51 protein-coding genes, 3 tRNA genes and 3 pseudogenes (1 of these 57 running past the window's edge) are annotated in these 56975 nt (G+C 70.1%); 30 read left to right on the top strand and 27 right to left on the bottom strand.

The genetic code is table 11. The features are described from left to right. Together ACF1A5_RS08910 and ACF1A5_RS08905 are read right to left on the bottom strand one after the other, a co-directional pair. Positions 1-809, bottom strand: the 5' portion of a protein-coding gene (locus tag ACF1A5_RS08910) for an HTTM domain-containing protein (protein ID WP_392192153.1). It extends 403 nt beyond the left edge of the window; 809 of the gene's 1212 nt are visible here — the first part of the coding sequence; the start codon lies at positions 807-809; the stop codon falls past the left edge of the window. Next, positions 806-1729, bottom strand: coding sequence for a DUF5819 family protein (locus ACF1A5_RS08905; protein WP_392192152.1), 924 nt, complete (start codon positions 1727-1729; stop codon positions 806-808). The genes ACF1A5_RS08910 and ACF1A5_RS08905 overlap by 4 nt, the downstream gene beginning before the upstream one ends. A gap of 390 nt (positions 1730-2119) precedes the next feature. Between ACF1A5_RS08905 and paaA the strand changes: the two genes are divergently transcribed. The 5 genes from paaA to ACF1A5_RS08880 are packed head-to-tail and all read left to right on the top strand — an operon-like array spanning position 2120 to position 5745. Continuing rightward, a complete protein-coding gene (gene paaA, locus ACF1A5_RS08900; RefSeq protein ID WP_392192151.1) occupies positions 2120-3127 on the top strand; it encodes a 1,2-phenylacetyl-CoA epoxidase subunit PaaA in 1008 nt (335 codons plus the stop codon). Then, entirely contained in the window at positions 3124-3411 is a 288-nt protein-coding gene (gene paaB / locus ACF1A5_RS08895; RefSeq protein WP_392192150.1) for a 1,2-phenylacetyl-CoA epoxidase subunit PaaB, read from the top strand. Before paaA ends, paaB begins: the two co-directional genes overlap by 4 nt. Next, on the top strand, positions 3408-4127 hold the full coding sequence (gene paaC / locus ACF1A5_RS08890; RefSeq protein WP_392192149.1) for a 1,2-phenylacetyl-CoA epoxidase subunit PaaC: 720 nt from the start codon (positions 3408-3410) through the stop codon (positions 4125-4127). The genes paaB and paaC overlap by 4 nt, the downstream gene beginning before the upstream one ends. Then, a complete protein-coding gene (gene paaD, locus ACF1A5_RS08885; RefSeq protein ID WP_392192433.1) occupies positions 4124-4681 on the top strand; it encodes a 1,2-phenylacetyl-CoA epoxidase subunit PaaD in 558 nt (185 codons plus the stop codon). Before paaC ends, paaD begins: the two co-directional genes overlap by 4 nt. Beyond that, on the top strand, positions 4681-5745 hold the full coding sequence (locus ACF1A5_RS08880; protein WP_392192148.1) for a 2Fe-2S iron-sulfur cluster-binding protein: 1065 nt from the start codon (positions 4681-4683) through the stop codon (positions 5743-5745). The genes paaD and ACF1A5_RS08880 overlap by 1 nt, the downstream gene beginning before the upstream one ends. Positions 5746-5965: 220 nt before the next feature. Here ACF1A5_RS08880 and ACF1A5_RS08875 read toward each other — a convergent pair whose 3' ends face one another. From ACF1A5_RS08875 to ACF1A5_RS08865, 3 genes are all read right to left on the bottom strand, one after another. Further along, complete coding sequence (locus ACF1A5_RS08875) at positions 5966-6295, bottom strand: rhodanese-like domain-containing protein (RefSeq protein ID WP_392192432.1); 330 nt, start codon at positions 6293-6295, stop codon at positions 5966-5968. Between the two features lie 59 nt (positions 6296-6354). Next, the gene (locus ACF1A5_RS08870; protein ID WP_392192147.1) at positions 6355-7203 is read right to left on the bottom strand and encodes a hypothetical protein; all 849 of its coding nucleotides are present in this window, start codon (positions 7201-7203) and stop codon (positions 6355-6357) included. 166 nt (positions 7204-7369) lie between these two features. Continuing rightward, a complete protein-coding gene (locus ACF1A5_RS08865) occupies positions 7370-8818 on the bottom strand; it encodes a DUF2252 domain-containing protein (RefSeq protein ID WP_392192431.1) in 1449 nt (482 codons plus the stop codon). Positions 8819-9345: 527 nt separating this feature from the next. Here ACF1A5_RS08865 and ACF1A5_RS08860 point away from each other — a divergent pair. Continuing rightward, positions 9346-10557 carry an acyltransferase family protein gene (locus ACF1A5_RS08860; protein ID WP_392192146.1) on the top strand — a complete coding sequence of 404 codons (1212 nt, stop codon included), beginning with the start codon at positions 9346-9348 and terminating at the stop codon, positions 10555-10557. A gap of 351 nt (positions 10558-10908) precedes the next feature. On the opposite strand, the gene ACF1A5_RS08855 is transcribed toward ACF1A5_RS08860, so the two are convergent. After that, positions 10909-10992, bottom strand: a tRNA-Leu gene (locus tag ACF1A5_RS08855). 658 nt (positions 10993-11650) lie between these two features. Here ACF1A5_RS08855 and ACF1A5_RS08850 point away from each other — a divergent pair. The 6 genes from ACF1A5_RS08850 (at position 11651) to pknB (ending at position 19835) form a co-directional block, all read left to right on the top strand. Continuing rightward, on the top strand, positions 11651-12517 hold the full coding sequence (locus tag ACF1A5_RS08850; protein ID WP_392192145.1) for an FhaA domain-containing protein: 867 nt from the start codon (positions 11651-11653) through the stop codon (positions 12515-12517). A gap of 10 nt (positions 12518-12527) precedes the next feature. Continuing rightward, a complete protein-coding gene (locus ACF1A5_RS08845) occupies positions 12528-13046 on the top strand; it encodes an FHA domain-containing protein (RefSeq protein ID WP_392192144.1) in 519 nt (172 codons plus the stop codon). 120 nt (positions 13047-13166) lie between these two features. Further along, positions 13167-14714: a Stp1/IreP family PP2C-type Ser/Thr phosphatase gene (locus ACF1A5_RS08840; protein ID WP_392192143.1), complete on the top strand. Its 1548-nt coding sequence runs from the start codon at positions 13167-13169 to the stop codon at positions 14712-14714. A gap of 27 nt (positions 14715-14741) precedes the next feature. Beyond that, a complete protein-coding gene (locus ACF1A5_RS08835; protein WP_392192142.1) occupies positions 14742-16178 on the top strand; it encodes an FtsW/RodA/SpoVE family cell cycle protein in 1437 nt (478 codons plus the stop codon). Continuing rightward, positions 16175-17659, top strand: coding sequence for a penicillin-binding transpeptidase domain-containing protein (locus ACF1A5_RS08830; RefSeq protein WP_392192141.1), 1485 nt, complete (start codon positions 16175-16177; stop codon positions 17657-17659). The genes ACF1A5_RS08835 and ACF1A5_RS08830 overlap by 4 nt, the downstream gene beginning before the upstream one ends. Positions 17660-17828: 169 nt before the next feature. After that, positions 17829-19835 carry a Stk1 family PASTA domain-containing Ser/Thr kinase gene (pknB, locus tag ACF1A5_RS08825; protein WP_392192140.1) on the top strand — a complete coding sequence of 669 codons (2007 nt, stop codon included), beginning with the start codon at positions 17829-17831 and terminating at the stop codon, positions 19833-19835. 75 nt (positions 19836-19910) lie between these two features. Here pknB and ACF1A5_RS08820 read toward each other — a convergent pair whose 3' ends face one another. The 6 genes and pseudogenes from ACF1A5_RS08820 to ACF1A5_RS08795 form a co-directional block, all read right to left on the bottom strand. After that, the gene (locus ACF1A5_RS08820; RefSeq protein ID WP_392192139.1) at positions 19911-20684 is read right to left on the bottom strand and encodes a class E sortase; all 774 of its coding nucleotides are present in this window, start codon (positions 20682-20684) and stop codon (positions 19911-19913) included. Positions 20685-20698: 14 nt separating this feature from the next. Then, positions 20699-21937, bottom strand: a complete 1239-nt coding sequence (locus ACF1A5_RS08815; RefSeq protein ID WP_392192138.1) for a class E sortase — start codon at positions 21935-21937, stop codon at positions 20699-20701. Beyond that, positions 21934-22572, bottom strand: a complete 639-nt coding sequence (locus ACF1A5_RS08810) for an aminodeoxychorismate/anthranilate synthase component II (RefSeq protein WP_392192137.1) — start codon at positions 22570-22572, stop codon at positions 21934-21936. Before ACF1A5_RS08810 ends, ACF1A5_RS08815 begins: the two co-directional genes overlap by 4 nt. Continuing rightward, entirely contained in the window at positions 22569-22730 is a 162-nt protein-coding gene (locus ACF1A5_RS08805; RefSeq protein ID WP_171060312.1) for a hypothetical protein, read from the bottom strand. The genes ACF1A5_RS08810 and ACF1A5_RS08805 overlap by 4 nt, the downstream gene beginning before the upstream one ends. Before the next feature lie 52 nt (positions 22731-22782). Further along, positions 22783-22890: pseudogene (locus tag ACF1A5_RS08800) on the bottom strand (class E sortase); the annotation flags it as partial. A 65-nt stretch (positions 22891-22955) separates the two neighbouring features. Beyond that, the gene (locus tag ACF1A5_RS08795) at positions 22956-23744 is read right to left on the bottom strand and encodes a DUF881 domain-containing protein (protein WP_392192136.1); all 789 of its coding nucleotides are present in this window, start codon (positions 23742-23744) and stop codon (positions 22956-22958) included. A 141-nt stretch (positions 23745-23885) separates the two neighbouring features. On the opposite strand from ACF1A5_RS08795, the gene crgA reads away from it, so the two are divergent. Next, positions 23886-24140 carry a cell division protein CrgA gene (crgA, locus tag ACF1A5_RS08790; protein WP_392192135.1) on the top strand — a complete coding sequence of 85 codons (255 nt, stop codon included), beginning with the start codon at positions 23886-23888 and terminating at the stop codon, positions 24138-24140. 268 nt (positions 24141-24408) lie between these two features. On the opposite strand, the gene ACF1A5_RS08785 is transcribed toward crgA, so the two are convergent. Continuing rightward, entirely contained in the window at positions 24409-25317 is a 909-nt protein-coding gene (locus ACF1A5_RS08785; RefSeq protein WP_392192134.1) for a rhomboid family intramembrane serine protease, read from the bottom strand. A gap of 119 nt (positions 25318-25436) precedes the next feature. Then, positions 25437-25970: a peptidylprolyl isomerase gene (locus ACF1A5_RS08780; RefSeq protein ID WP_392192133.1), complete on the bottom strand. Its 534-nt coding sequence runs from the start codon at positions 25968-25970 to the stop codon at positions 25437-25439. Between the two features lie 426 nt (positions 25971-26396). Between ACF1A5_RS08780 and ACF1A5_RS08775 the strand changes: the two genes are divergently transcribed. Continuing rightward, the gene (locus ACF1A5_RS08775) at positions 26397-27110 is read left to right on the top strand and encodes a DUF5324 family protein (RefSeq protein WP_392192132.1); all 714 of its coding nucleotides are present in this window, start codon (positions 26397-26399) and stop codon (positions 27108-27110) included. A gap of 83 nt (positions 27111-27193) precedes the next feature. Here ACF1A5_RS08775 and ACF1A5_RS08770 read toward each other — a convergent pair. Next, positions 27194-27266 (bottom strand) — tRNA-Ala (locus ACF1A5_RS08770). Positions 27267-27451: 185 nt separating this feature from the next. On the opposite strand from ACF1A5_RS08770, the gene ACF1A5_RS08765 reads away from it, so the two are divergent. After that, positions 27452-28000, top strand: coding sequence for a DNA-binding protein (locus ACF1A5_RS08765; protein ID WP_356181465.1), 549 nt, complete (start codon positions 27452-27454; stop codon positions 27998-28000). 173 nt (positions 28001-28173) lie between these two features. Continuing rightward, the gene (locus ACF1A5_RS08760) at positions 28174-29856 is read left to right on the top strand and encodes a protein kinase (protein WP_392192131.1); all 1683 of its coding nucleotides are present in this window, start codon (positions 28174-28176) and stop codon (positions 29854-29856) included. Positions 29857-29880: 24 nt separating this feature from the next. On the opposite strand, the gene ACF1A5_RS08755 is transcribed toward ACF1A5_RS08760, so the two are convergent. Both ACF1A5_RS08755 and ACF1A5_RS08750 read right to left on the bottom strand, forming a co-directional pair. Further along, entirely contained in the window at positions 29881-31266 is a 1386-nt protein-coding gene (locus ACF1A5_RS08755; RefSeq protein ID WP_392192130.1) for a hypothetical protein, read from the bottom strand. Positions 31267-31449: 183 nt separating this feature from the next. Further along, a complete protein-coding gene (locus tag ACF1A5_RS08750) occupies positions 31450-31578 on the bottom strand; it encodes a DLW-39 family protein (RefSeq protein ID WP_003999697.1) in 129 nt (42 codons plus the stop codon). Positions 31579-31916: 338 nt separating this feature from the next. Between ACF1A5_RS08750 and ACF1A5_RS08745 the strand changes: the two genes are divergently transcribed. The 5 genes and pseudogenes from ACF1A5_RS08745 (at position 31917) to ACF1A5_RS08725 (ending at position 35602) form a co-directional block, all read left to right on the top strand. After that, on the top strand, positions 31917-32279 hold the full coding sequence (locus tag ACF1A5_RS08745; protein ID WP_392192129.1) for a DUF6344 domain-containing protein: 363 nt from the start codon (positions 31917-31919) through the stop codon (positions 32277-32279). 1187 nt (positions 32280-33466) lie between these two features. Continuing rightward, a pseudogene (locus ACF1A5_RS08740) lies at positions 33467-34420 on the top strand (replication initiator); the annotation flags it as partial. After that, a complete protein-coding gene (locus ACF1A5_RS08735) occupies positions 34417-34605 on the top strand; it encodes a helix-turn-helix domain-containing protein (protein WP_392192128.1) in 189 nt (62 codons plus the stop codon). The pseudogene ACF1A5_RS08740 and the gene ACF1A5_RS08735, both read left to right, overlap by 4 nt. Then, positions 34539-34901: pseudogene (locus ACF1A5_RS08730) on the top strand (hypothetical protein); the annotation flags it as partial. The gene ACF1A5_RS08735 and the pseudogene ACF1A5_RS08730, both read left to right, overlap by 67 nt. A 218-nt stretch (positions 34902-35119) precedes the next feature. After that, the gene (locus ACF1A5_RS08725; protein ID WP_392192127.1) at positions 35120-35602 is read left to right on the top strand and encodes a tyrosine-type recombinase/integrase; all 483 of its coding nucleotides are present in this window, start codon (positions 35120-35122) and stop codon (positions 35600-35602) included. Between the two features lie 201 nt (positions 35603-35803). On the opposite strand, the gene ACF1A5_RS08720 is transcribed toward ACF1A5_RS08725, so the two are convergent. From ACF1A5_RS08720 to dnaA, 9 genes are all read right to left on the bottom strand, one after another. Beyond that, positions 35804-35880 (bottom strand) — tRNA-Ile (locus ACF1A5_RS08720). Positions 35881-35981: 101 nt separating this feature from the next. Next, positions 35982-36749 carry a DUF3566 domain-containing protein gene (locus ACF1A5_RS08715; RefSeq protein ID WP_392192126.1) on the bottom strand — a complete coding sequence of 256 codons (768 nt, stop codon included), beginning with the start codon at positions 36747-36749 and terminating at the stop codon, positions 35982-35984. Positions 36750-36767: 18 nt separating this feature from the next. Then, complete coding sequence (gene gyrA / locus ACF1A5_RS08710) at positions 36768-39365, bottom strand: DNA gyrase subunit A (RefSeq protein ID WP_392192125.1); 2598 nt, start codon at positions 39363-39365, stop codon at positions 36768-36770. Between the two features lie 42 nt (positions 39366-39407). Beyond that, on the bottom strand, positions 39408-41468 hold the full coding sequence (gyrB, locus tag ACF1A5_RS08705; RefSeq protein WP_392192124.1) for a DNA topoisomerase (ATP-hydrolyzing) subunit B: 2061 nt from the start codon (positions 41466-41468) through the stop codon (positions 39408-39410). Between the two features lie 410 nt (positions 41469-41878). Next, positions 41879-42412, bottom strand: a complete 534-nt coding sequence (locus tag ACF1A5_RS08700; protein WP_392192123.1) for a DUF721 domain-containing protein — start codon at positions 42410-42412, stop codon at positions 41879-41881. After that, complete coding sequence (gene recF, locus ACF1A5_RS08695; RefSeq protein WP_392192122.1) at positions 42409-43530, bottom strand: DNA replication/repair protein RecF; 1122 nt, start codon at positions 43528-43530, stop codon at positions 42409-42411. Before recF ends, ACF1A5_RS08700 begins: the two co-directional genes overlap by 4 nt. A 119-nt stretch (positions 43531-43649) precedes the next feature. Then, positions 43650-44525 (bottom strand): phosphogluconate dehydrogenase (NAD(+)-dependent, decarboxylating), encoded by an 876-nt coding sequence (gnd, locus tag ACF1A5_RS08690; RefSeq protein WP_392192121.1) that lies wholly within the window; start codon positions 44523-44525, stop codon positions 43650-43652. A 199-nt stretch (positions 44526-44724) separates the two neighbouring features. Next, positions 44725-45855 (bottom strand): DNA polymerase III subunit beta, encoded by a 1131-nt coding sequence (gene dnaN / locus ACF1A5_RS08685; protein WP_392192120.1) that lies wholly within the window; start codon positions 45853-45855, stop codon positions 44725-44727. Between the two features lie 955 nt (positions 45856-46810). After that, positions 46811-48874 (bottom strand): chromosomal replication initiator protein DnaA, encoded by a 2064-nt coding sequence (gene dnaA, locus ACF1A5_RS08680; RefSeq protein ID WP_392192119.1) that lies wholly within the window; start codon positions 48872-48874, stop codon positions 46811-46813. 376 nt (positions 48875-49250) lie between these two features. On the opposite strand from dnaA, the gene rpmH reads away from it, so the two are divergent. From rpmH to rsmG, 6 genes are all read left to right on the top strand, one after another. After that, positions 49251-49388, top strand: a complete 138-nt coding sequence (gene rpmH, locus ACF1A5_RS08675; RefSeq protein WP_003956500.1) for a 50S ribosomal protein L34 — start codon at positions 49251-49253, stop codon at positions 49386-49388. Between the two features lie 21 nt (positions 49389-49409). After that, positions 49410-49781, top strand: coding sequence for a ribonuclease P protein component (rnpA, locus tag ACF1A5_RS08670; protein WP_392192118.1), 372 nt, complete (start codon positions 49410-49412; stop codon positions 49779-49781). After that, positions 49778-50131 (top strand): membrane protein insertion efficiency factor YidD, encoded by a 354-nt coding sequence (yidD, locus tag ACF1A5_RS08665; protein ID WP_356181426.1) that lies wholly within the window; start codon positions 49778-49780, stop codon positions 50129-50131. Before rnpA ends, yidD begins: the two co-directional genes overlap by 4 nt. 3 nt (positions 50132-50134) lie before the next feature. After that, positions 50135-51421 (top strand): membrane protein insertase YidC, encoded by a 1287-nt coding sequence (gene yidC / locus ACF1A5_RS08660; RefSeq protein ID WP_392192117.1) that lies wholly within the window; start codon positions 50135-50137, stop codon positions 51419-51421. 15 nt (positions 51422-51436) lie between these two features. Beyond that, a complete protein-coding gene (locus tag ACF1A5_RS08655; RefSeq protein ID WP_356181421.1) occupies positions 51437-51949 on the top strand; it encodes a R3H domain-containing nucleic acid-binding protein in 513 nt (170 codons plus the stop codon). Between the two features lie 187 nt (positions 51950-52136). Then, on the top strand, positions 52137-52853 hold the full coding sequence (gene rsmG / locus ACF1A5_RS08650) for a 16S rRNA (guanine(527)-N(7))-methyltransferase RsmG (RefSeq protein WP_392192116.1): 717 nt from the start codon (positions 52137-52139) through the stop codon (positions 52851-52853). A 69-nt stretch (positions 52854-52922) separates the two neighbouring features. On the opposite strand, the gene ACF1A5_RS08645 is transcribed toward rsmG, so the two are convergent. Further along, positions 52923-53270: a hypothetical protein gene (locus ACF1A5_RS08645; RefSeq protein ID WP_392192115.1), complete on the bottom strand. Its 348-nt coding sequence runs from the start codon at positions 53268-53270 to the stop codon at positions 52923-52925. A 400-nt stretch (positions 53271-53670) separates the two neighbouring features. Between ACF1A5_RS08645 and ACF1A5_RS08640 the strand changes: the two genes are divergently transcribed. The 3 genes from ACF1A5_RS08640 to ACF1A5_RS08630 all read left to right on the top strand — a co-directional run bounded on the left by ACF1A5_RS08640 (position 53671) and on the right by ACF1A5_RS08630 (position 56791). Then, positions 53671-54744 (top strand): ParA family protein, encoded by a 1074-nt coding sequence (locus tag ACF1A5_RS08640; protein ID WP_392192430.1) that lies wholly within the window; start codon positions 53671-53673, stop codon positions 54742-54744. Next, entirely contained in the window at positions 54741-55844 is a 1104-nt protein-coding gene (locus ACF1A5_RS08635) for a ParB/RepB/Spo0J family partition protein (protein ID WP_392192114.1), read from the top strand. Before ACF1A5_RS08640 ends, ACF1A5_RS08635 begins: the two co-directional genes overlap by 4 nt. 329 nt (positions 55845-56173) lie before the next feature. After that, on the top strand, positions 56174-56791 hold the full coding sequence (locus ACF1A5_RS08630) for a GNAT family N-acetyltransferase (protein WP_392192113.1): 618 nt from the start codon (positions 56174-56176) through the stop codon (positions 56789-56791). Positions 56792-56975: the final 184 nt, after the last annotated feature.

Here is a 56975-nt window from a genome sequence, read left to right as displayed (position 1 = left end):
GTGCCGTCCTGCCAGCGCGAGCCCTGGATCTTGTACCAGCCGGCCGTCGCGTAGATCAGGCACGCCTCCGCCGCGATCACGAGCAGCGCGGCGTTGTGCACCAGGTTGGCGATGACGTCGAGCAGGATCCGCGGCTGCGACCACCGGTCCCGGCGCCCGACGGCCCACCACAGGGCCTGCGCCACCCACACACCCCACAGGAGCGCGGGGACGAGCCACTCGCCCCGCATCCTGCCCGCCCCGGTCACCGCGATCAGGACCAGCCCGAGCACGGCCCACAGGAGGGGACCGGCCCGGTCGGGCGTCCGCTCCCCGCGCGCGCGGGCCGCCGCAGCGCGCCGGGCCCGCCGCGCGTCCAGCGACCACACCTGGCCGCAGCGCGTGAAGACCAGGTACAGGGACATCAGGTGCAGGACGTTGTCACCGCCGTCACCGGCGAAGACGCTGCGGTTCTGCAGCGACAGCACCCCGACCATGAACAGCACGGAGAGCGTGCGGGTCCGCCAGCCCAGCATCAGCAGCAGACTCGCCAGCACGGCCAGCACGTAGACGATCTCGAACCACAGCTGTCCCCGGGACCACAGCAGGACCGTGAAGGAGCCGTTGCTCGCGGTCAGCTGCTCGGCGAGATCCCAGCTCCAGGGCGCGTCCGGCCCGTAGAGCTCCTGGCGGTGGGGGAACTCGCGCAGCAGGAACAGCAGCCAGGTCAGCGAGAAGCCGATACGGATCACGGCCGCCTGGTACGGGCCGAGGGCGGCCTCGGTGACCCGGGCTATGCCCCGGGAGAAACAGAGCGAGAGCCGGTTCACCGCACACCCCCCTCAAGCTCGCCACTCGGCACCGTCCACCAGGGAAGCACGCGGTAGGCGGGCGTGTCCGGCACCTTCTCCCCGCTCCACACCGGCGGCTGCACATTGCTGGTACGGCTGCGGACCTGGACGCGCTGGATCACCCCGTGCGGGCCGGCCGCGTGGTCGCGGCCGAGGCGCAGCACGACGATCCGGCGCAGGTACTGCTCGGCGAGCATGCCGCGCAGGCCCGCCGGGCGGTTCTCGTTGGTGTGGCTGGCGCCGTAGAAGTCCCAGGCGCGGCGCAGTTCGTTCTGCTGGGTGTGGCTGGGCACCGGATTGCCGTCGATGGCCCGGCCGTCCTGTGCCGACAGGTCGTACCAGCCGGTGGTGCGCAGGCCGCCGGCGCCGGTGGCGACCTCGGCCCGCACCTGCACCGCGATGTTCTGCTGCAACGGGTTCGGCGCGAAGAGCTTCCAGTTCTGCTCGAACTCCGGGTAGACCCAGTCGTCCACGGCCTTGCCGTGCTGCTTCGTCATCGTGTTCGACGGCGCGACGTGCAGGAACACCATGCCCAGGTGCACACAGGCGGTCACCGCCACGACCGCGAGCGCCAGCGCCGCACCGACCCGGTAGGGCGTGGAGAGCGCGGCGACCCCGGCCCGGGCCTCGGCGCGGGGGCCGGGCACGACGGGATGACCGCCCGGGCCGGGCGCGACGGAATGACCGCCCGGGCCGGACGGGTCGCCTGCGCCGGACGGGTCGCCTGCGCCGGGCCGGGCGGGCGCGCCGGACGGTTCGCCGAGAGGGGGCCGATCGCCGACACCGGGGGTGCCCCCGGCGCCGAGCGGGTCGTGGGCACCGGACGGGCCGCCGGCCGCGGCGTCGCCCGGGGGCGCCCCGCCGTCCGGGGCGTTCGAGTCCTCGTCGTACGCGTCCATTCCGCCCCGTTCCCCATCCCCGTCCGTCCTACGGTCCTCGGCGCCGCACGGAACGGTACTCATGCCCGCCCTCCGGGCACACCCCCGGCCCCCGCCGGTACGCCGACGGTCCTTCGGCCGTGCAGCGATGACCGGACACAGACAAAAGACCGCGGACACAGGATCGCAGGAAGGGGAGCGGGAGACGAACCGCGCAGCCAAGGCGGGGAGACAGGGCACGGGGACAAGGCACGAGGACAAGCGGCCGAGACGGGAGGGAAGCGGTTCGTCCACAGGCGGCCCGTGCGTTGTCCACAGCGGTTGACACCCCGCGGCGCCGCGCCCCACCATGGATCCCACCGGACCGAACGATCGGTCGGAAGACATGGAGCGAAGTCGAAGGGGGACCGCATGGCGACAGCAGCCGCGCACCAGCCGGCCCGCACCCAGGCGCACGACGCCTCGGGCACGGAGAGCACCGACGCCCAGCAGCGGGCCTTCGACGCCGCCGTGGCCGCCGACGAGCGCGTCGAGCCGCGCGACTGGATGCCCGACGGCTACCGCGCGACGCTGGTGCGGCAGATCGCCCAGCACGCCCACTCCGAGATCATCGGCATGCAGCCGGAGGCCAACTGGATCACCCGCGCCCCCTCCCTGCGCCGCAAGGCCATCCTCATGGCCAAGGTCCAGGACGAGGCGGGCCACGGGCTGTATCTGTACAGCGCGGCGGAGACCCTCGGCACCGGTCGCGACGAGCTGCTCGACAAGCTGCACACCGGCCGCCAGAAGTACTCCTCGATCTTCAACTACCCCACTCTGACCTGGGCGGACGTCGGCGCGATCGGCTGGCTGGTGGACGGCGCCGCGATCACCAACCAGGTGCCCCTGTGCCGCTGCTCCTACGGGCCGTACGCGCGCGCGATGGTCCGCATCTGCAAGGAGGAGTCCTTCCACCAGCGCCAGGGGTACGAACTGCTGCTCGCCCTCAGCCGCGGCACCCCCGAGCAGCACGAGATGGCCCAGGACGCGGTGAACCGCTGGTGGTGGCCGTCGCTGATGATGTTCGGCCCGCCCGACGACGCCTCCCAGCACTCGGCGCAGTCGATGGCCTGGAAGATCAAGCGGCACTCGAACGACGAGCTGCGCCAGCGCTTCGTCGACATCTGCGTCCCCCAGGCCGAGAGCCTCGGCCTCACCCTCCCCGACCCGGACCTGAGGTGGAACGAGGAGCGGGGGCACCACGACTTCGGCGCCATCGACTGGACGGAGTTCTACGACGTCCTCAAGGGCAACGGACCGTGCAACGAACAGCGCATCACCCAGCGCCGACGGGCCCATGACGAGGGCGCGTGGGTGCGGGAGGCGGCCGTGGCCCACGCCGCCAGGCACACCGGTGAGACGGGAGTGAAGCAGGCATGACCAACACCGACTGGCCCCTGTGGGAGGTCTTCGTGCGCTCCCGGCGCGGCCTGTCCCACACCCACGCCGGCAGCCTGCACGCCCCGGACGCGAAGCTGGCCCTGCGCAACGCGCGGGACCTTTACACGCGGCGCGGCGAGGGCGTCTCCATCTGGGTCGTGCCGTCCTCGGCGATCACCGCGTCCTCGCCGGACGAGAAGGACCCGTTCTTCGAGCCGTCCGCCGACAAGCCCTACCGGCACCCGACCTTCTACGAGATCCCGGAGGGGGTGAAGCACCTGTGACCGCCACTGTCGCGACGACGGCCGCCCTCGCCCTGGGCGACGACGCCCTGGTGCTCTCCCACCGGCTGGGGGAGTGGGCGGGGCACGCCCCCGTCCTGGAGGAGGAGGTCGCCCTCGCCAACATCGCGCTGGACCTGCTGGGGCAGGCCCGCGTACTGCTGTCGATGGTCGGTGACGAGGACGAGCTGGCGTATCTGCGCGAGGAGCGCGCCTTCACCAACCTCCAGCTGGTCGAGCAGCCCAACGGCGACTTCGCGCACACCATCGTCCGCCAGCTCTACTTCTCCACCTACCAGCACCTCCTGTACGCCCGGCTGGCCGCCGCTGACGGGGTCTTCGCCCCGCTCGCGGCGAAGGCCGTCAAGGAGGTCGCCTACCACCGCGACCACGCCGAGCAGTGGACGCTGCGGCTCGGCGACGGCACGGACGTCAGCCACGAGCGGATGCGGCGGGCCTGCCAGGCGCTGTGGCGGTTCACCGGCGAGATGTTCCAGCCGGTGGAGGGACTGGACGTCGACTGGACGGCGCTCCGGTCGGCCTGGCTGGAGTCCGTGAGCGACGTGCTGCGCCGGGCCACCCTGCCCCTGCCCGAGGGTCCGCAGTCGGGGGCGTGGGCGGCAGGCGCGGGCCGGCAGGGCCTGCACACCGAGCCGTTCGGACGGATGCTCGCCGAGATGCAGCACCTGCACCGCAGCCACCCGGGGGCGTCATGGTGACCACCGCGACCCCGCTGGAGACGGAGCTGCTGCGCCTCGCCGGCTCGGTGCCCGACCCCGAGCTGCCCGTGCTGACCCTGCAGGAGCTGGGCGTGGTGCGCGCGGTGCACCTGCGCGGCGCGGACGCCGTCGACGTCGAGCTGACCCCGACCTACACCGGCTGCCCGGCCGTCGAGGCGATGTCCCAGGACATCGAGCGGGTGCTGCGCGAGCACGGCCTGCGGGAGGTCACCGTCCGCACGGTGCTGGCACCCGCATGGTCGACGGACGACATCTCCGACGAAGGGCGCCGCAAACTGCGGGAGTTCGGCATAGCGCCGCCGCGTGTGCGCGACGGCTCGGGACAGCGCGACGGCTCGGGACAGGTCGCGCTGGAGCTCGGCCCGACGCGCACGCTGTCCCCGGACCCGGTGGGCGCGGCCGCCCCCGTCCCCTGCCCGCACTGCGGTGCGGCCGAGACCGAGCTGCTCAGCCGGTTCTCCTCCACCGCGTGCAAGGCGCTGCGGCGCTGCCTGTCCTGCCGCGAACCGTTCGACCACTTCAAGGAGGTGTGATGGCCCGCTTCCATCCGCTGCGGGTGACAGCGGTCGACCGGCTCACCGACGACTCCGTGGCCCTGACACTCGCGGTACCGCCGGAGCTGCGCGCCGAGTACCGGCACGCACCGGGCCAGCACCTCGCCCTGCGGCGGACGGCCGAAGGGGCGGAGATACGGCGGACGTACTCGATCTGCTCCCCCGCACCGGAGCCCGGCGGCGACGGGCCGCGGACGCTGCGGGTCGGCGTGCGGCTGGTGGAGGGTGGCGCGTTCTCCACGTACGCGCTCAAGGCGATCGACGTCGGAGACGAGCTGGAGGTGATGACCCCGGCGGGACGTTTCACGCTGGAGCCCGCCCCCGGCCATTACGCGGCCGTGGTCGGCGGCAGCGGCATCACGCCGGTGCTGTCGATCGCCTCGACCCTGCTGACGCGTGAGCCCGGCGCCCGCTTCTGCCTGATCCGCAGCGACCGCACGACCGCCTCGACGATGTTCCTGGAGGAGGTCGCCGACCTGAAGGACCGCTTCCCGGACCGGCTGCACCTCGTGACGGTGCTCTCCCGGGAGGAGCAGCAGGCGGGCCTGCCGTCCGGCCGGCTGGACGAGGAGCGCCTCACGGACCTGCTTCCGGCGCTGCTGCCCGTGGGGGACGTGGCGGGCTGGTTCCTGTGCGGGCCCTACGGGCTGGTGCAGGGCGCCGAGCGGGCCCTGCGCGGGCTCGGGGTGGCCCGCACCCGGATCCACCAGGAGATCTTCCACGTGGACGCGGGTACGGCTCCCGCCCAGACGGCCGTGACCCCCGCCCACAGCACGGTGACCGTCCGGCTCGACGGGCGCGGCGGAAGCTGGCCGGTCCAGGACGGGGAGACCCTGCTGGAGACGGTGCTGCGCAACCGGCCCGACGCGCCCTACGCCTGCAAGGGCGGCGTGTGTGGCACCTGCCGGGCCTTCCTGGTGACGGGCGAGGTGCGCATGGACCGCAACTTCGCGCTGGAACCGGAGGAGACCGAGGCGGGGTACGTGCTGGCGTGCCAGTCGCATCCGGCGACCGAGCAGGTGGAACTGGACTTCGACCGCTGAGGACCGGCCGCCTGCCGCGTGCGGGGGGGGCCGCCGCACCGTCCCCCTTTTCCCTGGGACCTGTTGTGTCTTGACACACCGTCAGGGCCATCCCTCGGCACCCGGCCGAAGGCCCGCCGGCCGGTGACAGCACATCCCCTCGGCTGACGCCGCACGGACGCCGCGGATCCCACGGGTCCCTCGGGCGCCGCGTTCGCCTCGGTCGCCGCGGTCTACGGCCTCAGAGCACGTGGCCCGGCCGGCCCTCGTCGGTCACGACCGGCCGGCCGGAGGCCGCCCACACCTGCATGCCGCCGTCGACGTTCACCGCGTCGACGCCCTGCTGGACCAGGTACATCGTGACCTGGGCCGAGCGTCCGCCCGAGCGGCAGATCACATGGACGCGCCCGTCCTGCGGCGCTGCCTCGGTCAGCTCGCCGTAGCGCGCCACGAACTCACTGATCGGGATGTGCAGCGCCCCCTCGGCGTGGCCCGCCTGCCACTCGTCGTCCTCGCGGACGTCCAGCAGGAAGTCGTCGTCCTTGAGATCGCCGACCTCGACCGTGGGCACACCAGCTCCGAAATGCATGACCCCGACGCTACCCGAAGCGGGCACGGGAACGCCGTCGCTCAGCCCTGCCCCAGCAACGCGGCCAGTTCAGCCTCGCGAGCCGTCACGTCGGCGCGCAGCTGCTCGGCGATCTCCTCCAGGAGCCGGTCGGGGTCGTCGGGAGCCAGGCGGAGCATCGAGGCGATCGCGCTGTCCTCCAGCTCCTTCGCGAGCATCGTGAGCAGCTCCTTGCGCTGCGCGAGCCACTCCAGACGGGCGTAGAGCTCCTCGCTGGGACTCGGTTCCCGCTCGGCGGGCGCCGGGCCCGCGGCCCACTCCGCGGCCAGCTCCCGCAGCTCCGTCTCATCGCCCCGGGCGTAGGCGGCGTTGACGCGAGTGATGAACTCCTCGCGCCGCTCGCGCTCCTCCTCCCGCGGCGCCAGGTCGGGGTGGGCCTTGCGGGCCAGCTCGCGGTAGAGCCTGCGGGCCTCCTCGCTGGGGCGCACCCGCTGCGGAGGCCGCACGGGCTGGTCCGTGAGCATCGCCGCGGCCTCCGGGAACATGCCTTCCCCGTCCATCCAGCCGTGGAGCAGCTCCTCGACACCGGGTATCGGCATCAGCCGGGCGCGGGCCTCGTCCGCCCTGCGCAGGTCCTCGGGGTCGCCGGTGCGTGCCGCGGTGGCCTCGGCGATCTGCGCCTCCAGCTCCTCCAGGCGGGCATAGAGCGGGCCGAGTCTCTGCTGGTGCAGCCGGGAGAAGTTCTCGACCTCCACTCGGAAGGTCTCCACCGCGATCTCGTACTCGATCAGCGCCTGCTCGGCGGCCCGTACGGCCCGCTCCAAGCGCTCCTCGGGACGTGCCGCAGCACTGTCGGACGTCGCCCGAGCCGCCCCGGCGACGTCACCCTGCTCAGCTTCCGGGGTCGTCACCCGACCAGCCTAGGCCACGCGGGCGGCGCCCTGACTCACCGCGCCCCGAAAGGTCGGCCGCCCCGCGTGCCGCCCCCGACACACCGCTGCCTTCGGTCACGCCCTGTCTCCGGTCACGCCCTGTCTCCGGTCACACCCCTGCCTCCTGTCACACCCCTGCCTCCCGTCACACCCCTGTCTCTGCCGCGATCCTGCCTGCCCGCACCGCCGCCACCAGGTCCGCGTGGTCCGCCTCCGTGCGGTCGGCGTAGGCGACGGCGAAGGCGGCGACGGCCTCGTCGAGTTCCTCGTTCTTGCCGCAGTAGCCGGCGATGAGGCGGGGGTCGGCGCTGTGGGCGTGGGCGCGGGCCAGCAGGGCGCCGGTCATGCGGCCGTAGTCGTCCATCTGGTCGGCCGCGAGCGCGGCCGGGTCGACGCTGCCCTTGCGGTTGCGGAACTGCCGCACCTGGAAGGGCAGTCCGTCGACCGTCGTCCAGCCCAGCAGGATGTCGCTCACCACCTGCATGCGCTTCTGGCCGAGCACCACCCGCCGGCCCTCGTGCGCCACCTCGGGCACCTCGAATCCGGCCGTCGCCAGATGCGGCAGCAGCGCGGAGGGCCTCGCCTCCTTCACCTGCAGGACCAGCGGCTCGCCGCGGTGGTCCAGCAGCAGCACCACGTAGGACCGGGTGCCCACGCTGCCCGTGCCGACCACCCGGAAGGCGACGTCGTGCACCGCGTGACGGGCCAGCAGAGGCAGCCGGTCCTCGGAGAGCGTGGTCAGGTACTGCTCCAGCGAGGCGGCCACCGCCGCGGCCTCCGCGTCCGGCACCCGCCGCAGCACCGGCGGGGCGTCCACGAAGCGGCGGCCGCCGTCCTCGGTGGGCTCGGTCGACTTGGCCGCGAAGCGTCCGCTGGTGTTGGCCCGCGCCTTCTCCGAGACCCGCTCGAGCGTGCCGAGCAGGTCGTGGGCGTCGGTGTGGGAGACCAGTTCCTCGTCCGCGATGGCGTTCCACGCGTCCAGGGCCGGGAGCTTGGCCAGCAGCCGCATGGTGCGCCGGTAGGCGCCCACCGCGTCGTGGGCGGCCTCGCGGCAGCTCTCCTCGTCGCAGCCCGCCTCCCGGCCGGCGAGCACCAGCGAGGTGGCCAGCCGCTTGAGGTCCCACTCCCAGGGGCCGTGGACCGTCTCGTCAAAGTCGTTCAGGTCGATGACCAGGCCGCCGCGGGCGTCGCCGTACAGCCCGAAGTTGGCCGCGTGGGCGTCCCCGCATATCTGCGCCGCTGCACCGGTCATGGGCGTACGCGCCAGGTCGTGAGCCATGAGGCCCGCCGAACCGCGCAGGAAGGCGAACGGCGTCGCCGCCATCCGGCCCACCCGGATCGGGGTCAGCTCCGGTATCCGGCCGAGGTTGGACTGCTCGACCGCCGTCACCGCGTCGGGACGGGAGGCGTCCAGGTCCAGAGCGGCGTGCGCGGAACGCGGCACCCTGTGGCGCAGCGCCTTCCCCTCCTTCTTGGGCGACCCGCCCTCCGGCGCCCCGTCCCCCGCGGTGGATCCCTGCCCGGACCACCGGGCGAAGCCCCGCACCCACGGCAGCCGGCGCGCACGCCCGCCGTCGGCCACCTCCTGCCGGATCTCCGGCCGCGCCTCCTGCCCGGTTTCCCCCCGGGATTCCTGCCGGCTCTCCGGCCGCGCCCCGTGAGAGGCCCCCTGCCGCGCCGGCACCGAACCCGCCGCTCCCGCACCGATCTCGGTCACCACGACCGCCTCCCCCACCGCGCGCACATCCGCACCCGTGCCCAGACAACATCAACTCGTGGCGACCGTACCGCCGTCGGCCCGAGGGCGTCAGACCCTGTGGACAACTCGGCGACTGTGGACAACTCCGAGCCCCGGACACGACTCCGCGGCCGGCGGACGCACCCCCTCACCGACGCGGACACCGGCGGTCGCCCGCGCGGTTTTGGGGAGGGCCTTCTCACCTCGGCGGCCCTGAATCGCACGGACGGCAGCGGGTAGGGGCAGCCCCGTGGGCCGGGACGGTACCGTCACCCGCCCCGAACGGAAGGCGTGCCGACCGGGCATGTGCGCATCCGGTCGGCGGCCATGTGACCGGGTTCCAGGGCCTTGTCGGAAGAGGACGTTCCTGGGACGGGAGACGCATGATCCAGACGGATCACAGGGCAGCGGCCGCCACGGCCCCGAAGCCGCCGAGCCGAAAGCCGGCCGCGCAGGACGTGCCGCTGTCGCGGGCGGCCCCCACGGCGCGGGCGATCGTGACCGGGCCGGGCGTCGTGCGAAGAGAGCGGCTCGCCGCACTGGACGGACTGCGGTTCCTGGCGGCGCTGTCGGTGGTGCTCTTCCACTTCATCGGCCAGACCCCCGGAACGATGCAGCGGATCTGGGGCCGCCCGTACCAGGACACCTTCCCCGAACTGCACCCCTACTTCGCCTTCGGACGACTCGGCGTCGACCTGTTCTTCCTGATCAGCGGTTTCGTCATCTGCATGAGCGCGTGGGGGCGCAGCCCACGTGACTTCTTCATCTCGCGCGTCACCCGTCTGTTCCCGATGTACTGGATCGCGGTGGTGGTGTCGTCGTGCGTCCTCTACTTCGCCGACAGCCCGTTCGGGCCCCCTGACCCGCGGATGCTCTTCGCGAACTTCACGATGCTGCAGACACCGCTCGGTGTGGCCAACCTGGACTCGGTCTACTGGACGCTCTGGCCGGAACTCGCCTTCTACCTCACGTTCTCGGTCGTGGTGTGGAAGGGCCTCGGCTACCAGCGCGTGGTGCTCTTCTGCGGTGCGTGGACGCTCGCCACGGTGCTCGCGCCGGCCGCACACATCCCGTTGCTCACGCTCGCGGTGAACCCGCCGTCCGCCCCGTACTTCATCGCGGGCCTGGCCTTCCACCTGATGTACCGGTATCGGCCGACCCCCCTGCTGTGGGGCATCGTCGCCATGTCGTGGCTGTTGGCGCTGCACTTCCTGCTGGCGCCCACCGGCGGCCGCAACAACTGGCTCACCTGGTCGCCGTCGCGCGGCTGGCTGATCCTGGTGGTCACCCTGTTCTTCCTGCTGGTCGGCGCCATCGCGCTCGGCTGGACGAACCGGATCCGATGGCGTGGGCTGACCGTCGCGGGCACGATGACCTTCCCGCTGTATCTCCTGCACGACACGATCGGGACGAGCCTCGCGCACCACTACGGCGACCGTGTCGACCCCCTGGCCCTGGTCGCGGTCGTGGCAAGCGGCCTGGTCGTACTGTCGTACCTGGCGCACCGGTTCGTCGAGCGCCCACTCGCGCTGGCCCTGCGCCGCTCGCTGAACACCGCCACGTTCCGCCTGCGGGCTCCGGCGCTGCGCCCTTGAGCGGCCACCTCGAGGAGGCTCGGGTCGCTGCTCGCCACCGCATCCTGTTCGCCAACTCCGGCGATCGGCGGCCCATATGCCCGGCAGCCCCGCCGGTCCCCCATCACCGCCGGCCCGCGAGCCGGCGGGGGCGGGATCAGGCGCGGGCAGGGCGAGAAATGACGGAACGCCCGGGCACCGGACACCGCACGCCCAAGCCGTCGAACGCGGCGTGAGATACCTCACGCACCATGGGCACTGTCACGTCTCTCCCTGAACCGTGCAATGCCTCACATCCGGCGGAAGCAACGAGAAACGGGCCCCTGCAGGACTTTCGTCACTGTCAGAGACCCGTTCATCGGTTCTTCGCTGTGCGCGAGGGGGGAGTTGAACCCCCACGCCCTTGCGGGCACTGGAACCTGAATCCAGCGCGTCTGCCTATTCCGCCACCCGCGCATTGGGTGTGTCCTCCGGCTCCTGCCCCTTGGGGCCGGGGCCTTCCGACATCCAGAACATTAGCACGTAGGAGAGGGTGGGTTCACATCCCTTTCCCGGGGCCACCCCCCGGCCCCTGCGACCGCGACCGCCCCCGCACCGGCCCTCACCACGGGAGCCTCCGCCCCCGCCAACCGCGGGCCCCACCGCCCCACGCCTTCCGCCTCCGCCCCCGCTCAGCCCACCCACGAGCCGTCCCCGAGCCACCCCCGGACCGTCCCCGGGCCCACCCCGCCCCCAGGAGCCCCGGGAGCCCCCCGTTCCGTCTCGACGTGAGCCTGTTCACGTATCAACCTCGTACCGGTCGGGCCCGTCTCCCAGGGACCCGGGACAGGTCCACCGCCGGGTGCGGGACACTGGTCTGCAGCCGCCTCTACGATCCTGGGCAGAAGTACGCGCAGGAGTACTTCCCGCAAGGTTCGGAGAGAAGCTCGGCGGGGAACCTCGGAGGCAGCTCCGCGGAGAACCCCGAAGAGGCGTCGACACCCGTCGACGGGGCGGACAGGGGGAACCAGCCGATTTACCGGCGCGTGGATACGATCAGTAAGCAGTACCAGGTAAGCAGTACGCAGCACGACGGCAAGACCCGCTACGACGGCAACGACGGAGGAGGTGCCCCATGGGAGTCCTGAAGAAGTTCGAGCAGCGTCTCGAAGGTCTGGTCAACGGCACCTTCGCCAAGGTCTTCAAGTCCGAGGTCCAGCCCGTGGAGATCGCGGGTGCGCTCCAGCGCGAGTGCGACAACAACGCGACCATCTGGAACCGCGACCGGACCGTCGTACCCAACGACTTCATCGTGGAGCTCAGCACGCCGGACTACGAGCGGCTGAGCCCCTACTCCGGCCAGCTCGGCGACGAGCTCGCCGGCATGGTGCGCGACTACGCCAAGCAGCAGCGCTACACCTTCATGGGACCGATCAAGGTCCACCTGGAGAAGGCGGACGACCTGGACACCGGCCTCTACCGGGTCCGCAGCCGGACGCTCGCCTCCTCCAGCAGCCAGCAGGCGCCCCCGTCCCCGTCGTCCGCCCAGGGCGGACGGCCGGGCTCAGCCGCCCGGGGCGGCTACGGCCACCCGCAGGCCGCAGGACCCGCGGGAGCGCCTCCCATGCCGTCCGCGCCGCCGCCCGGCGGCCGGCCCGGCGGGTACGGCTACCCGCAGCCCGCCGCGCAGCGGCCCGCCAACGCCCCGGCGAGCGGCGGCCGCACCCGCCACTGGATCGAGATCAACGGCAATCGCCATCAGATCTCCCGCCCGACGCTGGTGCTGGGCCGCAGCACCGAAGCCGACGTGCGGATCGACGACCCCGGCGTCTCCCGCCGGCACTGTGAGATCCGGACCGGAACGCCCTCGACGATCCAGGATCTCGGGTCCACCAACGGCATCGTGGTGGACGGGCAGCACACCACCCGCGCTACGCTCCGCGACGGCTCGCGGATCGTCGTGGGCAGCACCACCGTTATCTATAGGCAAGCCGAAGGGTGAACCGGGGGCAATGTCAGAACTGACCCTCACGGTCATGCGGCTGGGTTTCCTGGCCGTACTGTGGCTGTTCGTGATCGTGGCCGTGCAGGTCATCCGCAGCGACCTGTTCGGTACGCGCGTCACCCAGCGGGGAGCCCGCCGCGAGGCCGCGCGGCCGCAGCAGGCCGCGCGCCAGACGGCCGCTCCGCCGCAGCAGCGCGGCCAGCAGAGCGGGGCCGGCCGACAGCGCCGCAACGCCCCCACCAAACTCGTGGTGTCCGAGGGCACCCTCACCGGCACCACGGTCGCGCTGCAGGGCCAGACGATCACCCTGGGCCGCGCGCACGACTCCACGATCGTGCTGGACGACGACTACGCCTCCAGCCGCCATGCCAGGATCTACCCGGATCGCGACGGCCAGTGGATCGTCGAGGACCTCGGATCCACCAACGGCACGTACCTGGACCGGAACCGGCTGACGACTCCCACACCGATCCCGCTGGGCGCGCCGATCCGCATCGGCAAAACCGTCATCGAGCTGCGGAAGTAGTACGACAATGAGCGAGCGGAGCGAGCACGCAGTGGCGGCCGGCACCCCGAGCCGCGGCGCGCTCCCGACCGGAGGGTGGGCACCGTGCGGATGTACCCGGAGCCGACGGGCGAGGTGCGCATGAGTCTGTCACTGCGCTTCGCCGCCGGATCGCACAAAGGCATGATCCGCGAGGGCAACGAGGACTCCGGCTACGCCGGTCCGCGCCTGCTCGCGATCGCCGACGGCATGGGCGGCCAGGCCGCCGGCGAGGTCGCCTCCTCCGAGGTGATCTCCACCATCGTCGCGCTCGACGACGACGTGCCCGGCTCCGACATCCTCACCTCGCTCGGCGCGGCCGTGCGGCGTGCCAACGACCAGCTGCGCGCGATGGTCGAGGAGGACCCCCAGCTGGAGGGCATGGGCACCACGCTCACCGCCCTGCTGTGGACCGGCCAGCGGCTCGGCATGGTGCACGTCGGCGACTCGCGCGCCTACCTGTTGCGCGACGGCGTGCTCACGCAGATCACGCAGGACCACACCTGGGTGCAGCGCCTCGTCGACGAGGGACGCATCACCGAGGAGGAGGCCACCACCCATCCGCAGCGCGCCCTCCTCATGCGCGCCCTCGGCAGCGGCGAGCACGTCGAGCCCGACCTGTCGATCCGCGAGGTCCGCGCCGGCGACCGCTACCTGATCTGCTCCGACGGCCTCAGCGGCGTCGTCTCCCACCAGACGATGGAGGAGACCCTCGCCAGCTACCAGGGCCCCCAGGAGACCGTGCAGGAACTGATCCAGCTCGCGCTGCGCGGCGGCGGCCCGGACAACATCACCGTCATCGTCGCCGACGTCCTCGACCTGGACACCGGCGACACCCTCGCCGGGCAGCTGTCCGACACCCCCGTCGTGGTCGGCGCGGTCGCCGAGAACCAGCTCCACCTCAACGACAACGGCATCATGCAGACTCCGGCCGGCCGCGCCTCGGGCCTCGGCCGCCAGGTCCCCGGACAGGGCGGAGGGGGCGGCGAGTTCGGCCCGCCCGGCTCCGGCGACACCACCGGCTACGTCCCCACCGGAAGCTTCGGCGGCTACAGCGACGAGGACTTCGTCAAGCCCAGGAAGGGCCGCCGGTGGCTGAAGAGATCGTTCTACAGCGTGCTCGCGCTCGCCGTGATCGGCGGCGGTCTGTACGGCGGCTACCGCTGGACGCAGACGCAGTACTACGTCGGCGCCAACGAGGAGCACCTCGCCCTCTACCAGGGCATCAGCCAGGACCTGGCGTGGGTGAAGCTGTCGAAGCTGGAGAAGGACCACCCCGAGATCGAACTCAAGTACCTGCCTCCCTACCAGCAGAAGCAGGTCAAGGCGACGATCGCGCAGGGCGGCCTCGCGTCCGCCCAGAAGAAGATCGACGAACTGTCCGTGCAGGCCTCCGCGTGCAAGAAGGAGTCCGAGCGCCGGAACGCAGAGAGCCAGAACAACGCCAAGACGGGCGAGGGCCAGGCCGGAGGCACCACGGGAACCACCCGCACCTCCCTCACGTCCAAGGCGACACCGACACCGAATCCATCGGCGTCGAAGACACCGTCGTCCCCGTCTCCGTCCACGTCCGCCGCGCCCACTCCCAGCCCCGGCCCCACTCTCTCGGAGGAAGAGCAGAAGGTCGTCTCGCTGTGCGGCAAGCAGTAGGCAAGCCGTGAGAGGCCCTGTCACACGATGAGCAGTACTTCCAACCCGTCGACGCACCACACGTCCACCATCGGCGCCATCGGAGCGCCCAGCAGACGCAACACCGAGCTCGCGCTGCTGGTGTTCGCCGTCGTCATCCCGGTGTTCGCCTACGCCAACGTCGGTCTGGCGATCAACAACGAGGTGCCGTCCGGCCTGCTGAGCTACGGCCTGGGCCTCGGCCTGCTGGCCGGCGTCGGACATGTCGTCGTCCGCAAGTTCGCCCCGTACGCGGACCCGCTGCTGCTGCCGCTGGCCACCCTGCTCAACGGGCTCGGGCTGGTCATCATCTGGCGGCTGGACCAGTCCAAGCTGCTGCAGTCGATCAAGCAGGCGGGTGCGGCCGCGCCGCGGCAGCTGATGTACACGGCCATGGGCATCGCCCTGTTCGCCGTGGTGCTGGTCTTCCTCAAGGACCACCGCGTCCTGCAGCGCTACACGTACATCTCCATGGTCGGCGCGCTGGTCCTGCTGCTGCTGCCGCTGGTCCCGGGCCTGGGCGCCAACATCTACGGCGCGAAGATCTGGATCCACATCGGCAGCTTCTCCATCCAGCCCGGTGAGTTCGCGAAGATCGTGCTGGCGATCTTCTTCGCCGGCTACCTGATGGTGAAGCGCGACGCGCTGGCCCTCGCCAGCCGCCGCTTCATGGGCCTCTACCTGCCCCGCGGCCGCGACCTCGGCCCGATCCTGGTCGTCTGGTTCATCTCGATCCTCATCCTGGTCTTCGAGACCGACCTCGGTACGTCGCTGCTGTTCTTCGGAATGTTCGTCGTCATGCTGTACGTCGCCACCGAGCGGACCAGCTGGATCGTCTTCGGTCTGCTGATGTCCGGCGCGGGCGCCGTCGGCGTGGCCTCGTTCGAACCGCACGTGCAGCAGCGCGTCCAGGCCTGGCTCGACCCGATGAAGGAGTACACGCTCAGCCAGCAGGGCGTCGGCGGCCACTCCGAGCAGGCCATGCAGGCACTGTGGGCGTTCGGCTCCGGCGGCACCCTCGGCAGCGGCCTCGGCCAGGGCCACTCCGACCTCATCCGGTTCGCCGCCAACTCCGACTTCATCCTCGCCACCTTCGGCGAGGAACTCGGCCTGGCCGGCATCATGGCGCTCCTGCTGATCTACGGCCTGATCGTGGAACGCGGCGTGCGCACCGCCCTCGCCGCCCGCGACCCCTTCGGCAAGCTGCTCGCCATCGGCCTCTCGGGCGCGTTCGCCCTCCAGGTCTTCGTCGTGGCCGGCGGTGTGATGGGCCTCATCCCGCTGACCGGTATGACGATGCCCTTCGTGGCGTACGGCGGTTCGTCCGTGATCGCCAACTGGGCCCTCGTCGGCATCCTGATCCGCATCAGCGACACCGCACGCCGCCCGGCGCCCGCCCCCGCCTCCAACCCCGACGCCGAGATGACCCAGGTGGTCCGCCCGTGAACAAGCCCCTGCGCCGGATCGCGATCTTCTGCGGCCTCCTCGTCCTCACCCTGCTCATCCGTGACAACTGGCTCCAGTACGTCAAGGCGGACACCCTCAAGACCGACGACAAGAACCGCCGGGTGACGATCGCGCGCTACTCCACACCGCGCGGCGACATCATCGTCGGCGGCAACCCCGTCACCGGGTCCACCGAGACCAAGCGCAACGGTCTCAACGACCTGAAGTACAAGCGCACCTACAAGGACGGCCCCATGTGGGCGCCGGTCACCGGATACGCCTCGCAGGCCTTCGGCGCCAACCAGCTGGAGTCCATCGAGGACGGCATCCTCACCGGCAACGACGACCGGCTCTTCTTCCGCAACACCCTCGACATGGTCACCGGCAAGACCCAGCAGGGCGGCAACGTGGTGACCACCCTCAGCCCGGGCGCGCAGAAGGCGGCGTACGACGGCCTGAAGAACCAGGGCGGCAAGGGCGCCGCGGTGGCGCTGGACCCGGCCACCGGCAAGATCCTCGCGCTGGCCTCCTACCCCTCGTACGACCCTTCGGCGTTCGCGGGCACGTCCGACAAGGACGCCGAGGCCTGGAAGAAGCTGCAGAAGAAATCCGACGCCAGCGACCCGATGCTGAACCGGGCGCTGCGCGAGACCTACCCGCCGGGCTCCACCTTCAAGGTGGTCACGGCCGCGGCCGCGCTGGAGAACGGGCTCTACAGCTCGGCGGACTCGCCCACCAGGTCGCCGCTGCCGTGGATCCTGCCGCAGAGCACCACGGAGCTGAAGAACGAGGGCAACATCCCCTGCAAGAACGCCACCATGCGGGTGGCGCTGAAGGTCTCCTGCAACACCGTCTTCGGCAAGATGGGATACGACCTCGGCAAGGACAAGATGCTGGCGGAGGCGAAGAAGTTCGGCTTCGACGCCGAGCAGTTCGTGCCGGTCCGCTCCGCGGCCTCCAACTTCCCGCAGGACATGAACCCGCCGAACACCGCGCTCAGCTCGATCGGCCAGTTCGAGACCGCCGCCACCCCGCTGCAGATGGCCATGGTCGCCTCGGCCGTCGCCAACGACGGCAAGCTGATGAAGCCGTACATGGTCGACGAGCTCCAGTCGCACAACCTCGACCCCATCGAGAAGACGAAGCCGAAGGAGCTGAGCCGGCCGCTGACGCCGCAGAACGCGCAGATCCTCCAGTCGATGATGGAGACGGTCGTCAAGGAGGGCACGGGCACGAAGGCGCAGATCGGCGGCGTCACCGTGGGCGGCAAGACCGGTACCGCCCAGCACGGCATCGAGAACAGCGCGAACCCCTACGCCTGGTTCATCTCCTACGCCAAGATGCCCGACGGCAGCTCGCCGGTCGCGGTCGCCGTGGTCGTGGAGGACGAGAACGCCAACCGCGGCGACATCTCGGGCGGGGGCCTCGCGGCCCCCATCGCGAAGCGGGTGATGGAGGCGGTCATCAACTCCAAGAAGTGACCCCTGTCACGTCGCCTTCACATCGGTGCACGTTGCGATACCGGTCCTGTATCGGGTGACGGGCTTGGCCAGGTCACACAGAACGAGCCGGGTACGGTAGGCCCGGACGGCAGCCTCAGGCGGCACACGGGTGCCGCTCGGGACCGACGGAGAGGGCTGGTAGGTAGCTATGGAAGAGCCGCGTCGCCTCGGCGGCCGGTACGAACTGGGCCAGGTGCTCGGTCGTGGTGGCATGGCGGAGGTCTACCTCGCGCATGACACCCGCCTCGGCCGCACCGTGGCAGTGAAGACGCTGCGCGCGGACCTCGCGCGCGACCCGTCCTTCCAGGCCCGGTTCCGCCGGGAGGCCCAGTCGGCCGCCTCGCTCAACCATCCCGCGATCGTCGCGGTCTACGACACGGGCGAGGACTACATCGACGGGGTCTCGATCCCGTACATCGTGATGGAGTACGTCGACGGGTCCACCCTCCGTGAGCTCCTGCACAGCGGCCGCAAGCTGCTGCCCGAGCGGGCCATGGAGATGACCATCGGCATCCTCCAGGGTCTGGAGTACGCCCACCGCAGCGGCATCGTCCACCGCGACATCAAGCCGGCGAACGTCATGCTGACGCGCAACGGCCAGGTCAAGGTGATGGACTTCGGCATCGCCCGCGCCATGGGCGACTCCGGCATGACCATGACGCAGACGGCGGCCGTGATCGGCACCGCCCAGTACCTCTCCCCGGAGCAGGCCAAGGGCGAGCAGGTCGACGCCCGCTCGGACCTGTATTCGACGGGCTGCCTGCTCTACGAGCTGCTGACGGTCCGCCCGCCCTTCGTCGGCGACTCCCCGGTCGCGGTGGCCTACCAGCACGTCCGCGAGGAGCCGCAGGCGCCCAGCGTCTTCGACCCCGAGATCACGTCCGAGATGGACGCGATCGTGCTGAAGGCTCTGGTCAAGGACCCTGACTACCGCTACCAGTCCGCCGACGAGATGCGCGCCGACATCGAGGCCTGCCTCGACGGCCAGCCGGTCGCCGCCACGGCCGCGCTGGGCGCGGTCGGCTACGGCGGCTACGGCGACGACCAGGCGACGACGGCCCTGCGCTCGGACGCCGGAGCCGGCGCCACGACGATGCTGCCGCCGATGAGCCCGGACGACGGCGGCTTCGGCTACGACGACCGTCCCGACCGGCGCCGCCAGAAGAAGTCCAACACCTCGACGATCCTGCTGGTCGTCGCGGGCGTCCTGGTCCTGATCGGCGCCATCCTGATCGGCAAGTGGGCCTTCAGCGGCGGCAACGCCGGCGACGGCACCCTCAAGGCACCGAACTTCGTCGGTCAGAGCCTCGACGACGCCAAGCGGATGGCCGAGAACTCCGACCTGAAGCTGGCCCCGCCCACCCGGAAGCCCTGCGAGGAACAGCCGAAGGGCAACGTCTGCTCCCAGGACCCGACACCCGGCACCGACGTCAAGAAGGGCGACACCATCAACCTGGTGGTGTCGACCGGGGCGCCGAAGGTGGCCGTCCCCAGCGTGATCGGCCTCAGCCTCGACGAGGCCAAGTCGAAGCTGGAGGGCGACGACTACAAGTTCAACGTCGTCACCAAGTACCGGGAGTCGAGCGAGGACCCGAACAGCGTCCTGGAGCAGGACCCGGTGAACGGCAAGGAAGTCCAGAAGGGCACGACGATCACCCTCGTCGTCGCCAAGGCGGCCGAGAAGAGCACCGTGCCGGACGTCACCGGCCAGGCCTGCGACGCCGCCAAGCAGCAGATGCAGGCCAGCAACCTGACCGGCAACTGCACGGAGGTGGAGACCAACGACCCCAACCAGGTCGGCAAGGTCATCCAGACTTCTCCGGCGGCCGGGGCACAGGTCGACAAGGGCTCGACGGTGACCATGCAGATCGGCAAGCAGGCGCCGCCACAGAAGGTGCAGGTGCCGAGCGTCGTCGGTCAGACGGTGGGACAGGCCAAGCAGACCCTGGCGGCAGCCGGCTTCACCCAGATCCAGTTCGCGGGCGGCAGTGACCAGAGCGACGCGGCCCTCGTGGTCAAGCAGGATCCCAAGGGGAACCAGCAGGTCGACAACCCCGGTGCCACGGTGATCACCCTCACCACCTTCGGGGCCGGAGGCGACAACGGCGGCAACAACGGAGGCGGTGGAGGCGGCCCGGGAGGCATCTTCGGGTGATCCTGGCGCCCCGTCCCTGACGACCGGAGCCCCTGGCCACTCAGTGAGTGGCCAGGGGCTCCGTCGTGTCGTCGCTCAGCTCAGTTCCTTCGGGGGGGTGCGCCGGGAGTCGACCTTGTCCACCCGGACCAGTTGGCCCCAGACCACGTACCGGAATCGGGACGTGTAGACCGGAGTGCAGGTGGTCAGGGTGATGTAGTGGCCGGGCCTGGTCACGCCCGACTCCTTCGGGACCGGCGACAGGACCTCGACGTTGTACTTCGAGGTCTCCGGGAGGATGTCGTAGACCTTGTAGACGTACCACTTGTCCCTGGTCTCGAAGACGATCGCGTCGCCCTTGCGCATCTTGTCGATGTTGTGGAACTTCGCGCCGTGGCCGTCGCGGTGGGCGGCAAGGGTGAAGTTGCCCGTCCTGCCGGTCGTCGGGAGGGTCGCCTTGACGGGGTCCGCGTAGTAGCCGGCCACGCCTTCGTTCAGGACCTCCGTCGACGTGCCCTTCATGACCAGGACCTCGCCGTTGTTCATCGACGGCACGTGCAGGAAGCCGATGCCGTCCTTGGTGTCGAGCGCGCCGGGGGCGCCGGAGCCGGAGTGGGCCCACTCGTCACGGATCCGGTGGCCCTGCTGATCGGCCTGGCGGTCGGCGAGGACGTTCGTCCACCACAGCGAGTAGACGACGAACAGGCCGAGGACCAGGCCCACCGTGATGAGGAGTTCGCCGAAGACGCTGACCGCGAAGGCCAGCCGGCCGGGGCGCCGGCGAGGCGGTGCGGAGCCGGCGCCGTACGCGTCACCGTGTCCTTCGCCGCCGTGGGTGTGCTCTGCCGTGCCGTCCGTGGTCGCTGCCACTGTTCATCTGCCCTTTAACTGACGAGCGCATCCGGCTTGCCCTTGCTGCGCGGCCGTTCCTCGACCATCTTGCCCCAGACGATCAACCGGTACTTGCTGGTGAACTCCGGCGTGCAGGTGGTGAGGGTGATGTAGCGGCCGGGTCCGGTGAAACCCGACCCCCTGGGAACGGGGTCCAGCACGCCCGTGTTGCTCGGCGGGGTCACCGGCAGCATCGACGCCATCTTGTAGACGAAGTACGTGTCCTGGGTCTCCACGACGATCGCGTCGCCCGGCGTGAGCCGGTTGATGTACCGGAACGGCTCGCCGTGCGTGTTCCGGTGGCCCGCGAGCCCGAAGTTGCCCGTCCTCGCGTCCGGCATCGCCGTGTTGAGATCGCCCTCGCCGTAGTGCCCGACCATGCCCTTGTCGAGCACCTTCTCCTTGCTGGTGCCCTCGGCGATCGGCACCACCACGTCCAGCCTGGGGATGTGCAGGATGGCGAAGCCCTGCCCCGGCTCGAACGTGCCCGGGTTGCGCCTGCCGCTCGCCCAGTCGTCCTGGAGATGGTGCGCCTCGCTGCCCGCCTGGGCGTGGGCGCGGATGTTGGTCCACCACAGCTGGTAGGTCACGAAGAGCAGCATCACCACACCCGTGGTGATGAACGCCTCGCCGACGATCCGGCTGGCGAGGACGCCCGGGCCGGGCTTCTGCGCCCGCGCCCGGCGCCGGGCCTCCACACGGGACAGCGGTGCGGACGGGCCGCCTGCCGCGCTGTCGCCCTCCGCGGCCGTCCCGGCCGCCCCGGCCGAGCCGCCGTGCCGCCCGTGACGGCCTTTGGCAGCCTTCCTGCGGGCCGCGCGCCCGCCCGGAGTGGTTCCTGCCACCGGTGTGACGGACGAGGCCCGAGAGGCCGCCCCACGCCCCGCACGATGCGCGTCCGCCGGCGACGGCTCGGGCACCAGCAGCGCCATCGTCTCCTGGTCACTCAAAGGCGCCACCGGAGGCGGGCCCTGGGGCGGCGGAGCCGCGTAAGGGCGTGGGGCCTCGTAGGGCGGGGCCCCGTAGGGCTGCTGCGGCTGCGCATACGTCTGCTGCTGCGGGTCGTACGGCTGCGGCTCCCCGTACGGCTGCTGCTGCCTGTCCTGCGCCGCCGGGGAGCCGTACCACTCCTGCGCCGCGGAGCCGTACCACTCCTCGAACGCGCCCGGCTCCCCGTACGGCTGCTGCCCGTACGAGGTGTCGGTCTCGCGCTCGGGGCGCAGCGCGGTCACGCCGTGGCCCTGCCCACCACCGGGGCAAGCCCCGCCGACCTCGCCACGGCACCCTGGTCGCCGCACTCCACCAGCCAGTTGGCCAGCATCCGGTGCCCGTGTTCGGTGAGCACCGACTCGGGATGGAACTGCACACCCTCGACGGGGAGTTCACGGTGGCGCAGGCCCATGATGATGCCGTCCTGGGTGCGCGCGGTGACCTCCAGCTCGCCCGGCACGGTGTCCGGCTCGGCCGCCAGCGAGTGGTAGCGGGTCGCCGTGAAGGGCGAGGGCAGTCCCGCGAAGACGCCCCTGCCCTCGTGCTCCACCAGCGAGGTCTTGCCGTGCAGCAGCTCGGGCGCCCGGTCCACGACACCGCCGTAGGCCACCTGCATCGACTGCATGCCCAGGCAGACGCCGAAGACCGGCACCCCGGTGGCGGCGCAGTGGCGCACCATGTCGACGCAGACGCCGGCCTCCTCGGGCGTGCCGGGGCCGGGCGACAGCAGCACGCCGTCGAAGCCGTCCTGGGCGTGCGCCGTCGACACCTCGTCGTTGCGCAGCACCTCGCACTCGGCGCCCAGCTGGTAGAGGTACTGGACCAGGTTGAAGACGAAGCTGTCGTAGTTGTCGACGACGAGAATCCGCGCACTCACTGGTTGTCCACCGTCACATCGTTGAAGGGAAGCAGCGGTTCGGCCCACGGGAAGACGTACTGGAACAGGACGTAGACGACGGCCAGGACCAGCACCAGTGAGATCAGTGCCCTGACCCACGCGTTCCCCGGCAGATGCCGCCAGATCCAGCCGTACATGCCGTCCCTTCCGTCTCGCCACGGCACCGGACGAGCGCCGTGGGTCACCAGACTAACGGCGCGGCGCCTCCGGTTTCCCGGCCTCCACAGGCTGGGCGGGGTACCCGGACTTACGTGGCACCGGGTCGATCACCTCAACGTCCGGGGGCACGGTTTCGTATCGGTCTCCCGAGCCTCTTCTTCAGGGTGCCGGTGTCCGGGTCCCCGCGCACCGGCGGCTGCTGATTACGGCGCCTGCTCCGTGGGCTTCGCGTAGTGCAGGTCCACTGTGCCCGAGTAGCCGGGGAGCGTCACCGTCCCGTTCTCGGTGACTTTCCAGCCGAGGCCGTAGACGTTGACGTAGACCATGTAGTTCTGGATGGCCGGGGAGTCCGCGAGCGCCTTCTGCAGCCGGTCCGGGTCGCCGACCGCCGTGATGCGGTACGGCGGCGAGTAGACGCGGCCCTGGAGGATCAGCGTGTTGCCCACACAGCGCACGGCGCTGGTGGAGATCAGCCGCTGGTCCATGACCTTGATGCCCTTGGCGCCGCCGTCCCACAGCGCGTTGACGACGGCCTGCAGGTCCTGCTGGTGGATGACCAGGTAGTCCGGCTGGGGCTCGGGGTAGCCCGGCAGCTTGGCGGTGGCGTTCGGCGGTGCGTCATTGAGGGTGACGGTGATCGCCCTGCCCTTGACGGGCTGGGTACCGGCGTTCTTCTCCAGCCGCGTGAGCTTCTCGTCCTGGGCCGTGCTCCTGCCGTCGTCCCGTTCCGCGAGGGACTCCACGTCGTGGCGCAGGGCCGCGTTGGACTCGTCCAGCCCCTTGTTCTTGCGGCTGCGCTCCTGGATGAGGTCGGACAGCTTCAGCAGGGAGGTGTCCGTGCGCAGGTTGGTGCCCTTGGCCGTGTTGAAGCTCGTGACGAAGATCAGTCCCGCCAGGGCGAAGACGGCCGCGGTGAGGATCCGCACCGGCCGCACACGGCGGGTGCGCCCGGGACTGGATTCCGTCCCCGGGGAGTCGGCAGAATTGCTCAACGTACCCTTATCTCCTTCGGCGCCGCGGAAGCACTACGCTAACGGACGCCCGGGGGAGCCCCCAGAGTCCCCTTGTACGCTGCTCCGGAGCCAGTTCAGTTCCCTGCGCGGCCACGCAGCGCATCGACAGGAGAGACCCTCGTGCCGAAGTCACGTATCCGCAAGAAGGCCGACTACACGCCGCCGCCGGCGAAGCAGGCGACGAGCCTCAAGCTGGAGAGCCGCGGCTGGGTCGCGCCCGTCATGCTGGCCATGTTCCTCATCGGTCTGGCCTGGATCGTCGTCTTCTACGTGACCGACGGCTCGCTGCCCATCGACGCCCTGGACAACTGGAACATCGTGGTGGGCTTCGGCTTCATCGCCGCCGGTTTCGGCGTCTCCACGCAGTGGAAGTAGGCGCGGCCTCCCGGTGAATCCAGCTCTCCCCAGGGCTATCCGCTGAGTTATCCACAGGCTGGATCAATATCCACAGCTCCTGGGGAAAAGGCAGCTGATCTGTGGATAACCCGTCTGCCGTTGACGCCGGTAGGACTGTCGGACTGGCACCCCGGGAGCTCTTCGCCCCCTGTCTGACCTGCACGAACTCATGCGGGCGGCAGGGGGCGCACCTGTGCCCGCACCCTATGCACAAGATCCGACACCCGCTGTGGACAACGGTTCGGTATCAACCGAGCTGGACCGTCCTGACCAGCGTCATCACCAGGACGACCGCGAGCACCAGCGCACAGGTGCCGTACTGCACCAGGGCCCGCCGCTCCCGCGGGGCGTGCACCATCGCATAGCCGATCACCACACCGGCGACGAGCCCGCCGATGTGCGCCTGCCAGGCGATGCCGCCCCAGCCGAAGGTGATGATCAGGTTGATCACCAGCAGCGCGATGATCGGCCGCATGTCGTAGTTGAGCCGGCGCATCAGGACGGCGGTCGCGCCGAAGAGGCCGAAGATGGCGCCGGAGGCACCGAGCGACCCCTGGTACGGCGAGGCCAGCAGATACGTCAGCGCACCTCCCGCCAGCCCCGAGACGAAGTAGAGCGCGAGGTAGCGCGCCCGGCCCAGAGCCGCCTCCAGGGGGCCGCCGAGCCACCACAGGCTGAGCATGTTGAAGGCGATGTGCCACTCCGCCTGGTGCGAGAACATCGAGGTCACCAGGCGGTACCACTCACCGTGGGCGACTCCTGTGGTGACGGTGGACGGCGGCGGGGGCCACGCGCCGACGAGGACCAGTTGGTCCACGAGCGAGGAGTCGACCTTGATCGCGACGAACACCGCGATGTTGATCCCCATGAGGATCTTGGTGACCAGCCGGGGATCGGAGGCCATGCTCCCGCCCGCCAGGGTCCGGGGCCGGCTCGCGGACGGGGCGTGGCCCGTGCCGGAGCCGGTGCGGACGCAGTCCGGACACTGGAAGCCCACGGAGGCGTCGACCATGCACTCGGGGCAGATCGGCCGCTCGCAACGGGTGCAGCGGATGCCGGTCTCGCGGTCCGGGTGGCGGTAGCAGGTGGGCAGGCGCTGAGCGTCCTGCGGGCCCTGGTCCGTCGGGCCCTGCGGGCTGCCTGGTGCCTGATCCATGGGGTCCCCTCGGCTTCGTCGTGGGCAGTGCGTCGCGGCCCGTCGCGGCAACGCGCCGCCCCGCTCATCCTTACGGACGAGCGGGGCGATTGGTTCCCAGCCCGGGACGGCGCGCAGGTTCAGCCCTCGCGCGTCTCCACGACGACCGTCTCGATGACGACGTCCTCGACGGGGCGGTCGGTGCGCGGGTTGGTCTGCGCGGCCGCGATGGCGTCGACCACCTTCTGGCTCGCCGTGTCGGTGACCTCGCCGAAGATGGTGTGCTTGCGGTTCAGCCAGGCCGTCGGGGAGACCGTGATGAAGAACTGGGAGCCGTTGGTGCCGGGGCCTGCGTTGGCCATCGCCAGCAGGTACGGCCGGTCGAAGGACAGGTCCGGGTGGAACTCGTCCGCGAACTGGTAGCCGGGGCCGCCGGTGCCGTTGCCCAGCGGGTCACCGCCCTGGATCATGAAACCGCTGATCACTCGGTGGAAGACGGTGCCGTCGTAGAGCTTCGCCGTGGTCTTCTCACCGGTGGCGGGGTGCGTCCACTCCCGCTCGCCCGTGGCGAGCTCGACGAAGTTCCGGACCGTCTTGGGGGCATGGTTCGGCAGGAGCCGGACGTCGATGTCCCCGTGGTTGGTCTTCAGGGTGGCGTGGAGGTGCTCTGCCACGAGGTGCCTTCCGTTGGCTGGGTTGTGCTCCCAGATCCTCGCACGGTCCGCGCCGTGCGTGGCCCGGCGACCGCTTCCGGGCACCGATCTGCCGGATCCGCTTGCGAAAACCTCGCCGTTCGTCCCGAAGAGGGGAGCGCGAGTCGGCAATCCGTGGCATTGTCGGCCTCAAGCTCGTGTTGCCCCGTATTCGTCCGTTATCGCATGTGATCGTCTCTCGGGTGGGCCCACCGGCACGGCGGGCCCACCGGCACGGCGGGCCCACCGGCACGGCGGGCACGCCGGAACGGAGGAGCCGTACGGCAACCGGAGCCGTCGCCCGTGACCCGGATGCCCGTCCGCGCATGCCCTCGGGCGTGTCGACAGGCATGATCCGTAAAAGGGTGGAAAGTCGAATTACCGTACGCCACCGAGGAGGAGGAACCCGTGACCCGCATCGACAGCGTGCGCGCCGCGACCGGCTCGGCGAAGGACAGCGTGCTGCACGCCGCGGAAGTGGTGGCGCCCTACGCCGACACGGCCAAGGACAGGGCCGCACACTACGCACACGAGGCCCGCGTACGGCTCGCGCCCAAGGTGTCGCTCGCCGCAGACCAGGCCCGCGTCCAGTACGACGCCCATGTCGCACCCCGGCTGGAGCAGGCTCGCGCCCATGTCCCGCCCAAGATGGACCGGGCCGCCCATGAGGCGGCGGCCCGCACCCGCAAGGCCGCACGGCAGGCCGCCGAGTACTCCCGGCCGAGGATCGAGCAGGCGGTGGCGGCGGCCCAGCCCGTCGCCGACGAGGCCGCCGCCCGCGGTGCCGCCGCGGCGGGCGCCGCGCTGGCCGCGATGCGCGGCCAGCTCTCTGCCAAAGAGCTCCAGAAGATCGCCCGCAAGCACAACCGGCGGGCGCGGGCCGGCCGCACCGCGAAGACGCTTCTGGTCCTGAGCGCGCTCGCGGGCGGCGCCTTCGCCGCCTGGAAGTGGTGGGACAAGCAGGCCAACCCGGACTGGCTGGTGGAGCCGCCCGCGGCGACCGAGGTCCCCGAGACGGGCCGACTGGCCTCGGTCGACGGCAGCGGCCAGTCCGTACTGGACCCGGAGGTCCAGGCCAAGGAGGCCGAGGAGGAGGGGGCGGACCGCGACGAGCGCGGCTGACCTCCCTCCCCGCCCAGGATGACGAAAGCCCCTCCGCCCGGTTCCTGCGCCGGTCGGAGGGGCTTTTCGTGGAGTGCGGGGAGTGGAGCCTAGGGGAGTCGAACCCCTGACATCTGCCATGCAAAGACAGCGCTCTACCAACTGAGCTAAGGCCCCTGGAACAGAGCATCCGGCCGGAAGAACCGCGTACCGGTCGGGTGCCGCAGACCAGAGTACCGGTTCACCCCCCACATCTCGCAAAAAGATGGGGGGTCCCCGTGACCGACCACTCTCCGTAAGATGCACTCCGCGCGGTTCGCTACAGCGAACCGCGGTCCTAGGGGAAGCGATGGGGAGACGCCATGGACGCCGCACAGCAGGAAGCCACCGCAAGAGCGCGGGAACTGCAGCGGAACTGGTACGGGGAGCCCTTGGGGGCACTGTTCCGCAAGCTCATAGAGGACCTCGGGCTCAACCAGGCCCGTCTTGCGGGGGTACTGGGACTGTCCGCGCCGATGCTGTCGCAGCTGATGAGCGGGCAGCGCGCGAAGATCGGCAACCCGGCGGTGGTGCAGCGGGTGCAGCTCCTGCAGGAGCTGGCCGGGCAGGTCGCGGACGGCAGCGTCAGCGCGGCCGAGGCGACCGAGCGCATGGACGAGATCAAGCGGTCGCAGGGGGGATCGGTGCTCAGCAACACCACGCAGTCGACGAACAGTTCCGGGGCGCCCACGGTCAAGCGGGTGGTCCGGGAGATCCAGTCGCTGCTCCGGTCCGTCGCCGCCGCCGGTGACATCATCGAGGCTGCGGACACGCTCGCCGGCACGCACCCCGAGCTGGCCGAGTTCCTCCGCGTCTACGGCGCGGGCCGCACCTCCGACGCGGTCGCGCACTACCAGTCCCACCAGAGCTGACACCTCACCGCCCGTCCGGCGCGGGGGAGTTGGACAGCCTGCCGAACGCGTGCGGGAGTCCGCGGACTTGGAGTGGTGTAACGCTCGTCCCACTCGTCGCGGCGCGGGAGTCGTGCCGCCCACCGCGGGGGAAGCCAGGGGCGTGACCGCAGGGGGAGGAGCGACGCACAGCCATGGGTGAGGTCTTCGCCGGCCGGTACGAACTGGTCGACCCGATCGGACGCGGCGGGGTGGGCGCGGTGTGGCGCGCCTGGGACCACCGCCGCCGCCGGTACGTGGCCGCCAAGGTCCTGCAGCAGCGCGACGCCCACTCGCTGCTGCGCTTCGTCCGGGAACAGGCGCTGCGGATCGACCATCCCCATGTGCTCGCGCCGGCCAGCTGGGCGGCGGACGACGACAAGGTCCTGTTCACCATGGACCTGGTGGCCGGGGGATCACTGGTCCATCTCGTCGGGGACTACGGCCCGTTGCCCCCGGTGTTCGTCTGCACCCTGCTCGACCAGTTGCTGTCGGGGCTGGCCGCGGTGCACGCGGAGGACGTCGTCCACCGTGACATCAAGCCCGCCAACGTGCTGCTGGAGGCCACCGGGACCGGCCGGCCCAGGCTGCGCCTGTCGGACTTCGGCATCGCCATGCGTCTGGGGGAACCGCGGCTGACGGAGACCAACCTCGTGGTGGGCACGCCGGGTTATCTCGCGCCCGAGCAGTTGATGGGCGCGGAGCCGGACTTCCCCGCCGACCTGTTCGCGGTCGGCCTGGTCGCCCTCTATCTGCTGGAGGGCGCCAAGCCGGACGCCAAGGCGCTCGTGGAGTACTTCGCGGAGCACGGGACACCGCGGGCGCCCCAGGGCGTTCCGGAGCCGTTGTGGCAGGTCGTGGCGACACTGGTGCAGCCGGACCCGGCGGCCCGGTTCCGTACGGCCACGGGGGCGCGCAAGGCGCTCGCGGCGGCGGCCGAGCTGCTGCCGGAGCCGGGTCCCGACGACGAGCTGATCGAGATCTTCGACCAACTCGGTCCGATCCCGCCGGGCTTCGGGCCCGACGGTCCGCTCGAACGCAGTCCGGGAGTGGCCCTTGTCCACGCGCGGGAGACGGGCACGGGGGCGCGGACCGGGGGCTTCGGGGGGTCTGAGGGCTTTCGAGACGCGGGAAGGTCTGGAGGCTCTGGGGGCTTTGAGGGCTCTGGGATCTCTGGAGGCTCCGGAGGCTCTGGAGGCTTCAGTGACGGCGTGGGCGGTACCGGCCGCACGGGCGCCCCGGCTCGGCCGGCCACCGCCAACGGCGCCGTGTCCGCTTCCTCGGATCCCTCGCACCCCCCTGTTCCCTCCGCTTCCGCCACCCCCTCCAGCAGCTCTGCCGGTTCCGTGGACTCCCCCGTTCCTCCTCCCCCGTCCGCCGGTCTCCACGGCAGCGCGCCGGTGCCCGAGCGGCCCTCCACGATGTCGGACACGGGCAGCTTCCACCTGCCGCCGCCGGAGCCCACGCCCCCGCCGTCCCCGTCGATCGCCGCCCGGGAACGCCGCGTCCAGCCGCCGCCCGCGCGCCCTGTCTCCCCCCACGACCGCTCCCGTGCGCCGGCCTCCCCCCGGCCGGACGCGCCCCGGCACCCGGCGGGGCCGACCGTTCCGTCGGCGTGGCAGCGCGCCGACGCGTCCACCGCTTCGTACACGGCCGCTTCGTACACGGCCGAGGCCCCACCGGCTCCCGTACCGGCTCCCACCGCGGCACGGCAGACCTCGCGGCACCGGGCCGAGCGTCCCCGCCGCCCGGGGCCGCCCGCGAAGGCGGCCATCCCTCTCCTGCTCCTCGCGCTGGCCTGCTACGCCGTGGGCTTCTGGGCGCTGTCCCGCATGTGAGCCGCGCGCGGCGAGCGCCGGCCCCTACCAGGCCCCCGCCCTGCGCCGGACGACAAGGGTCCAGACACCGAGCACGACCAGCAGAAGGGTCCCCGTGCCGATTCCGCCCACGGCGAGCGCACGCAGCTCCGGGGAGCCGCCCGCCGTCCCGGCGGGGGTGGCCGCGTCACGGTCGCGGTCGGTGACCTCGAAGAGGCTCCGGGGGGTCGCGGAGCCGTCGTATCCCGGTCCGGACCGGGCGGCGCCGTCGGTGCGGACGCGGAGGATCACGCCGAAGGGGCCGTCGCCGAACTGTTCGGCGGTCTGCGCGGCGAGGTGCACCACCAGGTAGTAGGAGCCTGCGAACCGCATGGCCTTCACCTGGTCCGCGAAGCCGTAGCGGTTGGGGTAGGCGACGGGCGGGAGGGGAGCCAGCGCGGCCGACGCCTGTCTGCCGGTGTAGCCGTCGGCCGCCTCGGCGACGTATCCGCGCACGGGGTTGTAGAGCGACAGGGACAGCGCGCCGATCACATAGCCGCTGCCACTGCTCGAACTGCCCAGCTCCGCGGTGGCGTTCAGCTGCTGTCCCCAGTCGACCGGCACCTTGTAGAAGAGCGTCTGGCCGGGGCGGATCCGGTCCCGCCAGCTTCCCGGCCCGACCGTGCTCGCCCCGGCGAACCCCGCGCCGCCCGCCCGGTCCACCGCCTGGCCGGTGACGGGCGCGGGCGAGGCCGAGTCCCACACGTCGGGCGCCCTGGTCGCGCCGGTCCGCTTCAGGGGCGGCTCGGACGCGGCGAAGAGCTCCAGGGGCCAGGTGTCCGGGGAGGACTCCGTGTCGTCGATGCGTTCGACGACGACGTAGTAGGTGCCGGCTCCCTGGCACAGCACGTTGCGGGGGCCCGTCTCGCGCGCTCCCCACGCGGCGATGGGGTGCGGGCTGCGGCTTCCGCCGAAGCGGGTGGACTGGAGGGAGCAGGAGTCGCTGTCGGCGTCCTGCACCGAGACCCGCAGGCCGTCGGTGGCGGCGACGGCGGTGCCCGCGCGGGGGACGGCGGTGACGGAGACGTAGGCGGTCGACGTGGCGTCGAGATCGAGGCGGTAGTAGAGCTTGCCGTTCTTCGGCAGGGAGCTGCGGTACGTGTGGCCGGGTTCGAGGGGATCGGCGTCCGTGCTGGTCGTGGCGCCGGTGACGGACCGGGACCCGTCGGCGTACGCGTACGGACCCGCCCCGTCGGCCGCGACCGCGGTCGGGACCGGTACGGCGGCCGCCAGGGCCAGCACCGCCCCCGCGAGGGCAGCGCGTACGACGGCGTACCCGGTGTACGACCGGCGGCGACCGCCGCGGCCGCGCCCCGTCCTCGACCGCTGACCCGTCCCCGTACGCCACACCATGCCGCGCCACCCCTCCCCGCCGCTCAGGACGTCGCCCATCCTGCCCCGAGCACCGTTGCGCCATCCGCGCATTCCGTACGAGCGTCCGAAACGCCCGGCTCGCCCGACGCTCCGCCCCCTGCGCTACCCCAGGCGTCGCGCCCCCGCAACACGAGACCCCGCCCAACACAAAACCCCGACCGCTACGGCGGTCGGGGTCTGCTCGGTACCGGGTGTCAGTGCTCAGGAACCCGTGGGCACGGAGTCGGTCGCCTCCGTCCACAGATCCTGCTCGGCGCGATCCGCCTGGATCTGGCGGTACACGAGGAGCCCGCCGATGGCGGCCAGTGCGACCAGGAGAAGCTTCTTCACCGCGCGACCTCGTCTTTCCTTGACGTAGGGGACCTCTGGCGCCCGACTATACACACCGACCGATATCGATCGGTGACCTGCGTCCGCCGTCAACTGCCGTGCGCGGACTCCCAGTAGGAGCGGACACCACCGCTCCGGCCGCAGAGTGATCACACCCGCACGGACGGTCACTTTTGGCCACCCTCGCCCCGCCTCTGCATGTTTTCTGCACTCTTGCGTCCATCCGAGTGGTGTTCATCCGAAGATCGACGCGCCACGGGCGTCGGTCCACCACTTCGCGAGCCACATACACATCATGAGGAAAGTACGCAAATCGCCCGACCTGAAAGTGAGGGGCCATGGACCAGAACAAGCTCATGAAGCTGTGGACCACCATCGTCACCGCCTTCCTCGCGCTGTGCACGGCGCTGGGAGTCGTCACCACGACCGCCACCACGACCGCGGCCGCCGCTCCGCAGTCACGACCGAAGACGGCGCCCGAGAGCACCGCCCGGGTCCCGGCGCAGACGACACCCCACCGGTCCCGGATCCATGCCAGGTCCTTGCCCCCCACGATGAAGCAGCGCATCCGCGCCGAGGCCCACGGCAAGACACCCACCTGCCGCCACCGCTCGCCCGGCGACGCGCAGTCCCTCGCCACGGACCCGCTGTGCGCCTCCGACGCCCCGCCGGTCAAACCGACCATCCCCCTGCAACGCTGACAGAGCCGGCCCGGGGCTCCCCGATGCCACTCCCGCATCCATGACGTCACGGCGAGACTTGCGTACCGCACCACGCGTCAGCCTCGAAGATCCCCGGTCACCCCGACCGGGGACCTTCGCCATGTACCCCTCTGCCACCCACGTGCCGCCCACGCAGACCTGGCCACCGCTGACACCAGCCATCCCCCAGGCCGGCAATGAACCCCAACCATCCCACCGGCCCCGCCCCAGCCACCGCTTCAGCTGCCGCGCCCGGTCCCCTCCCGGGCGTCCGGTCCCGCGCGGGCCTACGTCGATCCTGGACGTCAAAAACCCCCGATCCTGATGGACCGGGGGTCTTCTCGCTGGTGGGGCTAACAGGATTTGAACCTGTGGCCTCATCCTTATCAGGTCGATCACGGGCTAGCTGTCGTACAGGCAGTGCCAGGTGCCCCGGAAGCTCAGCGGTCGCCTTGGATCACAGAGATTCAGCTCCGTTCGCCGCTGTTGGTGTCAGTCGCTGATGTCACATCCCGGCTGGCCGCTTGGCACATCATCGCTGCTGGTGGCCAGCCCTTACAGCTTGAAGAACAGATACATCAACGCAAAGCTGGCGACTCCGACACCGACGCATATGACGGCATTCCTGACCGCATGCGGCCCATCCCGTTCCGGAGTGCCCCATATCTCGGCGGACGCAAAGAAGAAGGCAAGCACTCCGACCACGGAGAAACTGCCCCCGATGAGCCAGAACAAGAAACGCATCATGGTGTCCCCCCACCGATTCAGGCAGGGAGAGGCTACAAGGTCAACATAGTTTCCGCTGCCCAGTCGGCCAGCCTTGATCCCGCCGCCCAGCCCATTACCCGCCCCAGCTCCCATCCCGTACGCCGTCGACCCACACACCGTGGAGCGGGCGTGGTTCATGGCGTCCAGGTGGAGCGCGCCACTGTACGAACGACCTGGACGCCATGGGCCGCGTCTGCTCGGCTCTGCCTGGGTCGATGGTGTGCGGGATGGGAGCCCCCAGCATCCGCCACGATGGACCCGCGGGCGGCGACGGCGCCCCCTCCATCCCGGTGCCGGCCGATCCCTCGCCGGAGGCACTGTCCTGACCGTGGTCGCGCTCGCGGTGCTCGGCTCATGGAGCCGTAGTTCTGCTGCGGCCCCAGGGGGCCGGCCCCTGCGCCGAAGGCGTGTGGGGGCCGGGCTCCAGGGGCCAGGAGGACGTGCCCGAGCTGGGCACGCCGATCGACCCGGAGTCGTATGACTACGCGGGCGCGGTGCTGTGGAACAACCACGCCTCCGACCTGTGGCGCTACTTCACGATCTACCTGCGCCGCGAGATCGCCAAGCGGGCCGGACTCACCCAGAAGGCCGCCCGCGAGCAGCCCCGGGTCTCCTTCGGCAAGGTCGCCGAGTACCAGAAACGCGGGGCCGTCCACTTCCATGCCGTAATCCGTTTCGACGGTCCCGAGGGACCCGACAGCCCGCCCCCGGCCTGGGCGACGGGTGGCCTCCTCGACGGTGCGATCCGGGCCGCTGCCGCCCGTGTCGCAGTCGACGTGCCCCCGGCCGGGGACCAGCCCGCCCGCACCCTCCGGTGGGGCGAGCAGATCGACGTACGCCCAATCCGGGCCTTCGGGGACGGTGCCGAGATCACCGAACAGGCCGTCGCCTCCTACGTCGCCAAGTACGCCACCAAGGCCGCCGAGACCACCGGCACCGTAGACCGCCGCATCGGCAACACGGAGGCCCTGGCCCTCCTCGACGTGCCCGAGCACCCGGCCCGGCTCATCGCCGCCTGCCTCGACCTCCACCCGCTCTACCCGGACCGCAAGTTACGCGGCTGGGCACACATGCTCGGCTTCCGCGGCCACTTCTCCACCAAGTCCCGCCGCTACTCCACCACCCTCGGCGCACTCCGCCAGGTCCGCGGCGACTACCGCGCCGCCCAGCAACGCTCCGCCCTCGGCCTGCCCGACCCCGACGACGAGGAAGCAACCACGCTCACCCTCGCCCACTGGGCCTACGCCGGCCACGGCCACACCCCCGGCGAATCCTGGCTCGCCGCCAACATCCGCCGCGACATCCAGCACAACCGCGAGATCGCCCGCGAAGAGCTAAACGCCTTGCACGCCCTGGAAGGAGCCGACGCATGACCACTGCCGCCCCTGTCCTGCTGACCGTGCCCGAGGTCATGGCGCGACTGAAGGTGGGCCGGACCAAGGTCTACGACCTGATCCGTACGCACCGCCTCATGTCCGTCAAGGTCGACGGATGCCGGCGCATCCCGGACCAGGCGGTGCACGACTTCATCACTGCTCAGATCGGAGAGGCTGCCTGATGGCGAAGCGTCGGCCCAATGGCGGCGGCACGATCACCAAGCGGTCCGATGGTCGCTACCAGGGCGCCGCGTACGTGACCGACACGGACGGCAACCGGGTACGCAAGTACGTGTACGGCCGGACCTGGGACGAAGCCAACGAGAAGCTCGGCAAGCTCCAGGACCAGGAGCGCAACGGCATCCCGGTGCCGTCCCGGTCCTGGACGCTCGGCGAGTGGATGACCTACATCGTCGCTCCGGAGCGCGAGCACAACACGTACGCCAAGTACGAGTCCAAGGTGCGGCTCTACCTGATGCCTCACCTCGGGAAGAAGTCCCTGGTGAAGCTCACCCCGGCTCAGATCCGCGCCTTCATGGCCGTGCTGGCGCGGGAGAGGGTCGGTGCCTCCGCCCGCTTCGAGGTGCTCCGCGTCCTCCGCAACGCTCTCAACCGGGCCCTCCGCGAGGAGCTGGTCACGCGCAACGTCGCCCTCCTGGTCGACATGCCCAAGGTGACCAAGGACAAGGGCACGGCGTGGAGCGCTCGGGAAGCGATCCGTTCCTTCGCTCGGCCCGCGCTCACCGCCTCTACGCGGCCTGCGTCCTCGTCCTGGTCCTCGGCCTCCGCCGCAGCGAGGTGCTCGGCCTGCGCTGGCAGGACATCGACTTCGAGGCCGGCCACTTCACCCCGGTCAAGCAGGTACAGCGGGTCAAGGGCGTGGGACTGGTCCTCAAGGACCTCAAGACGGAGTCTTCACAAGCCGTGCTCCCGCTCCCGGAGTTCTGCGCTCACGTCCTGGAGGAGCGCAAAGAGCTCCAAGAGCTGGAACGGAAGATCGCCGGTGAGCACTGGGCACAGGAGCCGGACCATGACCTGATCTTCTCCTCCGCGCACGGCGGCATGATCGACCCGATGGGCTTCTCCCGCACCTTCGACCGGCTCGTCAAGCGCGCCGGCGTCCGCCGGATCACCGTCCGGCTCGCCCGGCACACCTGCGGCACCTGCTCGCCTTCCTGAAGGTCCACCCTAAGGTCGCCCAGGCGATCCTTCGCCACAGCCAGATCAGCATGACCATGGACGTCTACACGCACGTGGTTGGCGAGAGTGAGCGGGAAGCGGTCGGCATGCTGGCCGAGCTTCTGGAAGATCCACTCATCGGCTGATTTCAGCCGTAGATGTCAAGAACCCCCAGCCGTTGAGACTGGGGGTTCTTTTCGCTGGTGGGGCTAACAGGATTTGAACCTGTGGCCTCATCCTTATCAGGGATGCGCTCTAACCAACTGAGCTATAGCCCCGCCGCGCTCTGCGGTGAGTGTCCCGCGCGCTGACTCCTGAAGATTAGCGCACGACGGGGGCAGTCCCAAAATCGGTTCTCCCGGGTCGGAGCCCGGGTACGTCACTCGTCCTCGGCCAGCGTCAGCTCGATGCCGCCGACGAAGCCGGCGGACAGGTTGTAGATGAACGCGCCGAGGGTCGCCAGGGCCGTGGCGAGGACGACGTCGATGGCCGCGATGATCGACGCGAACATCAGAACGTTCGGGAGGGACAGGAAGGACTGCAGGTCGAAGCCGTTCGACTCGTTGGAGCCGGTCGCCTCCGAGATGGTCCCGCCGACCGTGGAGAACACGCCCATCGCGTCCATGACCATCCACAGCACGGCCGCGGCGACGACCGTGCAGATGCCGAGCGCGATGGAGAGCAGGAAGCTGACCTTCATCACCGACCACGGGTCGGCCTTGGCCACGCGCAGCCGTGCCTTGCGGGTGCGCGGCATGGTGCGGGCGCCCGTGCGCGGCCGGCGCACCGCGCCGGTGGACGCCGGAGCCGACGGATAGGCCTGCGGCGGGTGGTACGGGCCCGCGGGCTGCTGCGGCTGCCGTTCCCCCGGGAGCGGGGAGGCCGGGCGCTCCTGGGCGGCCGCCTGGGACGGAGGAGCGGTCTGCTGACCGGCCGCGGGCTGGGCCTGCGGGCCTCGGGTGTCGGTCACCGTTCTCCCCTGGGATGCGTGGGTGTGGGACGCGTGCGCCTCGGTCGCGGGCGACTTGATCGCTTTCAGGTTGGTCGTGTGCGAGTCCGTCGTCTGCGCGGCGGAGCCACGGCCGCCGCCGTCCGTTTCCCTGCCGGGGGAATTACCGGCCGATCCGGCGCCCGTGGCTCCGCTCACGATGACTCACTCCTCGTGCTACTCGTCCGAGGGCGCCTCACCCTCGTCCGTACCGAGGATCGCGACGTCGTCCTCGGCGGTCTCGTCCACGGCCACGTCGCCGTCGACTTCCTCCGCCTCGCGTCCCGCCTCGGCGTTGCGAGCGATGCCGACCACGGCATCGCGCTTGCCCAGGTTGATCAGTTGGACGCCCATGGTGTCACGGCCCGTCTCCCTGATCTCATTGACCCGCGTACGAATCACACCGCCCGAGAGCGTGATCGCGAGGATCTCGTCGTTCTCCTCGACAATCAGCGCCCCCACGAGCGATCCGCGATCCTCGACGATCTTGGCGGCCTTGATGCCCAGGCCGCCGCGGCCCTGGACGCGGTACTCGTCGACGCGGGTCCGCTTCGCGTACCCGCCGTCGGTGGCAGTGAACACGAACGTACCGGGTCGAACAACATTCATCGAGAGCAGCTCGTCCCCCTCGCGGAAACTCATGCCCTTGACGCCCGAGGTGGCACGGCCCATGGGGCGCAATGTGTCGTCGGATGCGGTGAACCTGATCGACTGCGCCTTCCTGCTGACCAGCAGCAGATCGTCATCGGCCGAGACGAGTTCGGCTCCGATCAGTTCGTCGTCGGAACCGTCCTGCCGCTCCCGCAGGTTGATGGCGATGACACCACCGGAGCGCGGCGAGTCGTAGTCCTTCAGCGGGGTCTTCTTGACCAGGCCGGCCTTGGTGGCGAGCACCAGGTAGGGCGCCGCGTCGTAGTCGCGGATCGCGAGGATCTCGGCGATCGCCTCGTCCGGCTGGAAGGCCAGCAGGTTCGCCACGTGCTGCCCGCGCGCGTCCCGGCCGGCGTCCGGAAGCTCGTAGGCCTTGGCCCGGTAGACCCGGCCCTTGTTGGTGAAGAACAGCAGCCAGTGGTGCGTGGTGGAGACGAAGAAGTGGTCGACGATGTCGTCTTCCTTCAGCTTCGTGCCGCGCACGCCCTTGCCGCCGCGCTTCTGGGCCCGGTAGTCGTCGGTCTTGGTCCGCTTGACGTAGCCGCCGCGGGTGACCGTGACGACGATGTCCTCCTCGGCGATCAGGTCCTCGATGGACATGTCGCCCTCGTACGGGATCAGCTTCGTCTGGCGGTCGTCGCCGTACTTCTCGACGATCGCGGTCAGCTCCGCGCTGACGATCCCGCGCTGACGGACCGGCGAGGCGAGGATCTCGTTGTACTCGTTGATCTTCGCCTGGAGTTCGTCGTGCTCCTGGACGATCTTCCGGCGCTCCAGGGCGGCCAGCCGGCGCAGCTGCATCTCGAGGATGGCGTTGGCCTGGATCTCGTCGATCTCCAAGAGGCTCATCAGGCCCCCGCGCGCGATCTCGACGGTCTCGCTGCGCCGGATCAGCGCGATGACCTCGTCGATGGCGTCCAGGGCCTTCAGCAGACCGCGCAGAATGTGGGCGCGCTCCTCGGCCTTGCGCAGCCGGAAGCGGGTCCGGCGCACGATGACCTCGATCTGGTGCGTCACCCAGTGGCGGATGAACGCGTCCAGGGACAGGGTGCGCGGCACGCCGTCGACCAGCGCCAGCATGTTGGCGCCGAAGTTGGTCTGCAGGTCGGTGTGCTTGTAGAGGTTGTTCAGCACGACCTTGGCGACCGCGTCGCGCTTGAGGACGATGACCAGGCGCTGGCCCGTGCGGGACGACGTCTCGTCGCGGACGTCCGCGATGCCGCCGATCTTGCCGTCCTTCACCAGGTCGGCGATCTTCTGCGCGAGGTTGTCGGGGTTGACCTGGTAGGGCAGCTCCGTGACCACCAGGCACTGGCGGTTCTGGATCTCCTCGACCTCGACGACCGCCCGCATGGTGATGGAGCCGCGGCCGGTGCGGTACGCCTCCTCGATGCCCTTGCGGCCCACCACGAGGGCGCCGGTCGGGAAGTCGGGGCCCTTGATGCGCTCCATGAGCGCGTCCAGCAGCTCCTCGTGCGACGCCTCGGGGTTCTCCAGGTACCACTGGGCGCCAGCCGCGACCTCGCGCAGGTTGTGCGGCGGGATGTTGGTCGCCATACCGACCGCGATACCGGCCGAGCCGTTGATCAGCAGGTTCGGGAAGCGGGCCGGCAGGACGGTCGGCTCCTGGGAGCGGCCGTCGTAGTTGTCCGTGAAGTCGACGGTCTCCTCGTCGATGTCACGGACCATCTCCATGGACAGCGGCGCCATCTTGCACTCGGTGTAGCGCATGGCCGCCGCCGGGTCGTTGCCCGGGGAGCCGAAGTTGCCGTTGGAGTCCACCAGCGGCATCCGCATCGACCACGGCTGGGCGAGGCGCACCAGGGCGTCGTAGATCGAGGAGTCGCCGTGCGGGTGGTAGTTGCCCATGACGTCGCCGACCACACGGGCGCACTTGTAGAAGCCGCGCTCGGGGCGGTAGCCGCCGTCGTACATGGCGTACAGGACGCGGCGGTGGACGGGCTTGAGACCGTCGCGGACGTCGGGCAGCGCACGGGACACGATGACGGACATCGCGTAGTCGAGGTACGAGCGCTGCATCTCCGTCTCGAGCCCGACGGGCTCGACGCGCATCGCGAGTTCGCCGCCCTCTTCAGGGGTGACAGGAGTGTTCTCGTCGGCCATTGCTGGTGAGGATCCTTCCTGGTGCGGTCAGCTGAGACCGACTCAGATGTCGAGGAAGCGGACGTCCTTGGCGTTGCGCTGGATGAACTGGCGGCGGGCCTCGACGTCCTCGCCCATCAGGACCGAGAACAGGTCGTCGGCCTGGGCGGCGTCGTCGAGGGTGACCTGGCCGAGAACCCGGTGCTCCTGGTCCATGGTGGTCACACGCAGCTCCTCGGCGTTCATCTCGCCGAGGCCCTTGAAGCGCTGGATCGAGTCCTCCCGGATCCGCTTGCCGCGCTGGCGGCCCATCTCGATCAGCGCGTCGCGCTCGCGGTCCGAGTAGGCGTACTCGATGTCGTCCCGGCCCCACTTGATCTTGTACAGCGGGGGGCGGGAGAGGTACACGTGCCCGGCCTCGACCAGCGGCCGCATGAAGCGGAACAGGAAGGTCAGCAGCAGGGTGCTGATGTGCTGGCCGTCGACGTCGGCGTCCGCCATCAGGATGATCTTGTGATAGCGGAGCTTCTCGATGTCGAAGTCCTCGTGCACGCCCGTGCCGAAGGCGGAGATCAGCGCCTGGATCTCCTGGTTCTGCAGGATCTTGTCGAGCCGGGCCTTCTCGACGTTGAGGATCTTGCCGCGGATCGGGAGGATCGCCTGGTACTCCGGGTTGCGGCCGGACTTGGCCGAGCCTCCGGCGGAGTCGCCCTCGACGATGAAGATCTCGCACTTGGTCGGGTCGTTGGACTGGCAGTCCGACAGCTTGCCCGGCAGGGACGCCGACTCCAGCAGGCCCTTGCGGCGGGTGAGGTCGCGGGCCTTGCGGGCCGCCACGCGCGCGGTGGCCGCCTGGATGCCCTTGCGGATGATGTCCGCGGCCTCGACCGGGTTGCGGTCCAGCCAGTCGTTGAGGTGCTCGTAGACCGCCCGCTGCACGAAGGTCTTCGCCTCCGTGTTGCCCAGCTTGGTCTTGGTCTGGCCCTCGAACTGCGGCTCGCTCAGCTTGACCGAGATGATCGCGGTCAGACCCTCGCGGATGTCGTCACCGGTGAGGTTGTCGTCCTTCTCGCGCAGCAGCTTCTTGTCGCGCGCGTACTTGTTGATCAGCGAGGTCAGGGCCGCACGGAAGCCCTCCTCGTGCGTGCCGCCCTCGTGGGTGTGGATGATGTTGGCGAAGGAGTACACACCCTCGCTGTAGCCGCTGTTCCACTGGAGCGCGACCTCGAGGGAGAGGTTCTTGTCCTTGTCCTCGGCCTCCAGGTCGATCACCGTCGGGTGCACGACCTCTCCCTTGCGGGAGTTGAGGTACTTCACGAAGTCGACGATGCCGCCCTCGTAGTGGTACGTGACGGACTTGACCTCGTCCTTCACGTCCGCGCCGGCCTCGTCCGCCCCGGTGGTGGCCTTCGCCGACTCGCGCTCGTCGGTGAGCCGGATCGTCAGGCCCTTGTTGAGGAACGCCATCTCCTGGAAGCGCCGCGACAGCGTCTCGAAGGAGTAGTCGGTGGTCTCGAAGATCTCCGGGTCGGCCCAGAAGGTGACCGAGGTACCGGTCTCCACGATCTCCTCGTGCCTGGCCAGCGGCGCCGTCGGGACGCCCATCTTGTAGTCCTGCGTCCAGCGGTACCCGTCGGTCCTGACCTCGACGGACACCTTGGTCGACAGGGCGTTCACGACGGAGACGCCGACACCGTGCAGACCGCCGGAGACGGCGTACCCGCCGCCGCCGAACTTGCCGCCGGCGTGCAGCACGGTCAGCACGACCTCGACGGCCGGCTTGCCCTCGGAGGGCACGATGCCCACCGGGATGCCGCGGCCGTTGTCGACGACCCGTACACCGCCGTCGGCGAGGATCGTCACGTCGATCGTGTCCGCGTGCCCGGCCAGCGCCTCGTCGACGGAGTTGTCGACGACCTCCTGCACCAGGTGGTGCAGGCCGCGCTCACCGGTGGAGCCGATGTACATACCGGGTCGCTTGCGGACCGCGTCCAGCCCCTCGAGGACGGTGATCGCGGTGGCGTCGTACGAGGAGGCCGTGACCTCGCCGTTCGAGGAGGCGGCCTCGTTCACGCCGGCGTCGGTGGACGGGATGTTCTCGTTGGGGTTGCCGGAATCGGCCACGAAGCGCCCTTTCTGGCACAGCACGAGCCGGGCTCGTCGGCGGGTTGCCGGAGCGGCTGCGGCATGTTGCGTTGGTCAGCCTTGATCAGCGTTGCTCAGCTTTTCCCGGACGGTCCCCACGTTTGGGGCGGGATTGCCTTCCAGTCTACCGGTAGCGCCGACAGTGATGGGGGTTTGCCGGTACCTGAGCCCGCATGTGGCGCCCTGAACCGGTCTCCGCCGGGTCCCGATATACGGATGGGGTCTCCAAGAGGCTCACAGCGGCACTCAGCGCTTCGGGACGTCAACCCATCGCTACTCAACGGTCAGGTAGGGATGCACAAGCGCGCACAGGCGTACGACGGACCCCTGTCCGAACCCCGCCCGACCCCGCCGAACGGCCCGCCGGGGAGGACTCGATGTGATGTCTGTCACCCGTAGGTGTCGCCCGGTCCCGTGCTGCCAGGAGCGCGCAGCGGGCCGTAGCGGCGTGCGGAGCCGCCGGGTCCGAACACCTTGATCAGCCGGACCGCGCCGTGCCCGAGATCCTCGTTGAGACGGGCGACCAGCGTCGGCGCGAGCAGCCGCAGATTCGTCGCCCAGGCCGTCGAGTCGCAGCGCACGGTCAGCACCCGCTCCTCCTCGTCGTACCGCTCCGGCACGCAGTGCTTGGCCACGTCCGCGCCGACGATCTGCGGCCACCGCCCCATCACACCGCCCACCGCGGCCGGGGTCTCCCAGCCGCGCTCGGTGATCAGCCGGTTGATCGCCGAACCGAGCGCCATCGGATCGCGGCCGTCGGCGCGCGCGCCGGAGCGCAGACCACCGCGCCGCGCCTGCTTCTTCTGCTGCGCCGCGTCGCCCCGCGCGCGTGCCGCCTCCTTGGCCGCCCTCAGCGCCACCCGCGCGAGGTCGACGCCGGAGGGTTCGGGGTTCTTCCGGGGACCCGGCTCGTCCGTGCTCACGCCCGCTCCACCGTCCCCTCGGCGACGGTGAACCGCGTCCCCGCCAGGACGTGCGGAACGTCGTCGTCGACCGCGGCGGTCACCAGGACCTGCTCGCCGGGCGCGACCAGCTCCGCCAGCCGCTCGCGCCGGCGGGCGTCCAGCTCGGCGAAGACGTCGTCGAGGATCAGCACCGGCTCATTGCCCTCCGCGCGCAGCAGGTCGTAGGAGGCCAGGCGCAGTGCCAGCGCGTAGGACCAGGACTCGCCGTGCGAGGCGTACCCCTTGGCGGGCAGCTGGCCGAGCTTGAGCACCAGATCGTCCCGGTGCGGTCCCACCAGGGTCACGCCGCGCTCGATCTCCTGCTTGCGGGCCTCGGCGAGCGCGGCCGTCAGCTGTTCGTAGAGGGCCTCGCGGGTGTGCGCCTCTCCGGGCGCGGACGGCTTGTACTCCAGCGCCACGGGGCCCCCGCCGGGCGCGAGCTGCTCGTACGCCTTGTCGGCGAGCGGCTGGATCGCCGCGATCAGGTCCAGGCGCCGGGCGAGCAGTTCGGCGCCCGCGCGCGCGAGGTGCTGGTCCCACACGTCCAGCGTGGACAGGTCCATGGAGCGGCCGCCGTGCCGGCGGGCCAGCGCGGCCGACTTCAGCAGGGTGTTGCGCTGCTTGAGGACCCGCTCGTAGTCCGACCGCACGCCCGCCATGCGCGGGGAGCGGGCGGTGATCAGCTCGTCGAGGAACCGGCGCCGCTCGCCGGGATCGCCCTTCACCAGGGCGAGGTCCTCGGGCGCGAACAGCACGGTGCGCACGATGCCGAGCACGTCCCGCGGTCTGACCTGCGAGGACCTGTTGATGCGGGCGCGGTTGGCGCGGCCCGGGTTGATCTCCAGCTCGACCAGCTGCTGCCGGTCGCCCTGCCGGACCTGTGCCCGGACGACCGCGCGCTCGGCGCCCATGCGGACCAGGGGGGCGTCGGAGGCGACGCGGTGGCTGCCGAGGGTGGCGAGGTAGCCGACGGCCTCGACGAGGTTCGTCTTGCCCTGGCCGTTGGGGCCCACGAACGCGGTGACGCCGGGGTCCAGCGGGACCTCCACCCGGGCGTACGAGCGGAAGTCAGCCAGCGAAAGATGCGTGACGTGCATGGTCGTTCGCCGACCTCCCCCAACGTGGTGGTGCTTCGGTTTCCCCGGTCCGTCCACCGCCTGTGGACGGACCGGACCGCTCCCGGGAGGTGCCAGGGCGGGCACCCCCAGGGTGTGGACTACTTCTTCTCTACCGCGTGCCCGCCGAACTGGTTGCGCAGCGCGGCGATCATCTTCATCTGCGGCGAGTCCTCCTGCCGGGAGGAGAACCGCGCGAAGAGCGAGGCCGTGATCGCGGGCAGCGGCACGGCGTTGTCGATGGCGGCCTCCACGGTCCACCGGCCCTCGCCGGAGTCCTGTGCGCGGCCGCGCAGCCGCTCCAGGTGCTCGTCCTCGTCGAGGGCGTTCACCGCCAGGTCGAGCAGCCAGGAGCGGATGACGGTGCCCTCCTGCCAGGAACGGAAGACCTCACGGACGTCCGTGACGGAGTCGACCTTCTCCAGCAGCTCCCAGCCCTCGGCGTAAGCCTGCATCATGGCGTACTCGATGCCGTTGTGGACCATCTTCGCGAAGTGGCCCGCGCCGACCTTGCCGGCGTGCACCGAACCGAAGTCGCCCTCGGGCTTCAGCGCGTCGAAGACCGGCTGGACCTTCGCAACGTTCTCGGCGTCGCCGCCGTACATCAGCGCGTAGCCGTTCTCCAGGCCCCAGACGCCGCCGGAGACGCCGCAGTCGACGAAGCCGATGCCCTTGGCCGCCAGCTCCCCGGCGTGCTTCTCGTCGTCGGTCCAGCGGGAGTTCCCGCCGTCCACGACCACGTCACCGGGCTCCAGCAGCTCGCCGAGCCGGTCGATCGTGTGCTGGGTGGGGTCGCCGGCCGGGACCATCACCCAGACCACGCGGGGGCCGGCGAGCTTGCCCACCAGCTCTTCCAGGCTGTGGACGTCCGCGAGGTCGGGGTTGCGGTCGTATCCGATGACGGTGTGGCCCGCGCGGCGTATCCGCTCGCGCATGTTGCCGCCCATCTTGCCGAGGCCGACGAGACCGAGCTCCATCAGTTGCGTTCCTTAGGTGTCACGACGTGGCGTTGCGGCACTTCCGTGCCCGCGTCCGAGCCTAAACCCGGACGCTCGCGCACATCCGTGGGCATACGCGCTCATACGTACGCCCCGGCCTGCGGCTTCGCCCACCGCGTGGTCCACAGCTCCACGGGGCCTGTGGACCGCCACGCCCCCGCCCGTGCGGGCGCGGACGTCAGCCGCTCAGGCGCACCGGCATGATCAGGTACTTGTAGGCCTCGTCCGCCTCGGCGTCCACCGCCGGCTTGCCGCTCAGCAGCGCGGGCTTGGTGGACGTGGTGAAGGAGAGCTGGGCCACCGGGGAGTCGATGGCGCTCAGGCCGTCCAGCAGGAACGTCGGGTTGAAGGCGATGGAGATGTCGTCGCCCTCGAGCTGCGCGTCGACCCTTTCCACAGCCTGTGCGTCGTCGCTGGAGCCGGCCTCCAGGATGAGCACGCCCTGCTCGAAGCTCAGCCGCACCGGGGTGTTGCGCTCGGCGACCAGGGCCACGCGCTTGACGGCCTCCACGAAGGGGGCGGTCTCGATGGTGGCGACCGAGTTGAACTCCGTCGGGAACAGCGTGCGGTACTTCGGGAGGTCACCCTCCAGCAGACGCGTGGTCGTGCGCCGACCAGCGCCCTCGAAACCGATCAGGCCCTCGCCCGCACCCGAGCCGGAGAGCGCCAGGATGACGCTGTCGCCGCTGGTCAGCGCCTTGGCGGTGTCCAGCAGGGTCTTGGCGGGCACCAGGGCGACCGCGGAGGCGTCCGGGTTCTCCGGCTTCCACAGGAACTCGCGGACCGCGAAGCGGTAGCGGTCGGTGGAGGCCAGCGTGACCGTGTCGCCCTCGATCTCGATGCGGACACCGGTGAGGACGGGCAACGTGTCGTCGCGGCCGGCGGCGATCGCGACCTGCTGCACCGCGGAGGCGAAGACCTCTCCGGGGACCGTACCCGTCGCGTTGGGCATCTGCGGGAGCGACGGGTACTCCTCCACCGGCAGGGTGTGGAGGGTGAAGCGGGAGGAGCCGCAGAGCACCGTCGCCCGTACACCGTCGGTGGAGATCTCCACCGGGCGGTTGGGGAGGGCGCGGGAGATGTCGGCGAGCAGGCGGCCGGAGACCAGCACCGTGCCCTCCTCCTCGACCTCGGCCTCGACGGACACACGCGCGGAGACCTCGTAGTCGAAGCTCGACAGGCTCAGCTGGCCGTCCTCGGCCTTCAGCAGCAGGCCGGCGAGGACAGGCGCCGGCGGACGGGCCGGGAGGCTGCGTGCCGCCCAGGCCACTGCCTCCGCGAGTACGTCGCGTTCCACCCGGATCTTCACCGTAAGCCGCCTCCTGCTGTTGCTACTGAGTCCTCCGACTCGGTGTCACCGCCCACAGCGACGGGAAGGACACCGGGGACCAGTCTGACGCACCGCACTGACAGTAGGTGCCTGTCGGGGTCAAGTCGCTCCGAGGGGCGGTCGGGGCTCCGAGCTCGAGTTGTGCACAGGACCCGCTTCGATACGGATTCCACGCTCTCTCTAGTCGGGAGTAGTAGTAGGGCCTGTGGATACCGTGGATAACCACGTTTGCCCAGCTCAGCGCGGATATTTTGTCCACGTCCCCTGTGGGCGGAGCCCGTGGACAACCCAGCGGTTCTGTGGAGAACGGGAAGTTCTGCACACCTCGCCCACAGGCTGAGGGCAGTTCTCCCCAGCTGCGTCCCCAGGTTTACCCCCGTTTCCCACACCCCGCCCCGGCACCTTCGTGTGACGCCTTTCACTCGGCGCGGTGATCCGGTGCGGCGCGTTGCCGAACAGTGGACAGGGATGTGGAGAAGCCGCCGATCACTGGGGACAACCGGCCCTCTCCTGTGGGAAGCCCGTGGACAACTTCGTGCACACCCTGTGGATCAATGCGTCGTCCACAGTCTGTGGAGATCGTTCGTCCACGATTCCACAGGCTGCTGAGCTGGGCGGATGGCCTGCCGACAGCACAGCCTGTGGATGCGATCTGGACAACTTGGCGGTCCCCAGCGTGTGGACGCAAGAAAGTCGGCGAATCTGTGGAGGGCGGCCGTAACCCGGCCCGGATTCGAACAGACGGGGGCGGGCGCGAGAAGCCCGGGAGACGGCTGGGAGACGGCAGAGGGCGCCCCAGGGCTTCCCCGGGGCGCCCTCGGTGGCGCGTCTGGCGGCGCGTGTGGTGGCGCGTGTGGTGGCAGGCGTGGTGGCGCGTGTGGTGGCAGGCGTGGTGGCGCGTGTGGCGGCCGTCGTGCGGCGCGTGTGGCGGCCGTCAGCCGTTCTTGATGCGGTTGGTCAGCTCGGTGACCTGGTTGTAGATGGATCGCCGCTCCGCCATCAGCGCGCGGATCTTGCGGTCGGCGTGCATCACCGTCGTGTGGTCGCGGCCGCCGAACTGCGCGCCGATCTTCGGCAGCGAGAGGTCGGTCAGCTCACGGCACAGGTACATCGCGATCTGGCGTGCCGTCACCAGGGCGCGGCCGCGCGAGGTACCGCACAGGTCCTCGACGGTGAGCCCGAAGTAGTCGGCCGTCGACGCCATGATGGCCGTCGCCGTGATCTCCGGGGCGCTGTCCTCCCCGCCGGGGATCAGGTCCTTGAGGACGATCTCCGTCAGGCCGAGATCCACCGGCTGCCGGTTGAGCGAGGCGAACGCCGTCACCCGGATCAGCGCGCCCTCCAGCTCGCGGATGTTGCGCGAGATCCGGGAGGCGATGAACTCCAGCACCTCCGGCGGGGCGTTGAGCTGCTCCTGCACCGCCTTCTTGCGCAGGATCGCGATGCGCGTCTCCAGCTCGGGCGGCTGGACGTCGGTGATCAGGCCCCACTCGAAGCGGTTGCGCAGCCGGTCCTCCAGCGTCACCAGCTGCTTGGGCGGCCGGTCGGAGGACAGCACGATCTGCTTGTTGGCGTTGTGGAGCGTGTTGAAGGTGTGGAAGAACTCCTCCTGCGTCGACTCCTTGTCCGCGAGGAACTGGATGTCGTCGACGAGCAGGATGTCCATCTCGCGGTAGCGCTTGCGGAAGCTGTCGCCCTTGCCGTCCCGGATGGAGTTGATGAACTCGTTGGTGAACTCCTCCGAGCTCACGTACCGCACGCGCGTGCCCGGGTAGAGGCTGCGGGCGTAGTGCCCGATCGCGTGCAGCAGATGGGTCTTGCCGAGTCCGGACTCCCCGTAGATGAACAGGGGGTTGTACGCCTTCGCGGGCGCCTCGGCGACGGCGACCGCGGCCGCGTGCGCGAACCGGTTGGAGGCGCCGATGACGAAGGTGTCGAAGAGGTACTTCGGGTTCAGCCGGGCGGTCGGCTCGCCGGGCCCCGTGGCCGGGGCGGGCTGCGCGGCCAGCGGACCGGGAGCTCCGGTGGTCGGCAGGTTCGGGCCCACCGGGCCGCCGCGGTGCACATGACCGGAACCGGCCGGTGGCTCCGGCAGGTTCCGGCGGCCGGGGTCGCGCTGGTCGTAGTCGCCGCGGGAGGGCTCGTACTCGGAGCGCTGCTGGTCGTACGACGGGCGGTCCATCGGCTGCGGACGGTAGTCCTGGGGCGGCGAGTAGGAGTCCTGCTTGCCGTACGTGTCCTGCCGGTCGTAGGAGTCCTGTCGGTCGTAGGAGTCCTGGCCGCCGTACGTGTCCTGCCGGTCGTACGAGTCCTGCTTGCCGTAGGAGTCCTGGCGGTCGTACGACTCCTGCTTGCCGTACGTGTCGCGTGAGGGCGACGCGTACGGGTCCCGCTCGGGGAAGCCGAGCCGCTGCTGCTGCCAGCCGTGGTCGTCCTGCGCCGGGCGCGGCCAGGCGCCGGGCTCGGGGCGCTGGTAGTCGGCGTACTCGGAGGGGTAGGCGGGGCGGGCGGTCGGCAGCGGGTCGCCCCCCTCGCCCGACTGCGGGGCCGGGCGAGGGAGCGGCAGCGGCTCGCCCGGGTGCTGGTCGCCGCGGCCGGAGCGGTGGTTCGGGCCGTGGTTGTCGGCCCGGTGCCGGCCGTAGCCCTCGTACCCGCCCTGGCCCTGGCCGGGGGGCAGCTCCTGCTCCTCGTAGCGCGGGGCGGCGGGCGCCTGCGGCTCGCCGACGGAGCTGTCCACCGTGATCGCGATGCGGATCGGGCGGCCGCACTCACGGCTCAGCGTCTCGCTGACGACCGGGGCGAGGCGGCCCTCGAGCACACCCTTGGCGAATTCGTTCGGAACGGCGAGCAGGGCGGTGTCGGCGACCAGCGCCAGCGGCTGGCAGCGCCGGATCCAGTGCTCGTCCTTGACCTCGACGCCCTGTCCGCGGCCCTCACCGAGGAGCTGATCGAGTACTCGTGGCCATACTGCGGCAAGATCGGCAGGTACGTCAGCCACAGGGCACGCTCTCTCACAGGTCCCACGAACGTGTGGTTGCGGGACGGGTCGGGATGTAAATCGGGTGGCGCGGGGGACAAGGGAACGAATCGGAGTCCAGTCACGGTAGTCAGCGCGACGGGTACGGTTCAAGTTGTTGTCCCCAGGCTGTGGACAGTGTCTCTCGGTGCCCGCCGGTTTGACCGGATGGCGTAGCCCCGCGTACCGTAACCAGGTCGAGTTGTCGATGGCTGCTGCCGCCTGCCTCCGAAGGGCACAGGTCACGTCAGGTGATCGGTAAGCGGTGCACTCGGGCGTAACTGCGAGCTACTCGTGGGCGCACGGTGACAGCCAGGACGGCACCCCGCCACTACCCGAACCTTTCTGGAGCCCCCGAGTGAGCAAGCGCACCTTCCAGCCGAACAACCGTCGTCGCGCGAAGACCCACGGCTTCCGGCTGCGTATGCGCACCCGTGCCGGCCGCGCGATCCTCGCGTCCCGCCGTAGCAAGGGTCGCGCCCGTCTGTCCGCCTGATCCCGATCAGGTCATGACATCGTGCTGCCCACCGAGAACCGGCTGAGGCGGCGCGAGGACTTCGCGACCGCGGTACGACGGGGGCGCCGGGCCGGCCGCCCGCTCCTCGTCGTCCACCTTCGTAGCGGTGCAACGGACCCGCACGCGCCTGGGGAGAGCGCTCCCTCGACGCGTGCGGGTTTCGTCGTGAGCAAAGCGGTGGGTGGAGCGGTCGTGCGCACCAAGGTGAAGCGCAGGCTTCGCCATCTGATGCGCGACCGAGTCGCTCTGCTGCCCCCCGGTAGCCTGGTAGTCGTACGAGCGCTGCCCGGTGCGGGCGACGCCGAGCACGCACAACTGGCCCGAGACCTGGATGCCGCCCTTCAGCGGCTGCTGGGAGGGGGCGCGCGATGAAGTACCCGCTGCTGGCGCTGATCAAGCTGTACCAGTGGACCATCAGCCCCTTGCTCGGGCCGGTGTGCAAGTACTACCCGTCGTGTTCCCACTACGGCTACACGGCCATCGACCGGCACGGTGCGATCAAGGGAACGGCACTGACCGCCTGGCGCATCCTGCGATGCAATCCGTGGTCGCTGGGCGGTGTGGACCATGTCCCGCCGCGCAAGCGCCCACGGTGGCACGAAATGCTGCGCAACGCCTGGAGCGCACGCAAGGGCGGGCCCTCCGCCGCCGAAACGGCCACCGACGGGGAGATCCCTTCGAGCCCGGCCGCAGAGACACCGTCCCATGCCCAAGGAGCATGATTAGTGGACACGATTGCCAGCTTCTTCAGCTTCATCACGACACCTGTTTCCTGGGTCATCGTCCAGTTCCACTCGGTGTACGGGACGATCTTCGGTCCCGACACGGGGTGGGCCTGGGGCCTGTCCATCGTGTCCCTCGTGGTTCTGATCCGTATCTGCCTGATCCCGCTCTTCGTGAAGCAGATCAAGGCGACGCGGGCGATGCAGACGCTCCAGCCCGAGATGAAGAAGATCCAGGAGCGCTACAAGAACGACAAGCAGCGCCAGTCCGAAGAGATGATGAAGCTGTACAAGGAGTCGGGTACCAACCCGCTCTCCTCGTGCCTTCCCATCCTGGCGCAGTCGCCGTTCTTCTTCGCCCTGTACCACGTGCTCAACGCCATCGCGACGGGCAAGACGATCGGCGTCATCAACGAGTCGCTGCTCGCCAGCGCCCGTAACGCGCACATCTTCGGTGCCCCGCTCGCCGCGAAGTTCACGGACAGCGCCGACAAGGTCGCCTCGCTGAACGCCTCGATCACGGACGTCCGGGTCGTCACCGCGGTCATGATCGTCCTGATGTCGGCGTCGCAGTTCTACACGCAGCGCCAGCTGATGACGAAGAACGTCGACACCACGGTGAAGACGCCGTTCATGCAGCAGCAGAAGATGCTGATGTACGTCTTCCCGGTCATGTTCGCCGTCTTCGGCATCAACTTCCCGGTCGGTGTCCTCGTCTACTGGCTGACCACCAACGTGTGGACCATGGGCCAGCAGATGTACGTCATCCACAACAACCCGACCCCGGGTTCCAAGGCCCAGGCCGCGTACCTGGAGCGCCTGCACAAGCACGTCACCCACCACGGCAAGGCCCGCAACCGCCGCGAGCGCGCCATCGTGAAGGCGATCGTCGCCAAGGGCCGCGACCGCAACGAGTTCGAGCGCAAGTTCGTCAACGGTCTGAACAAGGCGGGCCTGGCGGCCCAGGCCGACGGCAGCGTGGTGAAGAGCGAGGGTGCCGCCTCCGTGCAGGCCGCGGACGGTACGGCGACCACCGCCACCGCCACCGAGACGGCCCCCCGGCGCCAGCAGCCCAAGCGGCAGACCAAGGCCCAGCGCCAGTCGGGTACGGCGAAGCCGGCCGGTGAGACCACGCCGTCCACCTCGCTCAGCAAGTCCGACCAGCCGCAGGACGACGAGCCCGCCGCTGCCGGGCAGGCTTCCGCGAAGTCCGGCAACAGCACTCGCAGCAGGGCCCAGTCCGGTCAGCGCAAGGGTCCACAGCGCCCCAAGTCCCCGTCCAAGAAGTAAAAAGGAGCCCATCCCGTGACGGAAGGCACCACCTCCGCCGCTGCCGAGGGTGCAGACGCCCTGACCCGCCTGGAGCAGGAAGGCGAGATCGCGGCGGACTACCTCGAGGGTCTGCTGGACATCGCCGACCTCGACGGCGACATCGACATGGATGTCGAGGCCGACCGCGCGTCCGTCTCGATCATCAGCGAGGCCGGCAGCCGCGACCTGCAGAAGCTGGTCGGGCGTGACGGCGAGGTGCTGGAGGCACTGCAGGAGCTCACGCGCCTGGCCGTGCACCGGGAGACCGGCGACCGAAGCCGCCTCATGCTGGACATCGACGGCTACCGCGCCAAGAAGCGGTCGGAGCTGTCCGAGCTGGGTGCGAAGGCCGCGGCCGAGGTCAAGAGCAGCGGTGAGCCCGTGAAGATGAAGCCGATGACCCCGTTCGAGCGCAAGGTCGTGCACGACGCGGTCAAGGCCGCGGGGCTGCGCAGCGAGTCGGAGGGCGAGGAGCCGCAGCGCTTCGTCGTCGTGCTTCCCGCCTGAGCGGTTCCCTGTTCCATCGGCCCCGTCTGTTGCGCAGGCGGGGCCGAACTTTGTCGGGCCGATTCGGCGCATCGCCACCGGATCCGCCCCGGCCCCCCGTCAGCCTGGTCCCGCCAGGCTGACGCATCCTGGTAGCCCTGGTGGTCAGCGCGCAGAGCGCTCTTGCGTACGGAAGGACGGTCACCCCGTGACGGAGGCAGCGGAGCTTCCCCCCGCGCCCGAGCAGGCGCGCGAGGTCTTCGGTGAGCGCTACGCGGATGCGGTGCGCTACGCGGAGCTGCTCGCGGAGGCGGGTGTGCAGCGAGGGCTCATCGGCCCGCGGGAGGTGCCCCGCCTGTGGGAGCGGCACCTGCTGAACTGCGCGGTGCTCTCCGAGGTCGTGCCCGAGGGGGTGACCGTGTGCGATGTGGGCTCGGGTGCCGGTCTGCCCGGCATTCCCCTGGCGCTCGTCCGCGAGGATCTCAAGATCACCTTGCTGGAGCCGTTGCTGCGGCGCACCAACTTCCTCAATGAGGTTGTCGAGCTTCTGGGGCTGGACCACGTCACCGTCGTCCGCGGCCGTGCCGAGGAGGTCATGGGCAAGCTGCCGCCGGTCCATGTGGTGACGGCCCGTGCGGTGGCCCCTCTGGACCGCCTTGCCGCCTGGGGGATCCCGCTGCTGCGCCCCTACGGGGAGATGCTCGCGCTCAAGGGCGACACCGCGGAGGAGGAGCTGAAGGCCGCGGCCACCGCCCTCAGCAAGCTCGGCGCGGTCGAGACGTCGATCCTCCACGTGGGTGACGGCATCGTGGACCCCTTGTCGACAGTGGTGCGGGTCGAGGTCGGGGAGAGTCCCGGCGGGGTGCGGTTCGCCGCGAAGCGTGCGAAGGCGGCCCGGGCCGGACGCGCCCGCCGTCGCCGCTGACGAGGAGTCCGGAAACGCCGGAGGCGTTCTCCATCTGTGGAGAACGCCTCCGGCCTGTGCCTGCTGCGCTTACGGGGTCTTCGTGAAGCAGACGTCCGGGCGCAGGGAGATCGAACGGCACACCTTCTTGATCGTCACGGTGCCACCGTGGCCGCTGTGGGCGGTCGTGCCGCTCCCCGTCTTGTTCCACAGGGTGAAGATCTCATCCCCGTGGCCCGCCCGGGTGTACTGGACGTAGACGGCGTTGTTGTCGTCGGCGAGATCCTTGACGGCGGCCACGCCGTGATCGCTGCTGACGCGGTAGCCATGGCCCCAGATCACCTTGATGTCCTGGTCGGCGAAGGCGGGCGTGGCCGTAGCCAGTACGCCGACGCCCAGCGCGGCTGCTATGAAACGCCCAACGGTCTTGGAGGTCATTGCTTTGCTTCCTGCTTGGTCGAATGGGTCGGCCGCGCGGATGAGCCCGGCGCGCTGGCGAAGGAAGCGATGTATGTGCCGCTGGTCATGCGGCATAAGGTCCCCCGCCCCCGTATGTTCTTGATCATAACAGGAGTGATCTCGGTTGCTGGTTCAGGCATTAGGGCGGATGCCGGTGGAGTGGTGAGCGGAGTGTCGCCGACATAAAGGACAAATAGTTGCGATCGTGTTTCACGTGAAACGTCGCTCACTGCTGCACGGCATCATCAACCGCGGTCGCGCCGCGGCCCAACCTCGCGACCGTCAGTCGCTCGGTTCACTCGGAGAGGGTGCGGAGTTGTCCACAGAGGTGGATTTCTCCACAGAACGCCAGGCCTCACTGGTTCATGACCCCGAAGGCATGGGAGGCTCTGTTCATAGCGAGCCTGAAGTCGAGGAGAGTGAATCCTTGCGGTCCGACGCCAACATCGCGGGACCGATGACCGATCCGGTCCCCGGTCCCCGTACCGAGTCGATGGGGGAGGATGTTTCACGTGAAACACCGCCCCCGATGGACGACACTCCCATCGGTCGTGCTGCCCAACTGGCGGTCGAGGCTCTGGGTCGCGCCGGCGAGGGTCTTCCTCGGCCCGACCAGACCCGGCTCATGGTGGTCGCCAACCAGAAGGGCGGGGTGGGCAAGACGACGACGACCGTCAATCTTGCCGCGTCCCTGGCTCTGCACGGCGCCCGTGTCCTGGTGATCGACCTCGACCCTCAGGGCAACGCGTCCACCGCGCTGGGGATCGATCACCACGCCGAAGTTCCCTCCATCTATGACGTATTGGTGGAGAGCAAGCCGCTCGCGGACGTCGTCCAGCCCGTTCCCGATGTGGAGGGCCTCTTCTGTGCCCCGGCCACCATCGATCTCGCCGGTGCGGAGATCGAGTTGGTGTCCCTGGTGGCGCGCGAGAGCCGACTCCAGCGGGCGATCCAGGCGTATGAGCAGCCGCTGGACTACGTCCTCATCGACTGCCCGCCCTCGCTCGGCCTCCTCACGGTCAACGCGCTCGTGGCCGGGCAGGAAGTCCTCATTCCGATCCAGTGCGAGTACTACGCGCTGGAGGGCCTGGGCCAACTGCTGCGCAATGTCGACCTGGTACGGGGGCACCTCAACCCCACCTTGCATGTGTCGACCATCCTGCTCACCATGTACGACGGCCGGACGCGTCTTGCGTCCCAGGTCGCGGAGGAGGTGCGCAGTCACTTCGGCGACGAGGTCCTGCGGACGAGCATTCCCCGCTCCGTCCGTATCTCGGAGGCGCCGAGCTATGGGCAGACGGTGCTGACTTACGATCCAGGATCGAGCGGTGCCCTCTCCTATCTTGAGGCGGCACGAGAAATCGCGCTGAAGGGTGTCGGCGTCCAGTACGACGCGACGCACGCCCACATCGGCGCCCAGAACGACCCGAGCATGGTGGAGGGGATGCAGTGAGCGAGCGACGGAGGGGATTGGGCCGTGGTCTAGGCGCGCTGATCCCCGCTGCCCCGACCGGAGAGAGGACGTCGGCTCCCCCCGCGGCGGGGGGTCCGGCCTCCCCGGCCCCGGCGGCCTCGGCGCCGCTGACGGGCGAGCGCGGTCTGGCCGCGGCGAACCTGGCCACGCTGCCGAAGGTTTCACGTGAAACAGAGGAACCGGCGACGGTCGACGCCCCGGAGACGCCCGCAGCTCCGGTGGGTGCCCACTTCGCCGAGATCCCTCTGGACTCCATCACGCCGAATCCGCGCCAGCCGCGCGAGGTGTTCGACGATGACGCCCTGGCCGAGCTCGTCACCTCCATCAAGGAGGTCGGTCTCCTCCAGCCCGTCGTCGTACGGCAGCTCGCTGCGGGACGCTACGAGCTCATCATGGGCGAGCGGCGCTGGCGGGCCTGCCGCAAGGCGGAGCTGGAGGCGATCCCGGCGATCGTGCGTGCCACGGACGACGAGAAGCTCCTTCTCGACGCTCTGCTGGAGAATCTCCACCGGGCGCAGCTGAACCCGCTGGAAGAGGCGGCCGCCTACGACCAGTTGCTGAAGGACTTCAACTGCACCCACGACCAGTTGGCCGACCGGATCGGGCGTTCTCGCCCGCAGGTCTCCAACACCCTGCGGTTGCTGAAGCTCTCGCCGGCCGTGCAGCGCCGGGTCGCCGCCGGGGTGCTGTCCGCCGGTCATGCTCGGGCGCTGCTCTCCGTCGAGGACTCGGAGGAACAGGACCGGCTGGCCCACCGGATCGTGGCTGAGGGACTGTCGGTGCGAGCCGTCGAGGAGATCGTGACCCTCATGGGTTCGCGGCCGCAGACCGCCCCGCGCTCCAAGGGCCCGCGGGCCGGCGCCCGTGTCTCCCCGGCGCTGTCCGATCTCGCCACCCGGCTGTCCGACCGGTTCGAGACGCGGGTAAAGGTCGACCTGGGGCAGAAGAAGGGCAAGATCACCGTCGAGTTCGCCTCCATGGAGGATCTGGAGAGGATTCTCGGCTCGCTGGCCCCGGGCGAGGGGCCGGTCCTGCAGAAGAGCCTGCTGGACGGTGGACCGGAGGAAGAGGACGACTGACGCCTCACCCCTTTGACGGAAGGGTTGCGGCTCGACCGATCGACAGAGTCGGGCCGTGTCCGGTATGTACCGGGACACGGCCCGCACTTTGCTTTCAGACGGTATCGAGGCAATCGCAGGGTGGATACGATGCTCGGACAGGGCGCATCACCCGGCGGCACCTCTGACGGGGAGGCGGAGGCCATGCGAACGGTGAGCCGCACCGGACTCGTGGGCGCGGGTCTGGGACTGGGTGCGGTCGGCGGGTTCGTGGGCAGTCTGCTCAGGGAACGCAGTGCTCTGGCAGCCGCTCGTGACACCGCGGGCGAAGGAAGCGAGGAACAGCCGCCATGGGCCGCAGGCTCGTACCGCTCACGCTGGACAACCTTCAGGATCTTCCCCAGCGCTGTCGCGCGTGTGTCTTCTGGGAGTTGGACCCCGTCAGCGGCGAAGCCGCGGTGAAGGCGGGGACACCCGCTCTGGAGAAGGAGTCCTGGATCTCCGCCGTCCTGCTCGACTGGGGATCCTGCGGCCGAGTCGTGTATGTCGACGACGTTCCCGTGGGGTTCGTGCTCTACGCTCCCCCCGCCTATGTGCCGCGCTCCACGGCGTTTCCGACGAGTCCTGTCTCCCCGGACGCGGTGCAGTTGATGACCGGCTTCATCATGCCGGGCCACCAGGGTCAGGGACTGGGCCGGGTGATGGTGCAGACGGTCGCCAAGGACCTGCTGCGGCGGGGCTTCAAGGCGATCGAGGCGTTCGGCGACGCCCGCTGGAAGGAACCCGCCTGCATATTGCCGGCCGACCATTTGCTGGCGGTGGGCTTCAAGACGGTACGGCACCACCCCACTCATCCGCGGCTGCGGCTGGAGCTCAGGTCGACGCTCTCCTGGAAGGAAGACGTGGAGATGGCGATCGACCGGTTGCTGGGGGCCGTGCAGAAGGAACCGGCGCTACGACCGCTCTAGGGTCTTTCTTTCGGATCAGGCCGGCTCCGGGCGACGGTGCCTTCCGAGGTGCGCGATCCAGGCAGGATCCGAAAGAGAGGGCCTAGGCCCAATACTGGTGATTTAGGCTGTTTTCCGGCTGGTTGAAGTGGCTCTGGTTGGCTCGACCAGCCGGACCGTCGGGGTGTCTGGCCGTGGTGGGCTG

Source organism: Streptomyces sp. NPDC014864, assembly GCF_043081525.1.
Classification (GTDB): domain Bacteria; phylum Actinomycetota; class Actinomycetes; order Streptomycetales; family Streptomycetaceae; genus Streptomyces.
The sequence above is the reverse complement of the archived record's forward strand: the minus strand, read 5'-3'. Positions and strand labels throughout refer to the sequence as shown.

Coding starts and splice junctions, on each gene's coding strand:
- ACF1A5_RS08905 (WP_392192152.1), bottom strand. CDS start 1,729: ATGGACGCGTACGACGAGGACTCGAACGCCCCGGACGGCGGGGCGCCC.
- paaA (WP_392192151.1), top strand. CDS start 2,120: ATGGCGACAGCAGCCGCGCACCAGCCGGCCCGCACCCAGGCGCACGAC.
- paaB (WP_392192150.1), top strand. CDS start 3,124: ATGACCAACACCGACTGGCCCCTGTGGGAGGTCTTCGTGCGCTCCCGG.
- ACF1A5_RS08880 (WP_392192148.1), top strand. CDS start 4,681: ATGGCCCGCTTCCATCCGCTGCGGGTGACAGCGGTCGACCGGCTCACC.
- ACF1A5_RS08860 (WP_392192146.1), top strand. CDS start 9,346: ATGATCCAGACGGATCACAGGGCAGCGGCCGCCACGGCCCCGAAGCCG.
- ACF1A5_RS08850 (WP_392192145.1), top strand. CDS start 11,651: ATGGGAGTCCTGAAGAAGTTCGAGCAGCGTCTCGAAGGTCTGGTCAAC.
- ACF1A5_RS08845 (WP_392192144.1), top strand. CDS start 12,528: ATGTCAGAACTGACCCTCACGGTCATGCGGCTGGGTTTCCTGGCCGTA.
- ACF1A5_RS08840 (WP_392192143.1), top strand. CDS start 13,167: ATGAGTCTGTCACTGCGCTTCGCCGCCGGATCGCACAAAGGCATGATC.
- ACF1A5_RS08835 (WP_392192142.1), top strand. CDS start 14,742: ATGAGCAGTACTTCCAACCCGTCGACGCACCACACGTCCACCATCGGC.
- pknB (WP_392192140.1), top strand. CDS start 17,829: ATGGAAGAGCCGCGTCGCCTCGGCGGCCGGTACGAACTGGGCCAGGTG.
- ACF1A5_RS08805 (WP_171060312.1), bottom strand. CDS start 22,730: ATGTACGGCTGGATCTGGCGGCATCTGCCGGGGAACGCGTGGGTCAGG.
- ACF1A5_RS08785 (WP_392192134.1), bottom strand. CDS start 25,317: ATGGATCAGGCACCAGGCAGCCCGCAGGGCCCGACGGACCAGGGCCCG.
- ACF1A5_RS08765 (WP_356181465.1), top strand. CDS start 27,452: ATGGACGCCGCACAGCAGGAAGCCACCGCAAGAGCGCGGGAACTGCAG.
- ACF1A5_RS08760 (WP_392192131.1), top strand. CDS start 28,174: ATGGGTGAGGTCTTCGCCGGCCGGTACGAACTGGTCGACCCGATCGGA.
- ACF1A5_RS08755 (WP_392192130.1), bottom strand. CDS start 31,266: ATGGGCGACGTCCTGAGCGGCGGGGAGGGGTGGCGCGGCATGGTGTGG.
- ACF1A5_RS08745 (WP_392192129.1), top strand. CDS start 31,917: ATGGACCAGAACAAGCTCATGAAGCTGTGGACCACCATCGTCACCGCC.
- ACF1A5_RS08735 (WP_392192128.1), top strand. CDS start 34,417: ATGACCACTGCCGCCCCTGTCCTGCTGACCGTGCCCGAGGTCATGGCG.
- gyrA (WP_392192125.1), bottom strand. CDS start 39,365: ATGGCCGACGAGAACACTCCTGTCACCCCTGAAGAGGGCGGCGAACTC.
- recF (WP_392192122.1), bottom strand. CDS start 43,530: ATGCACGTCACGCATCTTTCGCTGGCTGACTTCCGCTCGTACGCCCGG.
- gnd (WP_392192121.1), bottom strand. CDS start 44,525: ATGGAGCTCGGTCTCGTCGGCCTCGGCAAGATGGGCGGCAACATGCGC.
- yidD (WP_356181426.1), top strand. CDS start 49,778: ATGAAGTACCCGCTGCTGGCGCTGATCAAGCTGTACCAGTGGACCATC.
- ACF1A5_RS08645 (WP_392192115.1), bottom strand. CDS start 53,270: ATGACCTCCAAGACCGTTGGGCGTTTCATAGCAGCCGCGCTGGGCGTC.
- ACF1A5_RS08640 (WP_392192430.1), top strand. CDS start 53,671: ATGGGAGGCTCTGTTCATAGCGAGCCTGAAGTCGAGGAGAGTGAATCC.
- ACF1A5_RS08630 (WP_392192113.1), top strand. CDS start 56,174: ATGGGCCGCAGGCTCGTACCGCTCACGCTGGACAACCTTCAGGATCTT.